Origin of the sequence: Paenarthrobacter sp. PAE-2 (assembly GCF_026013155.1) — a bacterium.
GTDB classification, from domain to species: Bacteria; Actinomycetota; Actinomycetes; order Actinomycetales; family Micrococcaceae; genus Arthrobacter; species Arthrobacter ureafaciens.
This window is the reverse complement of the sequence record NZ_JAPDNV010000004.1, coordinates 1-57,346: the sequence shown is the minus strand read 5'-3', so window position 1 is coordinate 57,346 and position 57,346 is coordinate 1. Positions and strand designations below refer to the sequence as shown.

The window sequence follows — 57,346 nt, the reverse complement described above, 5'->3', positions numbered from 1 at the left end:
CTGGTTCCATGACCCTGCCGAAGATCGCTCACCTCCTGCTGGCAGCCGCCTTGCTGGCAGGTTCCGGCCCTGCCGCGCCTGGCGCGGCAACGGCTCCTGCGCAGCCACGCTGGGACTGGCCGCTGTCCCCCAAACCCAAGGTGGCGCAACCGTTCGATCCTCCGGACAAGCCTTGGCTCAGCGGGCACCGCGGCGTGGACCTGGCGCAGGGGTCAGCCAGCACTCCCGGGAAGGCGGATTCGCAGGTCTTCGCCCCGGCCGACGGCGTGGTGACTTTCGCCGGCGTCGTTGTTGACAGGAAGGTCATCACCATCGACCACGGCGGCGGCCTACGGAGCAGCTTCGAGCCGGTGGCCAGCGAACTTCAGCAGGGCGACCCCGTGGCGAAAGGGCAGGTGATCGGCACAATCGAGGACATCGCGGGGCATTGCCCGGCAGCGAAGTGCCTCCACTGGGGTGTCCGGCGCGGCGATGACTACGTCAATCCCTTGGCGTTTGTGCAGGACCTGCGCCCGTCAATACTGCTGCCGCTTGATTGAACAGACCGGCCCGCCTTTGAACCGGCCCATGCCGCGACACCGTTGCGCCCACCCCCGGCGCGCCCGATCCTTAGACGATCGCGGAGACTCCCGTGATGGCGCGCCCAGTGACCAGCGTGTTGATCTCGTGCGTGCCCTCATACGAATAGATGGCCTCGGCATCAGCGAAGACCTTGGCCATGCCGTAGTCGGTGACTATTCCGTTGCCGCCGAGGATGCTGCGGCCGAGCGCAACACTTTCGCGCATGCGGGCTGTAGTGAAGGCTTTCGCCAGCGCCGACTGTTCGTCCTTGGCAACTCCGGCGTCCTCCAGCTGGGCCAAGCGGACCATCATGCCCATGGAAGCCACGGTATTGCCAAGGATCTGCACCAACTGGTTCTGGACCAGCTGGAAGCGGGCCAATGGCCCGCCGAACTGCTGGCGCTCCACAGCGTAGCTGCGCGCCACATCAAAGGCTGCCAACTGCAGTCCCACGGCTTGCCATGCAACGGCAAGCCGGGTGACCTTCAGGACCTTGTTGGTGTCGCGGAAGCTGTTGGCGTGCGCCAGCTTGAAGAAGTCCGGCACCACCACGTCCCCCAGCGTAATGTCCGCGTTCTGTACGGTCCGGAGGGAGATCTTGTTCTCGATCTTGCTCGCAGAGAAACCGGGGAGGGAGGTGTCCACCAGGAACGCCTTGACCTGATTGTCCTCAACGTCCTTCGCGTAGATGACAACCCAGTCCGAGAACGTCGCGTTCCCGATCCACCGCTTGGCGCCATTAAGAATCCAGTTGTCACCGTCCCGCCGGGCGGTGGTTCGGGTTCCACCGGCCACGTCGGAACCTCCCAGCGGCTCGGTCAACCCAAAGGCTCCGATCTTCTTCAAGGAGTAGATGTCCGGAAGCCACGCGTCCTTCTGCTCCTGGGAAGCCAGGGCTTCGATGGAACCTGTGAAGAGCCCGTCATGGACACCCATAAACGTGGCGATCGATGCGTCAGCCCGCGTCATCTCGGCATGCAGGATACCTGCGAACACATTGGAGCAGCCCTGCCGACGGACTGGGCTGACAAGGTCCAGTTCGGCAAGTTTGGGTATCAGGTCCGTGGGAAACTCGGCGCGGTTCCAGCAGTCCACAGCGATCGGCTTGACCTCGCGGGCCAGGAACTCACGAACTTCTGCCAGGCGGTCCTGTTCCTTTCCTGTCAGCAACTGCTCGAAAGCATAAAAGTCGCCGTCGGCGTAGGGCAGGGTAGCGGGATCGAAGGGGGCGTTCGACATGTTCTCTCCTCCTGGATTGGTCCACAGCGACCAAGACGGGGCTCGGCAAGTTACCGACGGGTATGTTACTGGTCAGTAACATACCCCACTCCCCCGCTTCGGGCAATGTCTTCCCTCCGGAGTGGGATTCCTGCCAGTAGCCTCGGGGCTTAAGGGCAAGAATGATTGGGGCAGCCATGATCGATCCACGTCAGGAAGTTGTGCTCATCCGCAACAAGGAGCGGGGCGGGTTTGACGACAAGACAGCCCAGGTGCTGGCGTACCACGAAGCCGGAAACGTCATCAACGTGACTTTGGGTTCACGGAACGGCGGCAGGAGTTACCGCTATGCAGCGACGAATGTCGTCGTCCTTGGCAATCCGGAGGTCATCGTTATCCATCGCGCGGACGCGGTTCAGATTCGGGGCGAGACCATTCAGGGCGTCACGGAGATCCTCCGCTTTCCGGGCGGGCGCGAGTCCTGGGTTCGGGTCTTCCACAGCAGCGAGTCAGGCGACGGGTACACGACATGCCCTGAGGCCCAATTGAGGGTGACCAGAAAGTCGGAAGAGGTTCAGGCAGCAGAAGCAGTACTGGACTATTGGCGGGACCTCGCCGGCAACCTGGCGCTGAACGATTTCGTTCGCCGTGAATACTCGAATTTCAAGGACATCCCTGCTGACAGCGCCTTGCGGCTCTTACTTGAGCGCAGACCCCCAACGTCCATAGATCCCGGCGCGCCAGTACTGGAGCCTTTCTCATCCAATACCAGCCAGCGCGACGCCTTGGACATGGCGCTCGGAAACCGGATCTCCGTGATTGACGGCCCTCCGGGGACAGGCAAGACACAAACGATTGTGAACCTGATAGCCAACCTGGTCAGCGTTCAAGGGAAGACCGTCGGAGTTGCCTCCTTGAACAACGCAGCGGTGGAGAACGTCCGCGACAAACTCATTGATCATGGTCTGGGACATATCGTGGCCGACCTCGGCCGCCAGGACAAAAGGGATGAGTTCTTCCTCCGCCAAGGCGAACGGAACTCCGACCTGGACGGCTGGCTCCGTGGTCCCATACCTGAAGAGATCTCCGATGAAGATCTGGAAAGTTCCGCCCGGCAATTGCGGACGCTGCAGGAGACATCCCGGCAGCTGGCCCTGTGGCAACAGGAGCTGGATGCTTTCCAGCTTGAACGGGATCACTTCCTGCTCAGCGTGGACCGGGCAGACTTGCCGGAGTTGGAGGGCCTTTCGCGTCTGCAAACCTCCGGCCAGGTACTGCGGTTCCTGGCTGAAACGGTCTCTGCACCGCCAGCCCCTGGCAGGCTGCGAAAGTTCATGCGCCGTTTCCAACGTCGACTTCGGTATGGACGACTCAGCCGATTGGACCCGGGCGACAGCAACACAGTCCTCAGCCTCCACAGGGCGTTCTACGACCTCAAAGTCGCCGAGCTTGAGAAACAGGTGGAGAAGGCTTCCGGGCTGTTGGCTTCTTCGGAGTATGCGCGCGTTCAGGCGGAATATTGCAGCTCTTCCAAGCGGCGCTTGGAGGGCCTGCTCCGCCGGCGGTACACGGCGATGCCACGGCGGATCTACGCCAATGAAACTTATAACAAACAGTTCGCACAATTTGCGGCTGACTACCCGGTACTGCTCAGCACGTGCCACTCCCTCCGCCGGAACGTCCCGAGGGGGCAGTTGCTGGACTATCTGATTATCGACGAGGCCTCGCAGGTGGATCTGCTCGTTGCCGGCCTGGCGTTGTCATGTGCCAGGAACGTAGTGATCGTCGGCGATCTGAAGCAACTTCAGCACATAGCCACCCCAATCAGGGCCGCCAAAACCCCTCCGGTCCCCCACTTCGATTACAAACGGCACAGCATCCTCTCCGCCGTCATCGCGGCGTACGGGCAGTCACTCCCCCGCACCATGCTCCGGGAACACTATCGCTGCGACCCCGCCATCATCGACTTCTGCAACAGGAAGTTTTACGACGGTCAATTGATACCGGTCCCTCCAGCGGGTCCACGACACCACCCAGCCCTGGTAGTCGTACGGACCACGGCCGGCAATCACATGCGGGCCCATAGCTCGGGAGGCCGCACGAATCAACGCGAAGCGGAGGTCATCGCGCAGGAGGTACTCCGCGACTTCTGCCAGGACGTGCGCCGGGAGAACATCGGCGTCATAAGTCCCTACCGCCGGCAGGTGGACAAGATAACGGACGCCCTCCTCGAGTGCCTCCAGACGGACGATGCCTTGATCAATAACATCCAGGCGGACACGGTCCACAAGTTCCAAGGCCGGGAGAAGGAAGTGGTCATCATGAGCACAGTCGTCGATGAAACCGCAGAGGGTCACCGCGGAATACAGTTCGTCGATGATCCCAACCTCGTCAACGTGGCTGTCTCGCGTGCCACGAAGCGGTTCGTGTTGGTCACTAATTACGACCTGGTGCCCCAAAGCCGCCACCTCCGGGACCTCGTCCTGTTCATCCGCTACAGCAATCCGGGTGAAGGAGTGGTCGAGAGCACGGTCGTGTCGGTATTCGATTTGCTCTACAGGGAGTACTCGGCGGTGCTGCAACCCCTCGCGGACAGGCTCAAGAAGGATTCAGCGTTTGCTTCGGAGAACATCATTCACACGGTGTTGAGCGAAATACTCACAGAAGCCCCGTTCAGCGACCTTGCGTTGGCGCCCCAGGTCCTCTTGAAGAGTTTGCTGCGGGCCACCACGGCGCTCACACCGGAGCACATCAACTACATCAACAACGGAGCTACTTTCGACTTCGTGATTTACAACCGCATCACGCGGCAGGCAGTCCTGGCAGTAGAGGTCGATGGCTTCGAGTTCCACGAGAACAATGCCGCCCAGCGGGTGCGTGACGCCCATAAGAATGCCATCTGTGCGGCGCACGGGCTTCCTCTCCTCCGCCTGGCTACTACGGGCAGCAGTGAGGAGGCCCGGATCCGAAGGTCGTTGTCTCAAGCCTTGGATTGCTGGAAGGGGCCGCTGCCGTTCCCGTGAATCATCCGGCACAACGCAGAAGGAGCCGTGGTTGACGTCAACCACGGCTCCCGTGATGTAGGGCTACTCGGACTTGAACCGAGGACCTTAGGATTATGAGTCCCGCGCTCTAACCAGCTGAGCTATAGCCCCGTGAAGCCCTTCAATCCGCCATGAAAGACGTATGGAGGGCAAAGCACTCTAGCAATACTAATAGCTGGAAGGCAGTGCTCCGGTCACACCACCATGTCGTCATAGCTCGCGCCCCGGTAAAGGTCCTCGAAAGTCTGAAGGGTGCTGTTGATGCTGTGCGGTTCCACCATCTCGCGACTGACCTTGCCCATGGCACGCAACTGGTCCTCGGGAAGCTTCACCAGCTCGGTGATCTTCGCAGCGAGTTCGTTGCTGTCATTAGGTGTGAACAGGTAGCCGTTTTCCCCGTCGCGGACCAAGTGCGGCAGCGCCATGGCGTTAGCCAGCAGCACGGGCGTGGACGCCGACATGGCTTCGAGCGTTACCAGGGACTGGAGTTCGGCGGTTCCGGGCATGCAGAAAATGTCGGCCTTGATGTACGCCTTCCGCAGTTCTTCATCGCTGGCCAACCCGAGGAACTTCACGCGATCCTTCAAACCCAGCTTTGCCACCTGAGCTTCCAACGCCGGGCGGACTTCGCCGCCTCCCACGACCTCGAGGTGCACGTTCAGTTCGCGCGGCGTCTTGGAGACGGCGTCGATGAGGATGTCCACGTGCTTCTCTTCGGCGAGGCGGCCGACGAAAAGCACAGTGGGATGCGCAGCCCGCTCAACGGTCTCTCCGGGCTGCAGCTCGTAGGCAGCCGAATCGATGCCGTTGGACAACGGCAGGACCTTGCGAAGGAAGGCGTGCTGGTGCATCGCCTTTGCCGCGAGGGGCGTGGGCGTGGTGACGACGTCCGCCTTGCCCATCACCTTGCCCATGTCCTTCCACGAGATCCGTCCGACGATGTCCTTGAACCACTGGGGGAAGGGCAGGAACGGGTTCAGGTTTTCGGGCATGAAGTGGTTGGTGGCCACGATCCGCACACCGCGCTTTACAGCCTCATAGAGGACATGCTCGCCGATCATGTAGTGGCTCTGGATGTGGACGACGTCAGGCTGGACCTTGTCGAAAAGAAGGCTGATTTCCTTCTTGATCTCCCACGGGAAGCAGATGCGGAAGTATTCGTGCGTGGGAACGCTGTGCGAGCGCATCCGGTGCACCGTGGCTTCATCCCGGAACTCCGTGAAGCTCTTGCCCTTGTCCTGCCGGCACGCCAGGACGTGCACATTGTGTCCACGCGCCGTCATTCCCTTGGCCAGGCGGTACCCGAACTGGGCTGCTCCGTTGACGTGCGGAGGGTATGTGTCCGCCGCAATCAGGATGGTAAGGGGTTTATTGGTGTCGGGAATGGTCACGTGGAGAACTCCTGATGGTCACGGTGCGGACAGCATGGAAGGTGGCTATGCTGCGGTGTCGCCGGTTTTGCCGGACCGCCGAAGCGGTGGCACAAGGTACTGCTTACCCCCTAGGCCTTCCGGTGAGGTCCCTTGGCTTCTTTCTTGCGCTTGGTAACTTCCGGGTGATGGCGGCTCAGGGCGATTACCCCCACGATAGCAAGGACGGCCGCCGCAGCCATGGCGATTGCCATGACGGTGTGGACATCGGGACGAAGCTCACCCAGGATGATGATGCCGATGGCAATGCCCACCATGGGGTCGATGACGGTCAATCCTGCAATGACCAGGTCCGGCGGTCCGCTCGAGTAGGCGCTCTGCACAAACCAGGAACCGAGTCCGCCCGCCGCGACGATGGCGATCAGCGTGTACCACTGGACATTGAGCAGGAACAGCCCGTTGGGATCCAGCAGGTGCTTGCCGATGATCCGGGTGAGAACGGCGACAAAACCGAACAGGACACCTGCCCCAATAATGTAGATGAAGGCGCTCATCCTGTGCTTGAAAAGCACGGCCAGTGTCCCGAACAAACCGACGGCCAGGGCCAGCAGCAAGACAATGGTCAGCTCGTCCTCGGCGCTCACATGGTGGTTTTCCTGCGTTACCGTCACCGCCAGTAGCACGAACAATGCCGATCCCGTGACGCACGCGGTGATGGCCACTACCGTGGCGCGGTTGATGCTGAGGCCTTGGTCCTTTGCGTTCACCACAGTGGTAATCACCAGCGCAATCGCCCCGATGGGCTGCACCACGGTCAAGGGCGCCGAGACGAGGGCCACCGCGTTCGCTGCCATGCCCAGCGCCAGCAGCAGGAGCCCGAACATCCACCGCGGGTTACGGAGCAGGCGCAGGAACCCGTTGGAGCTGAGGGCGAGGCCGCCGGTATCGGCTTTGACCGCACTGCCCTGCCGCTGGGCACCGATGGCGAGGAAAAATGCGCCAAGCACCGCCAGGAAGACCGCAAGCCAGACCATCAGCCGTGTCCGCCGTCGTCGTCGCTTTGCAGGTCCTTGCCTTTCCGCAGGATGGCCCAGAAATAGTTGTAGGCGGCGATCCAGTGCCCCACCAGGCCAAGGCCAAGGAACGTCCACGCCGCCACGAAGTACACGTCAGTGAAGGGAATCTGGAGTTTGGACAGCACCAACAACGGAGTGCCCAGCAGCAACAGCGCCGTACGGATCTTGCCGACGACGCTCACGGGGAGGTCCGGGTGGCTGCGGAAGTAGATCAGGGAGGCGGTGGCCAGGATGATGTCAGGAACCACCAGCGCGGCCAGGTACCACCACTGCACGACGCCGGCAATCGCCAGGGTGACGGCCACCGCTATGAGCGCTGCCCGGTCCGCCATCGGATCCAGTATCCGGCCAAGCTTGGAGGTCTGGTCGAAACGCCGGGCGATGTAGCCGTCCACCCAGTCGGTGCTGCCCATGACCACCAGGACCAGCACGGCAAAGCCATACTCCCGCTGGGACAGGACAAGCCAGACGAAGAGCGGGACACCCATGAAACGCAGGACCGTCAGGATGTTCGGGACGGTGACGATGAGGTCGTGGTCCACTTGGGGACGGTCGGGGCGTGACCCTGCACCGATCAGCCTCATGATGTCCCCCTCCTCTACTTCAGTGTGTGCGTTACTGCAGCAAGCTTTTACTTCTTGAGCAGCTTCCGCAGCGCAACCACGAAGACGGCGGCAGCGGCAGCAAACGCCACGAGGTCCTTCCAGCGGGCGGCAAGGCGTCCGGTGAAGTCCTCGGGAACCGATTGGCCGGCAGCGGCGAACTTGGCGGCCGCAAACTCACGGCCTTCCTGCAGTTTCTGGTTGGCAGTCTCCAGCAGTGCCTGACCCTGCTTCTTGACGTCAAGCTCCTCGCCAAGTTCGTCGCGGACACCGGTAAGGTGCTCGCGGCGCTTGTCCAGCCGGCGCCGCAGCTCAGCTTCGGTGGGTGCCTTGACGGCATCGGCGTCCTTGGCGGCCTCCTTGGCCGCTTTCTCAGCCTTCGCTTTTTGCGCTTCAGCTTCCTTTTGGGCCTTGGCCGCCTTGGCTGCGGGGGAATTGGGATCAAGGATGGACTCGTCGAAGGCCGAGCCTTCCTTGGCAATGCCCAGGTCATGCTTGATTCCGCGGATAGTATCCTCCGGAACCAGCGGCATGGCTGCCCTGAACTTGGCGGTGCCTATCAAGGCACCCAGGGCAACAATCAGCAGGAACACCGCAGCAACGACCAGGGCTGCGAGCCATCCGGGCATGATGGTGGCTAGGCCGAGGATGGCTGCCACCACCAGTGCAATGACCAGGAGCATCAGGAAGACGAGGGCAACGCCGAAGAACGCACCCGCCACACCTACCTGTGCGGCTTTGCGTTTTAGTTCGACCTTGGCCAGCGCCAGTTCGTCATTCAGTTGCCTGGGTGCCAAGCGGGCAACGAGCTTGAGGGTCTTCGGCAAACTACGGATGGCTGGGCCTTTGCCGGTCCGACTGGTGTGACGTCCGCTCATGGGTTCCGCCTAACTGCTTCCTCTGGGCTTCGTGATGGGTGAAAGCGGCCAAACAGCACGCCGCAGGCACTTGTCCTCAAAACTATCATTCAGGTTCGTGCTGAACTTCAGCCAGCGAGCCTGCGGCGCGCCCGCCATGGGCCCATAAATATGATGTTTCACCATAGGATGGATAATCGTGACCCATCACCTCACTCCGGGCGATTCCCTGAGCCGACGCGAAAAGCTTGTCTATATCCTGCTCCTCGGTGCACTGACGGCTTTGGGCCCCTTCACGGTAGACCTCTACTTGCCGGCCTTTCCCGCCCTTGAGGAGAGCTTCGACGTCTCCGCGGCCGCTATCCAGCTGACACTGACCGGCACCACGGTCGGGTTCGGCCTGGGACAGCTGGTGGTGGGGCCCTTCAGCGACAAATTCGGGCGCAGGTTGCCGCTGATTCTTGCGACGGCGCTTCACATCGGTTCCTCTTTGGGCGCCGCCCTTTCCACGGACATCGGCGTCCTCTCCCTGTTCCGCGTGCTGATGGGCATCGGCGCGGCCGGCGGCGGCGTGGTGGCAATGGCGATGGTCCGTGACCTCTTCCACGGCTACGCCATGGTCCGGATGTTCTCGCGCATGTCGCTCGTGAACGGTTTGGCTCCCATCCTTGCCCCGATCATCGGGTCCCAATTGCTGCTGGTGCTCCCGTGGCCCGGCATCTTCTACTTCCTTGCCTGCTACGGCACGCTGGTGATCCTGGCGGCCATCTTCTTCATCAAGGAAACCCTTCCTGCCGCGCAGCGCGGAAAGTCCGACGTCACTGTCCGCCAGCGCTACAAGAAGGTGCTGACGGACCGTATCTTCGTGGGCATGCTGATGGTGGGAAGCCTGAACTTCGGCGGCTTGTTCGCATACTTGTCCGCCTCGACGTTCCTCTTCCAGGACATTTACGACTTCTCCGCCCAGGAGTACGGCCTGTTGTTCGGCGTCAATTCGCTGGGCATCGTGGCAGGCGTGCAGATCAGTTCCCGGCTCATCAAGCGGGTGGCACCGCAGTGGATTGTTGCCGGAGCCACGCTCTTCATGCTGGTGATGGCCGCACTGATCATCGTCCTGGACCTGATGCAGTTAGGACTGTGGGGCATCCTGGTCCCGCTGTGGTTCTACATCTGCGCCACCGGCTTCATGTTCCCGTGCGTCCAGGTCTTGTCCCTGGCCAATCACGGAGCCCAGGCCGGCACAGCGGCCTCCATGTTGGGCGCAGCCCAGTTCCTTATGGCAGGTGTCGTTCCCCCTGTGGTCGGTTGGCTCGGCGTCAGTTCTGCAGTGCCCATGGGCGCTGTCCAGGTCGTGTGCATCTCCGGAGCCATTTGTGCGCTGTGGCTGGTGGTCCGTCCCCGCTCGGTCCCGTCCATCCACTGACGCGATTCACCCGTGGTGCGCATAGGCTGGAACCCATGGCTAGGCTGGAACCCATGGCGAAAAAACCGCACCGCAACGGCCGTGGCCTGTTCCTCGGAGCCTTGCTTGGCGCCGTCGTCGGAGCCTTGCTGGGCCGACTCGCCGGCAGCGCGTTGTTTGGCGCCATCCTGGGCGCCGTCATTGGCTCGGCCCTGCTGTACCGCGTGAATCCCGGTCCCTGGAACAGGGAGTAGGAACGTCTCCCCTTCCAAGGGCCCGCAAGGCAGAATAGTGGCCAGCCGGGGTTACCCGCGCCTGCCTGTGGAGGGGACATCACATGAGTACGGCTGTGGAACAAAAGGGCAACTGGCGACGCTTGGCTGCCTTGCGCAAGTTGCCGTTGACGCTGGGACTCATCGCAGTCCTCTGGATTGTGGGTGCAACCACCGGTAGCCTGCTCGCCGGCCCTCCTGAACCGCTTCTTGAACAGGTGGGAATCGGCTTGGCCGTGGAGCCGGGACCTTGGTGGGCGGTCTTTACGTCAGGGTTCTTTGCCTCCTCCCTCCTGGACTATCTCGCCTGCACCGTGATGATCCTCATCGGGGTGGGCATCGCCGAGCGGACCATGGGCCCTTGGCTTGCCTTGGCGGCCTTTGTGGCGGGTTCAGCCCTGAGCGCGTTGGTGCTGGTGGCACTGGTGGAATATGGCACGGACAACAGCGATCAATGGCTCAGCTTCCTGGGCGGCGAGTATGTGGTGGGTGCTTACGGCGGTGCCGCTGCCGCCCTGGGATGCTCGACGGCGGCGCTTGAGTCCCTGTGGCGCCGGCGGCTGCGGACGTGGCTGGTGGCGGCGACGCTCATGTTTGCGCTCTTCGTGGGCGTGGCCCAGACCCTGCAAGTCCTCAGCGGCGCAGTCATCGGCATCCTGGCGGGCTGGGCCGCCCAATCGTGGATCCTCCGGCGCCAGGCTGGTTCCCTTCGCTCGTCGACCATTCGCGAGACCCGTTTCCTGGTGGGCACCGTGGTGGGCGTGTTCGCTGTGGGACCGCTGCTGACGCAGCTCACCGGCACCCTGGACGTCGGTCCCCTGTCGGTGGTGTCGCAGGTGATGCTGCAGGCCAGTCCGACGGCGGATGAGGTCCGCGAGGCCTGCGACGACGACCAAAGCTGCGTCACCCTGCAAGGCGTGGTGGGTGTCCAAAGCTTTGGTGCCACCATCCTCAGCCTGATACCGGTCCTGCTGCTGTTGGTGTGCGCCGAGGGCCTGCGCAGGGGACGCCGCCTTGCCTACCGGCTGACCCTCACCATCCAGTTGTACCTGGCGGCTGTCACTACCTTCGCCGTGCTCCAGTACGTCACCGACCCCGACGTGACGCTCGGCAACGACGACGTCGGCTACTTGCTGCTGTACGCCATCCCCGCCATTGTGGCCCCTCTGATCATCGTTTTCCTCCTCCTGGCCAACCGGCATAAGTTCAGGGTTGAATCCAGTGACGCCAGCTATCGCGCGCTCGGCCGGACCACGTTGATCATGGCTGGTGCGGCGGTAGCCCTCTATGCGCTTTTTTGGTTCCTCGAGGGAAATGCGGGACGCTCCACGGGGTGGGACCTTGCAGGGCAGCTGACGCACATCCTCGTACCATTCCCGGTCCCGTTCGTCACCGAACTTCCCCAAGGTCTACTCAGCACCGTCCTCTACGGCCTTGGCGGGGACGTCATCTGGCTGTGCATCCTGTTCCTGGTGCTGGGCAACTACCAAAAGTTCCGGGCCGTCGCGACCGACCCTGCAGCCGACCTTGGCCATGCCCGCGAGCTGATCCACGACGGCGGCGGGTCGTTGTCCTGGATGGCGCTGTGGGAGAACAACCAATACTGGTTCACGCCGGATCGCAAGGCAGGCGTCGCCTACCAGGTCCACAACGGCGTTGCCCTCACGGTGGCCGGGCCCTTCGGTGCCGCGGAACACCATGCGGACGCCGCCACGGGCTTCCTGGCCCACTGCTCGGCCCTGGGCCTCACTCCCTGTTTCTATTCGGCAACGGATGAGCTGGATGGCCCGCTGCTCCCCCGCGGCTTCCGCAATCTCGAGGTCGCCGAGGAGACCCTCCTGAACATCCAGACGATGACGTTCAAGGGCAAGGAATGGCAGAACGTCCGCACGGCCCTCAACCGCGCGGACAAGCTTTCCATCACAGACCAGTGGCACCATTACCGGATGATGCCGCCGGGCATCCGGGCACAGTTGGCGGAGATCTCCGAGGAGTGGGTGGCGGATAAAGCCCTGCCGGAGATGGGCTTCACGCTGGGCGGCCTCGACGAGCTCAAGGACCCCGAGGTCCTCTGCTGCGTGGCTGTGGACGATGACGGCCTGGTCCACGGTGTCACCAGTTGGCTGCCTGTTTTCACTGATGGCGCAGTAACCGGCTGGACACTGGACTTCATGCGGCGGCGCACAACCGGTTTCAAGGGAGTGATGGAATTCCTCATTGCCTCGGCGGTAAACCACTTCAAGGAGGACGTACCGCAGATTTCGTTGTCCGGCTCCCCGCTCGCCAACACCGACAGCCGGAACAACACAGGCAGCGGCGACGGTACCGACCCGGGCGAAGGCGACCACAGCGCCTTGGACCGGGTGCTTGCCCTTCTGGGGAACGCCTTGGAACCAATGTATGGCTTCAAGTCGCTCGCGGCCTTCAAATCCCGTTTCCAGCCCGAACACCGGACCCTGTACATGTACTACCAGGATCCCCTGTCCCTTCCGTCGATCGGCCTGGCGGTGGGCTCGGCCTACCTGCCGGGATTGTCCCCTGCCCGGAGCGCCGGACTGCTGCGCCACATGGTGGCCCGGGAACCGGCGCAGTGAATGCCATCCTGAGGACGGACATCACCGGTCCCGTGGTGATGTCCATAGCCATTGCGACCGGCGTCGGCTTCTTTCTCCTGCTGCTCCTTCGGCCGTCGTGGCGGTGGCTGAAGACCGCACTCCTGGCGATCCTGGTGGCCGGCCTGCTGGGCTGGCTGACAGTGTGGCTCGTGGAGGACGTCATGGATGTCTTCCACGTGGGCCTGACCCCATGGGTGTGGTTCTGGTCCATCGCCGCGTTCGCTGCCCTCGGACTGGCGACGGTGAGCTTCAGGAGCAGCTCAGTCCGACGGAAGGTACTGGCGGCCTTCTCCATCCCTGTTTTCCTCGTGGTTCCGGCACTGGGCATCAACACCGAGTTCGGCTTGAACAACACCTTGGGATCGGCCTTTGGGATCTCAACCGAGGGCCAGATACAGCTGGAGAAGCCCAATCCGGACTCCGCCATACCAGCCGGACCGCTGTGGCAGAACTGGGAGCCCCCGGCGGACATGCCCACGGCGGGCAGGGCGGGCACCCAGGTCATCCCGGCCACGGCCTCGGGCTTCAATGCGCGCCCGGCGGGCATTTATCTGCCACCTGCCGCGCTGACGGAGAACCCGCCACGGCTTCCGCTTTATGTGCTGATGATGGGACAGCCGGGGCTGCCGGATCCCCAATACGTATCGGCCGCCCTGGACGATTTCGCGGCAAAGAACAAGGGCTTGGCGCCTATCGCGATCGTTGCGGACCAGATCGGACCGGACCAGGACGACACGCTTTGCCTGGACACGGCCAAATACGGGAACGTCGAGAAGTACATCAACGTGGACGTCGTCGCGTGGGCCAAGGAAAACCTGAACATCCTCCCGGACCGCAAATACTGGACCATTGCCGGGTACTCCAACGGTGGACAGTGCGCCATTTCCTTCGCGGTAAAGTACCCGCAGATGTGGGGCAACGTGGTTGACATCTCCGGCGAAGAATTCCCCGGCGCCGAAGATCCGTCCGGGAACCTCGCAGAGATCTTCCACGGCGACCAGGCAGCGTACGATGCCCAGAAGCCCATCAACATCATGAAAGGCCGGCAGTTCCCGGACACCACCGCCATCTTCACGGTCGGGTCCGACGACGTCACTTACGTAGCTGCCGCCAAGGCCGTTTCCGCGGCGGCCCGGGAGTCCGGCATGGCGGTGACATACTACGAGATACCTAACGGGGGCCACGTGGGCATCGCGCTGAACGCAGGATTGACCAAGGGATTCGAGGTGCTCTATCCGCGGCTGGGGCTGGCGCCCTGAGCCGCACAGGCGCTCGTGCCAGCAATCCGGCCCCTGTTGCGCGTCCGTCCCGGACGATAAAGTTGATGTGTGCCTCACTGGCAAGAACTGCAGCCGCTTCCGGCACCGTGGCAGCGCAGGGATGAACGCATCCTGCCGCTGTGGTGGGACAGGCTGTGCTCGGTTACGAGTCCCCAATCCGCGGCACTCTATGCCGCAGGGCTTTTCACGGACGATCGTCGCCGCCCCATAGCCCAGTGGTACAACCCGGATGCGGATGCCGCCCTTCTGGTGGCCCCCGAAACGTCCCCCGAGTGGCCTGTGCAGCGCTTCGGGATTTTCTACGCCCCGCCCGGAGGTGGCTTCACCCGAGTCTACTCGGCGCCCCACGAATGGCATCCACGGGAACCGCGGACACCGCCCACCGAGCAGGAAGCTTTTGAGGCGGCCGTTGCGGAGGCGGCACGCTTCCTCCAAGTGGAGATGGACTTCGTATAGCCAAAAAAAGAACCCCGCACCAGGAAAATCCGGTGCGGGGTTCTATGCGCTCCTCCGACTGGACTTGAACCAGTAACCCTTCGATTAACAGTCGAATGCTCTGCCAATTGAGCTACGGAGGAATGAAGCGGTAATTAGCTTAACAGGGGCTGGCCGAAAAGCGAAATCGGCCCGCACCCGGCCTGAGACGCCCCAACAACGGCTTAAGTCTCGGCCCGGAGCGCCCGCCGTTGCATCTCCAGTTGCATCAACTCGCGGTTCAGCCGCTGGAATTCCTCCGGATAAGCGGCAGCATCCAGGCGCTGCAACTGCCCCATCTTGTCCGCTTTGATGCGTGTGATCTGCAACTCGAACAGCCGGGCCAGAATGTCCCGGCAATACCTTTGCATCGCTTCGGGCGTGCTCGCCGGCAGCGGGGTAACGGCGAGCTCAGACACGAGGGGACGCAAGGGGTCCAGAACTTCCTGCCGCACCTTTTCCACCCAGGCCACGGGGTCCGCTGACTGGGCCACACCGGTTGCCCTTATTCCCGCATGAACAGCAGCATAAGCCGGTGTCGAGAAATGGGATGCCTCGAAGCGTTCCCAGTTCCCCCCGCCCAGGACGGAGGGTTCCTGAAGCACCACCTCGAGCGCCTGCCGCTCCATGCCCGCCACGGGATCGCGCGGGTCCGGACGGTTGAAAGCCGGAGCGTTCGACGGCGGTGCTGTCGCCGCCGTCGGCTGCTCTGGCTGGCCGTTGGGGGTGCCACCTGAGGCAGCGCGCTTGGCAGCAGCCCCTACGTAGCGGCTGACTTCCTCGATGGGCATGCCAAGCCACCCGGCGAGTTCCCGGGTGTAGGCAGGCCGGATTCCGGTGTCGCGGATTTGTGCCACCACGGGAGCAGCCTCGCGCAGGGCAGCCACCCGGCCCTCCACGGTATCCAGATTGTGTTTGCGCAGGGTCGCGCGGATGGCGAACTCGAACAGGGGCTTGCGGCTGTTGATCAGCTCACGCACAGCAGGATCGCCTTTGAGCTGGCGCAGGTCGCAGGGATCGGCGCCCGTGGGTTCCACCGCGACGTACGTCTGGGCAACGAAGCGCTGGTCTTCCTCGAACGCCCGCAGCGCCGCCTTCTGGCCGGCGGCGTCGCCGTCGAAGGTAAACACCACCTCTCCCCCGGTGCCGTCGTCGGAAAGCAGGCGCCGGGCGATCTTGATGTGTTCGGTGCCGAACGCGGTTCCGCACGTGGCCACCGCCGTCGTGATTCCTGCCAGGTGGCAGGCCATGACATCCGTGTATCCCTCCACCACCACCAGCTGCCGGTCCTTGGCGATACTGCGCTTGGCGAGGTCGATGCCGTAGAGGACCTGGGACTTCTTGTACAGCGTGGTCTCGGGCGTATTCAGGTACTTGGGGCCTTGGTCGTCCTCGTAGAGCTTCCTGGCGCCGAATCCGATGGTATCCCCCGCTATGTCGCGAATGGGCCAGATGAGCCTGCCACGGAAACGGTCGTAAATGCCCCTGTTGCCTTCGGAAAACATGCCCGTCAGCTTCAGCTCCACGTCCGTGAAGCCGCGGCCTCGGAGGTGCTTCAGCAGCGCGTCCCAGCCCTGCGGCGCGTATCCCACCCCGAAGTGTTCTGCCGCGGCCCGGTCGAATCCGCGGCCGTCCAGGAAGCTGCGGGCTTCCCCGGCACCGGGCGTCAGGAGTTGGGCACGAAAGAACTCGTCGGCAATTTTGTGGGCATCAAGGAGGCGCTGCCGCTTGCCCACTTCTTCACGGCTGGGACCCGTTCCGCCGTCCTCGTACCGGAGCTCATAGCCGATCCGTGCGGCGAGCTTCTCCACTGCTTCGTGGAAAGAGCTGTGGTCCATTTTCTGGATGAAGGAGATGGCATCGCCGTCCTCGCCGCAACCAAAGCAGTGGTAGCGGCCCACCTGCGGGCGGACAGTGAAGGACGGGGAACGCTCATCGTGGAAGGGACACAAGCCTTTGAAACTGCCCAGCCCGGCGGTCTTGAGGGTGACGTAGCCATCGACGATTTCCTTGATGTCCGTGCGCTGGCGTACTTCGTCGATATCTTCACGTTTGATCAAGCCAGCCACGTGACCATCCTAGTGCTTACCACAGCGAGGGAAGGCTGCCCACAAGGCGTTCGTACATGGCCAACGCCGAGCCGTCCGTCAGCGAGGCAACCTGGTCGATCACCACACGCAGCCTTGCGCCGTCGTCGACGGCGGCCCGCCAGTCAGCAGCGAACATGGGCTCCAGGTGACGGTCGCCGGTGGCGTTAAGCACTCCGACCAAGGCGTGCAGGACTTCGCGCTGGCGCTCGTACACGGGTTGCCGGTGGTCAGTGGAGATGACGAACGTCGTTGCCAGTCCCTTGAGGACCGCAATTTCAGTGACGGTCTCCTCGGGCACCATGAGCTCGGCACCGTACCGCGTGAGGTTGGCCGGGCCGAAGTGCGCCCGGGTGGTCTCCATGGCGCTCTGGCAGAACCGGCCGATCAATTGGCTGGTCATGTCCTTCAACGCGGCCATGGATTTGCGGCTGCCATCGGCTTCCCGGACCCACACACGGGTGGCTTCCAGGCGTGCCAGCGCGGCATCGATCTCGGCGGGGTCGTTGTGCGGCAGGTACCACTGTTGGGTGTAGCCGACGACGCGTGCCCGGTGGTCCGGGTTGTCCATCCATTTGAGTTGGAAGTGTCCGGCCACGATGGCATCTTCCACGTCATGGACGGAGTAGGAAATATCGTCGGCCAAGTCCATTACCTGGGCTTCGATGCAGGAACGGTTGCCGGGAGCGCCCTCACGGAGCCACTCGAACACCGGGAGGTCGTCCTCGTACGCGCCGAACTTGCTGGTGCGGTGGCCGTGGATGACGGGCGCGTCCAGCGCGGACCAAGGGTATTTGGAGGCGGCGTCGAGACTGGCGCGGGTGAGGTTGAGTCCTGCAGGCCGCCCGTCGTCGGTCAGGACTTTGGGCTCCAAGCGCGTCAGCAAGCGCAGGGTTTGTGCGTTCCCCTCGAATCCGCCGATTGCGTGGGCAACCTCGTTCAATGCCGATTCGCCGTTGTGGCCGAACGGCGGGTGGCCGAGATCGTGGCTCAGGCAGGCTGTGTCCACGACGTCGGGGTCGCACCCCAACGAACGCCCGAGCTCCCGGCCCACCTGGGCGACTTCCAGGCTATGGGTCAGCCTGGTCCGGACGAAGTCGTCCGTATCCGGGGCTACCACCTGGGTCTTCGCCCCCAGCCTCCGAAGGGCAGATGAATGCAGGACCCTGGCGCGGTCACGTTCAAAGTCCGAGCGGTAGGTGGTCTTGCTCGGCTCTTCGACCCAACGCGCCGAGTCCGCCTCGGTGTAACCGGGGATCGCCTGGACATAGTTGCCTGCGTTGCCGGTGCGGCCGATTGTCGCTTCGGTTCCCATGGGTCTCTGCCTCCTTCAAGCGCCGGGTGGGTGCCTCTTGAGCCAGTCTTTCACGCGGAAAGCTACCCGCCTGACACGTCCAGCTCGGCAGCGGCGATGTCGGCACTTTGTTCAGCGTTCAGCTGGCGGCTGTCCAGCCAGTCCTTGGGCAGGGCGGGCCGTTTGGGCGAGCCGGCACGCCCCCGGGGGCCTTCCGAATCGACGCCCGGGTACGGCAGGTCCAGGTCCAGCTGGTCCAGGAGTTCCCGCAAGACCGCCAGGGTGGGAACCGTGGCCAGTTTGGCGCGGAGCTCGCCGCCCACGACGTAGCCCTTGAAGTACCAGGCCATGTGCTTGCGGATCTCCCGCAGGGCCTTGTATTCGTCGTTGCCGAACGTCTCCACCATGAGCTCGGCGTGCCGGTAGACGCCCTCAGCCACTTGGCGCAGGCCGGGACGGTGCCGCTGGTCGTTGCCTTCGAACGCTGCCTGAAGGTCCCCGAACAGCCACGGACGCCCTTGGCAGCCGCGTCCCACAACAACGCCGTCGACGCCGGTCTCCCGGACCATGCGGACCGCGTCCTCCGCGGACCAGATGTCGCCGTTGCCCAGGACCGGGATGTCCGGGAGGGCCTCACGCAGGCGCGCGATCGCGGACCAGTCAGCCTGGCCCGAGTAGAACTGCGCCGCAGTGCGGCCATGAAGTGCGACGGCGGCCACCCCGGAATCGCGGGCAATCCGGCCGGCCTCGAGGTACGTCAGGTGGTCCTCGTCGATGCCCTTGCGCATCTTGATGGTCAGCGGCAGCCCGCCCTTGGAGGCTTCCTTGACTGCTGTTTGCACGATCGCGGTGAAAAGGTCGATCTTCCACGGCAGCGCGGATCCACCGCCGCGGCGCGTGACCTTGGGCACAGGGCACCCGAAGTTGAGGTCGATATGGTCCGCGCGGTCTTCCTCCACCAGCATCCGGACTGCTGCGCCCACGGTCTTGGGGTCGACGCCGTAGAGCTGAACCGACCGGACTTTCTCATCCTCATCGTGGGAAATGATGCGCAGCGATTCCGGAGTCCGCTCCACCAGGGCGCGGGAGGTCACCATCTCCGCTACGTAGAGCCCGCCTCCGTATTCACGGCACAGGCGGCGGAAGGCGGAGTTGGTGATTCCGGCCATGGGAGCAAGGATCACCGGGGTGTCCACGGTGATCCCGCCAAGCTGCAATGGCGGAAGTTCAAGCTTTGGGGTGGGGGGCGTTGCTACGACGGTCACTTATCCATTGTTGCAAATCAGGGCAAATCGGCCGATCCCGCTGATCCCGATCAGTCGGATCCGGCCTCGCGGCGCTCGGCCTGGCGCCTGGCCCGCCTGCTGCCGGGGCTGGCCGGTGACCCGCCGTCGGCGGCTGTGCCGGCGTCGTGCGTTCCGGCGTCGTGCGTGTCTTCCGGAGTGGAACCGACGACGGCGGCAGCGGCAGCCAGGGAACCTGCGTCGTTGACGTCGTCCGGGCCCACCGCTGAGGTGCCGGCCAACCGCCGCATGCCCGTCGCCTTGACGACAAGCACTGCGATGAAAGTGGTGACCGGAATCGCGAGGACCAGGCCGATGGAGCCGACGAGCGTGCGGATGACTTCCTCGGAGAGTTCGGCGCTGGTGAGAGCCTCGGCGAGGGGGCGGTCGTACAACATCACAATGATGAGGATGGGAAGCGCCGCACCGGCGTAGGCGAAGGCGATGGTGTAAACGGTGGACGCTATGTGGTCGCGGCCGATCCTCATGGCGGAGGTGAAGAGTTTCCGTGCCGTGATGTCCGGGGCTAGTTCGTAGAGCTCCCACACCGCCGAGGACTGGGTGATGGTGACGTCGTTCAGCACCCCAAGCCCGGAGATGATGAGGCCGCAGAGGATGATGCCGGAAATGGAGATGTTCCCGGACATGTTCACGAGCGTCGCGGCGTCATGGTTGCCCACGCCCGCGAGGTTAGCGGCGTCGGTGGCCCACGCCGCCAGGAGCGCCGTGATTCCCAGCCCGAAGATAGTGCCCAGCAAGGCGGTGGATGTCCGGGCGGAGAAGCCGTGGGCGAAGTAGAGCACCCCGATCATGATCACCGTGGAACCCACCAACGCCAGCAGGAGTGGCGGCTTGCCCTCCACCAGGCCCGGAAGGATGAAGCTGACCAGGACGGCGTACGCGCCCACCAGGCCCAGCAGGGCCCGGAAGCCGCGCCACCGGGCGACGGCGATCACCACGACGGCGTAGAGGACGGCCAACAGGGTGATCGGGACGTCGCGGACAAAGTCCACAAAGACGAACGACGGCGAACCATTGCTTGCCGCTGCCCCCTGGACGCCGGAGAGATTCAGGTAGCGGATGGAGTCGCCCACGTCCACGCCGTGGGACTTGGCGACATCCGGGTTGATGACCACCTTGACGGGTTCACCGCCCTTGTCCGGCTCGGTGAAAGCGAAAGTGCATTCCGAGCCGCCGGACTGGCCGCCCGCTTCACCGGTGGCCTGGCCGGTCTGGGTGCAGCTCTCCTGCACCACCCTTTGGATCTTGCCGGTGTCGAACGTGACCCCCGGGGCAGCCTGGTAGGGACTCGCGAACGAGATCCCTTCCCGGCTGCCCGACGGCCACATCAACACCATGGCCACGAGCGTCAACACCCCCAACGGAACCAGCACGGCCGCGAGGAGCCAGTTGGCCCGTTTTCGGGAGGCGGCTGCTTCAGCGGTTGGAGCAGCAGTACCGGAGTGCGGGTGTCCGTGGCCCATCAGGAATACAACCTCAAGTTCAGTCGCTGACGATCAGTGTGTCCGCGCCGCGTACATGCGCTTTGCCGGATTCAAGCAACGGTTCCAGGACGGCGCCGAGGGCAGTCATGGATTCGTCCACTTCCAGCAGCACAGGGTGCTGGTACGCAATGAGGGCCAGCAGGTCCCGGACGGCTGATTCGGCGTCTTCCGCGGACAGCTCGGGATCGTGGCCGAGGAACACGTCCGAGGGCTCTTCCGAGTTCCCCTGGGCATAGCTGATGGCAAACGCCTGGAGCTTGCCCTTCTTCGAAGCGGGCACACCGGCTCCAAAGGCGCTGGCCTTCGGCGCACGGAGCACAATCGCACCGTGAGCCCCGGTCAGGTCATGCAGGAACAGGCGCTGGACGGTGGCGATGCTGAGCTCTCCCGGGCTGTCCCAGTGGTGCACGGCAGAGTAGTACCGTCCTACGACGTCGCTCAGTTCCACCGAACCGGTGGCCAGGTCTTCCACGCGCTCGGACGCGGCTTCTTCCGAGCCGTCACCGAACCTTGGCAACTTCAGCGGCTCGGGATCCACCACCACAAGCCTCGAGCGCTGGATGGGGGCAAGCCCGGCAGCCTGCGCAAAGGCCGCACCCGGCGTTCCCGGTTCCACCTTGCTGCGGAGCTTGGAAACGCCCGACGGCGAGTTCGCGGCTTCGCGGCGCAGCATGGCCAGGAGCGTGGCCGCTATGCCCGAGTGACGGTGGTCCTTGGCAACCTCGATGTAGGCCCACAGCCGTTCAGGATGCAAGGAAGCCTCATGGACCACGCCTGCTGCCACCGGAATGCCGACTCCGTCCACGACGTCCTCAGCCACGATGCACCGGCGCCACGGCTGGTTGCTTGACGGCGCCAGGGCAGCACGGAACTGCTCCGCGGGCAGGGTCTCAGGGTCTCCCCAGATCTCCAGGAGGGCGAGGTCGTCGCCCTCCTTCCATTCGCGGTACTCGATGGCCACTGCTAGGCGCCGATCAGGCGGGCTGCCAGGTAGGACTCCACCTTGTCCAGGGAGACGCGTTCCTGGCTCATGGTGTCGCGCTCACGGATGGTCACGGCCTGGTCTTCGAGGGTGTCGAAGTCAACGGTGATGCAGAACGGAGTGCCGATCTCATCCTGGCGGCGGTAGCGGCGGCCGATGGCGCCGGCGTCGTCGAAGTCAATGTTCCAGTTCTTCCGCAGCTGGGCGCCCAGGGCCTTGGCCTTCGGGGACAGGTCCTCGTTGCGGCTCAGCGGCAAGACAGCGGCCTTGACCGGCGCAAGGCGGGGGTCAAGCTTCAAGACCGTGCGGACATCGACGCCGCCCTTGGCGTTGGGTGCCTCGTCCTCGGTGTAGGCATCGATAAGGAACGCCATGAAGGAACGGGTCAGGCCTGCCGCGGGCTCAATCACGTACGGCGTATAGCGTTCGTTGGTGGCCTGGTTGAAGTAGCTCAAGTCAGTGCCGGAGGCCTTGGCGTGGGTGGAGAGGTCAAAGTCGGTGCGGTTGGCGATGCCTTCCAGCTCGCCCCACTCGGAGCCCTGGAAACCGAAACGGTATTCGATGTCCGTTGTGCCCTTGGAGTAGTGGCTCAGCTTCTCCTGCGGGTGCTCAAAGAAGCGGAGGTTTTCTTCGCGGATACCCAAGCCCGTGTACCAGGCCATGCGCTCCTTCATCCAGTACTGGTGCCATTCCTCATCCGTGCCGGGCTCGACGAAGAATTCCATCTCCATCTGCTCGAACTCGCGGGTACGGAAGATGAAGTTGCCGGGGGTGATCTCGTTGCGGAAGGACTTGCCGATCTGTCCGATGCCGAACGGCGGCTTCTTCCGGGACGTGGTGAGCACGTTGTTGAAGTTCACGAAGATGCCCTGGGCCGTCTCCGGGCGCAGGTAGTGCAGGCCTTCCTCGCTGGCCACCGGGCCAAGGAAGGTCTTCAGCAGGCCGGAGAACTCCTGGGGTTCGGTCCACTGCCCGCGGGTTCCGCAGTTGGCGCAGGCGATGTCCGCCAAGCCGTTTTCCGCGGGGCGGCCCTTCTTTTCCTCGTACTCTTCTTCGAGGTGGTCCGCGCGGTAGCGCTTGTGGCAGGAGAGGCACTCCACCAGGGGATCGGAGAAGACCTCCACGTGGCCGGATGCTTCCCAGACCTGGCGGGGCAGGATCACCGAGGAATCCAGGCCCACCACGTCTTCACGGCCGCGGACAACGCTCTGCCACCACTGGCGCTTGATGTTTTCCTTCAGCTCTGCACCGAGGGGACCGTAGTCCCACGCAGAGCGGGAGCCACCATAGATCTCACCGGCCTGGAACACGAAGCCCCTCCGCTTGGAGAGGGAAATGACCTGGTCGAGGACGGATTTTGCTGCCATGGGGTACTCCATATTTCTACAGGGCCGCTGGGTGCGGTCCGCGGTTGCTTGGGACAATGCCTGTTCTAGCCTACCGGCCTTTGGCGCTTGGCCTTCCGGGGAAGGATCCCCTGGGCCAGGGAAGGCTGGCCACGACGATCGCGGCAAGCGTCAGGAGCGTGCCCAGCACCGTGGGCAAGGCGACCACCGTGCCCGCAGTGGGGATCACGACGTCGAGCATCAAGGAGCCCACCAGTTGCCCGGCGATCATGCCAAGCCCGGTAATCAGCACCCCAAGGCTCCGCACCAACAGGGCCGCCAGGCCGATGGCGATGCATCCCAACGGTCCGCCGGCGTAGTACCACCACTCGGAGGGAAGGGGGTTCCCGGCCCCGGCTACCGCGAACTTGATCAGTAAGGCCACCCAGAGGACAAGGGAACCGGCCAGGAAATTGACGAGCGTGGCCGCGATGGGGGTGCCGTAGTGGACGGTGGCGGTCCCGTTCATGGCCTGTTGGAAGCTCATGAGGAAACCCGCCACCAAAGGCAGGATGACCGGCAACACCAAAGCGCCGACGTCGGCCGTTCCGCCAAACCGCGGGGACACGGCCCAGGCGACTGCGGCCACGGTGAGGACGCTTCCCAGGACCCGTACGCCCGTGATGGACCGCTTGCCGCCGGGAGCGATGCCCATGCGGTCCACCAGCAGGCCACTGAGGGTCTGTCCGGTAACGGTGGCAACGGTGAACAGCGCGACGCCCAGCAAGCCGACCGTGAAGGATTGCGCGAAAACGAAAAGGGCGCCGACGGCCCCGGCCATGACGTAGTACGGCGGGAAGCTGCGGTTGCGGACGGCCGGGAGAATATTCTGCAGCCCCGACCTGCCTTTGGGCGTAGCGAGCGAGATAGCCGTGATCACCACCAGCCCTGTGGTGAAGCTCACCACGGAAGCGGTAATGCCGTCCTCAAGCTTGACGGCGAGCGCCCCGTTAATGCGGCCTTGGAGCGGAAGGACCAGGCCTGTCACCAGGGCAAGCGGCAGCCCGAGGGCAAGCGGAAAGGCGGGACGGTGGGAAGGATTCGGCACTGTCACCACACTACTTCAGGCATTATTGCTCTATGAGCAATCCCGAAATCGAAGAGATTCCCATCCGCGACGACATGATCCGCCTGGGGCAACTGTTGAAGCTTGCCAACCTGGTGGAGGACGGAGTCGAGGCGACGGAGCTCATCAAGAACGGACTGGTCAAGGTCAACAACGACATCGAAGAACGCCGCGGCCGCCAACTCCATCCCGGCGACACCGTCACAGTGAACGGTCAGACGGTTCGGATCGCCGGACGTTCCTAGCTGAGTACTTTGTGGGTGAGGAATTCGCCCACGTGGCCGATTTCCTGCTGGTTGATGCCGTGCCACATTCCCGTGTAAAGCACCTTGGTCAGGTCCACGTGCTTGCGGACCCAGCCCATGGTGTATTCGATCTTGTCCGGAGTGATCACCGGATCCTGCTGGTCACGTCCCCAGAACATCGGCACCGAACCGTCCAGTTCGTTGTCCCGGAAGTCCGCGTCAGCTCCGGCGTCGATCACGAAGCCTGAAAGCCCGACGACGGCAGCGAAGTCCGCGGGCCGGTACCGGAGCATGGTGGTTGCCATGGCCATGCCCATGGAGAACCCCAGCAACGTCACGGATGAGTGGTTCGCCTTGACGGTGTCCAACCAGTCGAGGGCGTACTCTGCCGCCAGCTTCACGGCGTCCAGGGAGTAGTCGATCGAGGCGGTCAGCGGGAACCACGTGAACCCGGGGCCCATGGGCATGGGAGCCCGCAAGGACGCCACGACGAAGTCGGCGGGCAGCAGGCCGGCGAGGCTGAAGAGATCGTCCTCGTTGGAGCCGTATCCATGAAGCAGGACCAGAAGGGGCTTGCCGGCCCGCTCGGCTTCGTCATGGGACCACAGGACAACGGGTGCGGGAAAAGCTACGGCTTCAGTCATGGGTCCATTCTTGCAGTTACCCGCGGGTAACAACTTACGGTCGCGTAGGTTCGCATGTAAGGGGCAGGATATGAATCGTGAGTGAGAGCAATTCATTGGTGACGCCCGGAGGAACTGTCCAAAAGCATCCCTGGAGCCGGTACGTGGCACTGGGAGATTCGTTTACCGAAGGCATTGGAGATCCTGAACCCGGGAGCCCGGGCGGGTTCCGCGGCTGGGCCGATCGCGTGGCCGAAGAACTCGGGCGTGGACATTCCGATTTCGCCTACGCCAACCTTGCCATCCGTGGGCGTTTGCTGCAGCAGATCGTGGACGAGCAGGTGGGGCCTTGCTTGGCACTCAAACCGGACCTGGTGTCCATTTCGGCCGGGGGCAACGATCTCATCCGCCCCGGCGGCGACCCCGACGTCCTGGCCAACAAGCTCGACGCCGCCGTCCAGGAGCTCAGCTCAGGCGGCGCCACCGTGGTGCTGTTCAATGGCCCCGATACTGCGGCGTCGGTGCTGAGCCGGATCCGCGGCAAGGTGGCCATCTACAACGAGAACCTGCGAACCGTCGCCGCCCGGCACGACGCGGTGGTCGCCGACATGTGGTCCCTGCGGCAACTCGCTGATCCGCAGATGTGGGACGTGGACCGGCTGCATTTCTCGCCGTTGGGCCACCACACCATCGCCACCATGGTGTTGGAGGCACTGAACGTGCCGCACACGCTGGAACCGATGGCACCCAAACCGCTCCCGCCGCGCACGTGGCGCGAAGCCCGGTCCTCGGACCTCGTGTGGGCCCGCGAGTACTTCGTCCCGTGGGTCATCCGCAGGTTGCGGCACCAATCTTCCGGGGACGGCATCACGCCAAAGCGCCCGACGCCGGGTCCCGTCTCAGGTGCTAACTGACCATGCCCATGGTGTTCCACCCGGAGCCAACGGGATCCGGGTCCCAGCCCGGAGGATACTCACAAAACTCATAAGCCTCACCAGAAGCGCCAAACTCACAAAACTCACAACGACTCATAAGCTTGATACATGATCGAGAATCCATTCAGGCCCTCAGCAGGAGCAACTCCTCCGGAAATCATTGGACGGTCAGGCCTGCTTGATGAGTTCAAATACGGTTTGCGGCTTGGTTCCGGGGCACCGGGACTGCTCACGATCTTCACCGGAGCCCGCGGGATCGGCAAGACGGTGATGCTCGGGGAGGTCCATGACGCCGCCCGCCGAGAAGGCTGGGCAGTCATCGCGGAGACTGCAACGGAAGGCTTCATGGGTCGCGTCGGCGAGGAAATGCTCAGCCTGACCCAGGAACTTGGCAGCGGTCCGCAGAACCGGCGGATCACCGCCATCGGCGCCGCAGGATTCAGCATCACCACCCAGTTGGCACCCGAACGCCAAGTAGCATGGCGCAAGCTCGGCGAAGAACTTCTCCACATCCTCGACAACAAACACACCGGCCTGATCATCACGGTGGATGAAATCCACGCCGCCGACCGCAACGAACTCGCTCAATTGGCGGCCAGCGTCCAGCACTTCATCCAGGACCGGCTGCCGATCGGCCTGGTATTCGCCGGACTGCCTGCAGCCGTATCCGACCTGCTCAATGAAGGCGTTGCCACGTTCCTGCGCCGGGCCGACAAAATCGACCTCCATGCGGCGGGCATCCGCGACGTTGAACGGTCTTTCGCCTCCATCTTCGCCACCGCCGGCTTCCGTGTCCCGCCCCACCTGGTTCAAAAGGCAGCCGAGTCGACCGGTGGCTACCCCTTCTTGATCCAGCTCGTCGGTTACTTCCTCTGGCGCGAAGCGGAGAATAACAACGGCACGGTGACAGATGCCGAGGCGGACCGCGCGGTACAGGCCGCCCACAGGCGCAATGCCCGCACGGTCATCGAAGCCGCACTCTCAACCGTGTCGGCAAAGGACCTCCAGTTCCTTCGCGCAATGGCGCAGGATGACGGTCCTTCGATCGCCGGAGACCTTGGGAAGAGGTTGAAGGCAAAGACCAATCTAGTCGCCAACTATCGCTCGCGCCTGCTCGCCGCCGGCCTGGTGGAACCTGCCGGCCACGGGAAGATCGATTTCGCGATACCGGGCCTTCGACAGTATTTGCGCAATCTGAACACAGACTAGTCATCTCACGGTACTAGTGCGCCGAGCCCGATCCCGTAGTCTGCCAAAACAAGTCATCGGTGTAGGCTCGGGGCAACATTTGCACCACGCGATAGGTCGCGTTGCTGTTAGGAGCACCAATCAGAAGCCCACGACTCATGCGGCGGATCTTTACTGAGATTCCCCCCGTAGCCAGAGTATTTATGCTTGGTTTTCCTTCACTCTTCCTACTTTCACTGCTTATGGCTGTGGCGAGGTTGCCATTCTGGGCTGTAGTGGCCCCTATCGTTCTGGCGGGCTGCTCCCTCGTTGCCTTGGGTCTGTTCATTTTCCGGGACATAGGCGGAACGGCCTCTATCTGGTCACAGGCGTATAGGGAAAGCAAGGGTATCGCGCCCGATGGTTTCACGTTCGCTGATGTTCCTACCATCAAGGGCCTGGGCTTCGTATACATCTTGATGGGATCATTTTTCGCGTTCGGAGCTCTTTGGACCCTACTCACGTCGGCAAAGTAGTTCTCTTTTTGGTTTGTGCTGGCGCTCCCCAACCTGGAGGTTTGATGGTTGGGCTGCCGCGGCGGCGAAGCCCTGAGGCGACGGGGCTAAGCTGGGATAGGACCTAGGAGGGCTCCACTGTGAACAATCTGATCTTCTGGATCATCGTCTGCTCATGGGTGATTCCAGTTGGAATCCGCATGTACAACCGGTCCAAGGCGCGCCGAATCCATAACGACGGCTTCCGCGGCTACCCACCGCAGAACCTGCCCGGGCCAGGCTACCCACCGCAGAACTACCCCGGCCAGGCCTATCCCCCGCAGAACTACCCCGGGTATCCGACGGGACCAGCCGACATCCGCCCGGCTGATGCAACGCCGCCGGAGGCACCGCCGTCGGGCGCTTCACCACAGGTGCCGCCCCCGGCAAGTGGAGGCTCTGCGCCGCAGGGCTACCGGGCGCGGAAGCTCGCAGAGCTGGACGCGAAGTTCAGCAACGGCGAGATCGCCATGGAGGATTACATGAAGCAGCGCGGCGAGATCATGAACGGCTGAAGTCTTCGGCAAAGAAGGCTGCGCCCAGCTGGCCCGCGAGCTGGCCGATCTCCGTGAGGAAGCCGTCGTGCCCGATGGGGGCTTCGATGATGTGGACCGGGACGTCGCCCGGCAAGGCTTCGGCGAGTTCGTGCGACTGTGCCGGGAAGTAGAGCCGGTCGGAGTTCACGGCCGCTACAAAAAACTGTGCCGTCGCCCGGGACAACGCTTCCTTGAGCGGGCCGCGTCCCCGCCTGACATCGTGGGACATCAGGGCCTCGGTGATCGCGATGTAGCTGTTGGCATCGAAGCGGCGCACCAGCTTGGTGCCCTGGTGGTCCAGGTAACTCTCCACCTGGTAGCGCCCCCGCTCCCCCAGCACGGCGGCGGCCAGCGGTTTCTCCTGCGGCTGCGCTTCCCGGCCGAAGCGGAGGTCCAGCTCCAGCGCGGAACGGTACGTGATGTGGGCAATCCGCCGCGCCAAGGCAAGGCCGGTTTCAGGTGCCGGGCCGTGGTAGTAGTCGCCGTTGTTGAAGTTCGGATCCTGGCGGATTGCGAGCGTCTGTGCCTGCGCAAACGCGATCTGCTCCGCGGTGCTGTAGGCACCTACGGAAATCACGGCGCAGCGCTCAACCCTGTCCGGGAAGGTCACCGCCCATTCCAAGGCGCGCGCCCCGCCCATCGAGCCGCCCAGCACTGCATGCCACTGCCGGATCCCCAAGGCGTCGGCGAGCCGGGCTTCGGCCACTGTGCTGTCGCGCAGGGTCACCAGCGGGAAACGGGAGCCCCAAGGCTTGCCGTCCGGGGCTTGCGACGACGGCCCGGTGCTGCCGTAGCAGCCGCCCACGATGTTGATGGAAATGACAAAGAACCTGTTGGTGTCGATCGTTGCGCCCGGGCCAACGAGCTGCTCCCACCAGCCTTCCTCGTCCGAGGCGCCGCGTGCAACGTGCGTACTACCCGTGAGGGCGTGCTCCACGAGGACGGCGTTTGAGGCGTCGGCATTGAGCTTGCCCCAAGTCTCATAGGCCAGGACAACGTCCGGGAGAAATCCGCCGGCTTCCAGCTCCAGGGAACCCACCCGGGCGTATTTGACGGTTCCGTCCTGTTCTTCCGATGTGGGAAGGGATGTGGCAGTAATGGTCATTCCTTTGACACCTAAACCTCGCGCTTGCCCGCCGCCGTTATTGCGGCAGGCCAGGTCCTCACCCGGGGCACCCCACCGCGGAGGAGGGTTGCCGGCCAGCAAGCCGGGGCTGATCGCTGGCACTCATGACCTAACACCTAGAGTTTAGGAAGAGAACGGCCGTTCTGGCGAAGAATGTGACAGCAGTATGACGGTTCGGAGCGTTTTAGTTCACGAACGCGCACGTGACGGGGCCGCCCGGCGAAGAATCCTCAGTCCGGGCGGCCCGCCGCGACGCACGTCAGGCGTGGTCAGGCACCCTTTGCCGCGCGGAATCCTGCCTCGAGGTCGGCAATGATGTCATCGATGTGCTCGATTCCCACGGACAGGCGGACGAGGCCCGGGTTCACTCCGGCAACGGCCTGCTGTTCAGCGGTCAGCTGGCTGTGGGTGGTCGACGCCGGGTGGATGACCAGGGAACGGACATCACCGATGTTCGCCACATGGGAGTGCAGTTCCAAGGCATCGACGAAGCGCTTGCCGGCTTCGACGCCACCCTTGATGGTGAAGGCAACAACGGCTCCCGTGCCGCGGGGACCGTACTTGCGGCCACGGTCGTACCAGGGGCTTGACGGCAGGCCCGCATAGGCGACCGCTTCGACGTCGTCACGGGCTTCAAGCCATTCGGCCACCTTGGTGGCGTTGGCCACGTGACGCTCCACCCGCAGGCTCAAGGTTTCCAGGCCTTGGGCAATGAGGAAGGCGTTGAACGGCGATACTGCGGAACCAAGGTCGCGCAGCAACTGGACGCGGGCCTTCAGGATGTAGGAAAGGTTGGCGCCGAGGGCGCCGTCCTTGCCGAGGTCCCGGGCGTAGACCAGGCCGTTGTAGCTGGGGTCGGGGGTGTTGAAGTTCGGGAAGCGCTCCGGGTCCTGGCTGAAGTCGAAGTTTCCGGAATCCACGATTACCCCGGCAATGGCAGCACCATGACCACCCAGGTACTTGGTGGCCGAGTGGACCACAATGTCCGCACCCCACTCGATGGGACGGATCAGGTAAGGCGTGGAAAGCGTGTTGTCCACGATCAGCGGGACACCCGCTTCATGGGCAACCGCGGCGACGCCTTCGATGTCCAGCACGTCCTGGCGGGGGTTGGATACAACTTCGCCGAAGAACAGCTTGGTGTTGGGCTGCACGGCGTTGCGCCACTGCTCCAGGTTGTCCGGATCCTCGACGAAGGTCACGGAAATACCGAACTTCTTCAGGGTGTGCGCCAGGAGGTTGTAGGTTCCGCCGTACAGGCTGGGGCTGGCCACCACGTGGTCACCGGCCTCGGCGATGTTCAGGATCGCGAAGGTCTCCGCCGCCTGGCCCGAGCTGAGCAGCAGGGCCCCGAGCCCGCCCTCAAGGCTGGCAATGCGCTGTTCCACTGCGTCCTGGGTGGGGTTGCCAATGCGGGTGTAGATGGGAGCCAGTTCCGCCAGCGCGAACCGGTTGGCGGCACTCTCCGCGCTGGGGAACACGAAGGAAGTGGTCTGGTAAATCGGCAGCGAGCGTGCACCGGTTGCAGCATCCGGCTCCTGGCCGGCGTGGATCTGGCGGGTTTCGAAAGACCATCCCTGGGACATGACGTGGCTCCTCTTCGTAGCGCATGGGTTTAGTAACGGGGAGTGCTTGGAACTGCGGCCAGTCTAGGAAGCCGGCACGGAATTACCCACCTTTATGACGAAGACAGTATTTTTCGGTCTTTCCGCGACGGGACAGTGCCGGGGTCGGTGCCCGGCCTCAGGGCACGCCGTAACATCCCACCTTAGTTAGGCAAGACTTAGCTGAGACCCGAATCACAAAGTGCCAAGATGAAGCCATGCGCATGGATCACGTCTCTTACGCTTGTGAAAAAGATGGCCTCCTGGCCACTACCGAACGAATTTCCGCAGCACTGGGAGTGGACGCAGTCCGGGGCGGAGTGCACCCCCGCTTCGGCACCCGGAACATGATCATTCCCCTGGCGGACAGCAAATACCTTGAAGTCGTGGAGGTCCTGGACCACCCCGCTTCGGATAAGGCACCCTTTGGCCAGGCAGTCCGGGCACGCTCGGCAGCCGGCGGTGGATGGATGGGCTGGTGCGTCGCCGTTGACGACCTTGCCCCGTTCGAAGCACGCCTCGGCCGCTCCGCAGTCCCGGGCAACCGCAAGTTCCCGGACGGCCGCGAACTGGTGTGGCAGCAGATCGGCATCCTCGGCTTGATCGCCGACCCCCAGGTGCCGTACATGCTCAAGTGGGAAGGCGACCCCTCCCTGCACCCGTCCAAGGTCTACGAGAGCGACGTCAAGATGTCCAGCCTCACCATTGCCGGTTCCGCAGAGCGCGTGACCGAGTGGTTGGGTGAACCCGTGGAGAAGCCGCTCGAGGACGTCGCCGTCCAGTGGATGGCACCGCACGGAACCCCCGGCATCATGTCCGTCACTTTCGAAACCGCCGCAGGAGCCGTCACCATCTGACGCTGTTCCACACAATACTTCGGCCGCCATCAGCGGGTGCCAATGACGTCACCCACCGATGGCGGCCGAATACCTTTAAGGGGCGGGTCCGGGCTTCCAGGCCCACAGGCCTCCCGGTCCTACGCCTACCCGGTCAGCCCAGCCCTACGGCCTTCCCGAAGAGGCTGAAGCCCACGAATGCCACAATGTCCAGCAGCGCGTGGGCTATCACCAGCGGCATCACGCGCTTGGTCTTGGTATAAAGCCACGCGAACACCAGGCCCATGACGACGTTGCCGATGAACGGACCGAACCCTTGGTAGAGGTGGTAGCTGCCCCGCAGCAACGCGCTGACCACGATTGCCGCGGCTGTGCTCCACCCGAACTTGCCGAAACGGTCCAGCAGGTAGCCCACCACAATGACTTCTTCGACGATCCCGTGGCGGATGGCGGAGAGCACCAGCACGGGCACGGTCCACCAGTACGTGTCCAAGCCGCTGGGAATGATTGCCGTGGTGATGCCCAGTGCCCGGCCCGCGGCATACAGGCCCAGGGACGGAATCCCGATGGCCGCAGCCAGGCCGAGGCCTTGCAGCGCATCCTTGCCTGGCCGGGCGAAGTTGAAGCCAAGACGGGCAAATGCTGATCCTCCCGAGGCATGGAGGGACAGGAAGTAGAAAACCAGGACCACCGGCACCAGGGCGAACAGGATGTCCAGCAATTGGTAGGTGAGGTCGAAGTACTCGCGCGTGCTTTGGGACCTGTTGAGCGTCGAGGTTGCCTCCGACAACGGCGCCCTGGTCATCTTGTCCAGGAGCTGGACCACCGAATACACGGCAGACTGGCCCAGCGAAAGACCCAGGACAATGAGTACTTCGGCGCGCAGGCGGCGTCGTGAGGCTAGGAGCATGTTCCTATCTTGCCTTCAGATCCTGTTGCTTCCCCGGGAGCGGTCAGTCCGCAAGGTGCGTGGCGGCGACGATGACCTCGGTTCCCTTGGCTTCAAACGCCGCGCGGTCTGCGGGCTTGATCCCGGAGTCCGTAATGAGGTGCCGGAACTCGTAGCCGGCCATCGCGGCAAAGGCCCGGTGCCCCACCTTGGAGGAGTCAGCGAGCACGTAGGACTCTGTGGCCCTCCCCGCCATGACCGTATTCACCATGGCTTCGCCCTCGTCGGTGATGGTGGGTCCCAGCTCCGGGTCCACGCCGTTGACGCCGATGAACGCGATGTCCAAGGCCACTTTCTGCATGATGACATCCGTGTAAGGTCCCACGAGTTCATAGGAACGCGGATTGAGGATCCCGCCGGTCACCATGATCTTGATGTGGGGACGCACTGCCAGTTGCGCGGCGATGTTGATGGCGTTGGTGACCACCGTGAGGGTGGGCCGGTTGGAGGGGGCGTTGAGGTCCTCCCTGGTGGAGAGGATCTGGGCCAAGGCCGTGTTGGTTGTTCCCCCGCTGAGCCCGATGACGGCGCCGGGCCCGATCAGCTCGGAGGCCGCCTGGGCGATCGCCTGCTTGGCCTCGGCGTGGTCGTCACGGTTGTAACGGCCCGGAAGGTCATAGGCAACAGAGCCCGTGGTCGCCCCGCCCCTGGTCCGGCTCAGCAGGCGCTGCTTGGCCAGGCTGTCCAGGTCCCGTCGCGCCGTTGCCGGCGACACCCCGAGCCGGGTCACGATGTCCTCGACCTCGATCCGGCCGGACTCGGCCAGAAGGTCCAGGATGGCGGTCAACCGGTCGGTGCGGGTCATGACTAGCCTTTCACGGTCCGGCTATTTCGCCTTGGCGAACAGCGTGAGCATACGAGCAGATTCCAACACCAAGGCGTCCCGCCCTGCCTTGATGTACTTTCGGGAATCCACCACTGCTGGGTTGGCATCGAGGTACTCACGGACGGCGCGGGTAAAGAACCCGTTCAAATGTGTGGATACGTTGATCTTAGTCATACCAGCGGCAATAGCCGCTACGAGCATCTCGTCTGTGACGCCGGAGGAGCCATGCAATACCAAAGGCTTCCCGACGGCGGACTTCAGTTTGGTGATCAGGTCCAAGTCAAGGACGGCGCGGCGTTCGGTCATGGCATGTGAGGACCCCACCGCTACGGCCAAGGCGTCGACGCCGGTCGCGGTCACGAACGCTTCGGCCTCGGCGGGGTCGGTGCGGACCCCCGGGGCGTGCGCGCCGTCCTTGCCTCCTACCTCGCCCAGCTCTGCCTCTACGTAGACCCCGTGTTGGTGCGCGTAGGCGGCCACGCGCCTGGTGACTTCCACGTTCCAGTCGAAAGGGAGATGGGCGCCGTCGAACATTACCGAACCGAACCCTAGATCCACCGCTTCCAGCGCCAGGTCCTCGGATTCAGCGTGGTCGAGGTGGACCGCAACGGGAACCGCGGCAGTCCGGGCAATGGCAAGTGCTGCCTGGCCGATTGCTTCGAGCCCGCCGTGGTACTTGGCGCAGTTCTCTGAAATCTGCAGGATGAGCGGCACCCCCGCTGCCTCCGCGCCTCCCACCAGCCCCTCGGCCGTCTCCACGTGGATGACGTTGAAGGCGCCTTGGCCGGTTCCTGTGGCGGTGGCCCTGTCCATGAGTTCCCGGGTGTTGACCAGGGTCACGGGACCTCCTTCCATGTCACGATCAGTTGGTCTTGGAGTTCCTGGTACCGCGGCGAGATTTCGCCTGCGGCGGGCATGAGCACGGCCGCTGCGGACCACGCGGTGGCCCGGCGGAGGATTTCCCGCGGTTCGGTGATGCCTTCGGCGAGCGCGACGGCGGCAGCAGCCACACCGGCGTCGCCCGCCCCTGTGGGGTTGCCGCTGAGCGCCTCCGGCAGGCGGGCGCTCCAGTATCCGCCCGGGGCGGCGTGGTCGAAGGCGAGCATGCCGTCCGCGCCGGCGCTGACGAGGACCGTGCGGGCACCCATGTCGATCAGGGCGAGGGCGGCAGCTGCGAGGCTGGGCTCCCCTGTCGCTTCGGCAAGTTCATGATGGTTGGGCTTAAGGATGTCGGCGCCGGCTTTCGCCGCGGCGATGATGCCGGGACCGGAGGTGTCGATGATTGCCGGGATGCCGGCGTCGCGGGCCAGTCGCACAAGCTCCGGGTAGAAATCCGCGGGAGCACCCGGCGGCAGGCTTCCCGAACCGACCAGGACGGAGGCTGGCAGGTTGCGGTTGCCGCTCACGGCCTCAACGACGGCGATCCGCAGTGAACGCCACTCGTCCGGCAGAAGGGCCTGGCCTTCCTCGTTGAAGATGGACGTCTCCCCCGCGACGGTATCCACCAGCGCTATGCTGCGGCGGGTTTCGGCGGCGACTGCCACCAGCGTGTGCGGAACGCCGCTGGTCCACAGCTCGGCCGCGAGTGTCTGCCCTGCCGCGCCGCCTGTAGGTGCAATGGCGAGTACGGGGTATCCCAGCTGGTGGGCGACCCGGGCTACGTTGATGCCCTTGCCCCCCGCACGGCTCAAGGGCGTGGGAACCCGGTGGCTGGCACCCTCGGTGATCCCCTGCACGGTGTAGGTCATGTCGATGGCCGGATTGGCAGTCACCGTAATAATGCGGTTCACGCTGGCTCGTTTCATGGCGTGCCTCCCAGAAGGGCCCGGGCATTCAGGGCGGCACCGAGCAAACCGGCGTCCTGCCCCAGCTGGGCACGGATGAGTTGGGGCCTGCGCTGGAAGTCCAGGATGGCGTCCACCCGTTTCCGGAGTGGCTCGAGCAAGTCGTCGCCTGCTTCAGCCAGCCCTCCACCGACCACCACGGCTTCGGTTCCAATAATGTTCACGCATTGGCAGATAGTGAAGGCCAGGGCATCAACGGCATCAGCCCAGACACGGGCGGCAACTGCATCTCCGGCGTTTGCCCGGAGCAGCACACCGCGTGCACCGTCCACACGGATTCCCGATTCCCGGTGGTAACGCTTGGCAATCGCCCCTGCCGAGCCCACTGCTTCCAGGATGGTGGAGCCTGCGGCGTCGGGGTCCGGAACCTGGGCGTGGCCGAGCTCGCCGGCGAAACCGCCTGCGGTGACAGCCTTGCCACCCGAGAACACTGCTGCCGCAATCCCTGTCCCGACCACCATCACTACAACGTCGTTGAATTCCTTGGATCCGCCAAAGCTGTGCTCAACCGCGGCCGCGGAGCGGACATCGTGGTCGAACGCAACGGGGATGCCAAGCCTTTTTGTGGCTTCGGCCGTGAAAGGGAAATTGCGCCATCCAAGGTTGGCGGAATAGATCCCCACGCCCGCTACGGAGTCCACGATTCCCGGGACGATGATGCCTGCTGCTTTGGCGGGCGCTTCAGGAAATTCCGATGCCAACTCGGTTTTTAGCTCAGCAAGCCTGTCCAGGACGGCTTCGCCGGGGCGGGCAGGGTCCAACGGCGTAGGGACGCGGCGCATGCCCAGGACCTGCCCCTTGGCATCCACCACGCCGGCCTTGATGTCCGTCCCGCCAACGTCGAAACACAAGACCGCTGATTCTGCGGTTCCGAGAACCATGACCGGTTGCCTAGGCCGGCGCGTCGAGAATAACGGAGCGCGTCAGGTTCCGCGGCAGGTCCGGATTCAAGCCACGAACGCGCGCACGTTCCAAAGTGACCTTGTGGACACGGACCAGTTCAGCCAGCGGATGCTTGTCCGTGTGGATGTAGAGGGCGCCGGTGACGGCCATGTCGCTGTCCAAGCCTTCCGGCTGGGCACCGAACAACCACGTGACGCGCCCCGGTGCCGCGATGGAGATGGGGCCATGGCGGTACTCCATGGCGGGGTAGGACTCGGTCCACCCCTGCACTGCTTCGCGCATCTTCAAGCCGGCCTCGTGGGCCAGCCCCACTGTCCAGCCGGTGCCGAGGAAAGTGAATTGCTCTGCGTCCAGAAGTTCCCGGGAGACCGGCGCTGCCACGGCGTCACGGGCGTCATCAATTGCTTGCTGAACGTCGATGCCAAGGCTGGTGAGCATGTAGACCAAGGCCGTGGTGGCGAAGCGGGTCTGCACCACCGAGCGTTCATCGGCGTAGTGGAGGTCCACCACGGTGTCTGCCAGCCCGACGATCGGCGAGGAGGTGTCGCCGATGATGGCTACGGTGGGGACATTCCCCTGCAACTCAGCCAGGATGCCGAGCACCTCCGTGGTGGTGCCGGAGCGTGTGATGGCCACAACGGCGTCGTACTTCCGCCCGGGGCTGTTGCTGCTCAGGAATGCTTCCGACGCGGCGAACGCGTCCGTCACGCCTTTGCCCGCGCTTTCCCTGGCAGCGGCATAGCTCTGGGCCATGAACCATGACGTGCCACAGCCGATGACGGCGACCCGTTTGCCGTCCTCCGGCAGCAACTGCTCGGTGCGGGCTTGTTCCATGGCGCGCTGCCAGACCTCGGGCTGGGAAACCAGCTCTTCTTCCATGAAGGCACCCAGCATGTTCTCGCTCATCGTCCGTTTCCGCCCCTGCTCATCTAATGACGTTTTCTGATCTATAGAAACACTAAACGATCATTTTCGATCTAACAAGGATCATTGGCGGGGATGGGACTGCCCATTCGGTGCGCATCGTCGGCCAGCAGTCCGGAAAGCAAAAGAGGGGCTGCGTTCCACCCGGAACACAGCCCCTCTTTGTTGTACTTCTGAATCGTCCTCAAACAGCCTGCACGCCGGCCCGCCACACCGAATGCGTCATCGGAATCCCGGGACGGTACGCCAGATGCGTTGCCGAAGGAGCCTTCAGCATGTGCAAATCCGCGCGATGACCGACGGCGAGCGAACCCACCGCCCGCTGACCGTCGACGTCGTTCCCTGACTCCCTGCCAAGCGCCAATGCGCCGCCGTACGTCGCCGCCCGGACAGCTTCGTGGACGCTCAAGCGCATCTGCAGCACAGCCGTGGTGACACAGAATGCCATGGACGTGGTGTAGGACGTGCCGGGGTTGCAGTTCGCCGCCAGCGCGATCTGCACGCCCGCGTCGATCAACTCACGGCCCGGCGCCAAAGGCTGTCGAGTGGAGAGATCGCAAGCAGGAAGGCAAGTAGCCACTGTGCCACGCGTGCCGGTACCGGTGACCGGGTTCCAATGAGCCCACGTTTCGGCGAGCGCCAGCACATCCTTGTCCGAAAGGTAGTTCACGTGGTCCACGCTCGCGGCGTCGAACTCGACGGCCAGCGCCACCCCCGGCCCTTCGCCCAGCTGGTTGCCGTGGACGCGCAATCCCAAACCGGCATCCTTGGCGGCCTTGAGGACACGGCGGGACTGGTCCTCGGTGAAAGCGCCCTGCTCACAGAAGACGTCCGCCCAACGGACATGCGGCAGGACGGCGTCGAGCATTGCTCCGCACACCAGGTCCGTATATTCTTCCGGGTCCGCACCCGCCGGCACCAGGTGTGCGCCGAGATAGGTGACCTCGTCCACCAGCTCCGCCGCGATGCGGGCACTGCGTTCCTCGTTCGCCACGTCCAGCCCATAGCCGGTCTTGCTTTCGAGGTACGTGGTCCCTTGGGAGACGGCCTCGTGGACCCGCTCCCTGACCAGGCCCGCAAGCTCGGCATCGCTGACACTGCGCGTGGCGCCCGTGGTCACGGCAATCCCGCCCGCGGTGTAGCTCTCCCCTGCCATCCGGGCTTCGAACTCCGCTGTGCGGTCCCCTGCGAAAACCAGATGGGAGTGCGAATCGACCCAGCCCGGCAGGACGGCGCGGCCACCGGCGTCGACCCTTTCATCTGCGGCGGGAGCAGCGGCGCTGGACCCGATCCAGGAAATCCGCTCCCCTTCGAACACCAGAGCTGCGTCCTTCAAGACCCGGTGTTCCAGGTCCTGGGTCATCAGCTCCCCGATGTTGGTGATGAGTGTGCTGGCTGGGGTTGTTCGGCTCATGTCCCTATTGTTCAGCGCCGGATGGACCAGCGGACGGCAGCCAGCTGTTCAGCTGTCCGGGATTCCGGACTGTCCCCCGTGATGATGGCGGCGGCCAGCTCGGCTATTGCCGAGGAAGTCTGGAAGCCGTACCCGCCCTGGCCGGCGAGCCAGAAGAAACCTTTGGCCTCGGCGTCGAACCCCACCACCGGGACGCCGTCAGCTGCTTCCGTCCGGAGGCCCGTCCATGAGCGGTCCGTGCCTTGGATACCCAGGGTGGTGACCGAATTCAGCACGCTGATCAGCTTGTCCACGTCGCCCGCATATGGTTTGGCGTCTTCGGCGCCGCTCGGCACATGCTCCGACGGCGAGATGAGAACCTGCTGACCTTCCGGGCGGAAGTAGAACGAATCGTCCGCGGCGCACACCATGGGGGTTTGTGGCGCGAGCGGTGTCTGCACGTTGACGATCGCCGCGGTCCGGCGGTAGGGCTGCAAGCCCAGTTTTTCCACGCCGCTGATGACGGCCAGTTCGTCAGCCCAGGCCCCCGCGGCATTGACAACGACGGCGGATTGGAAGGCCTCGACGCCGGCCCCCACCTCCCAGCCGCTGCCCAGCCGCTGTGCGGAATGGACCCGCGCGCCGGTGATGATGTCGACGCCGGCAGCCTCGGCCTTTTGGCGGTGGTCCTCGAGCAACAGCGGGGCATTACAACCGAAGGAGCCGCTGTCCAGTCCGGCTGCAGTGAAGGAATCCGGCCTGAGGACGGGACACAATGCGAGCGCCTCGGCGTGCGGAATCGGCGTCATGTTCCCGCTCGCTTCGGCCCGAACGGTTTCCTCATCGCCCACCAGCATGAAGCTGCGGGGTGTCAGGACGGGTTCCGGGGCGTCGTCGTCCCTGGCCTTCAAGAGTTCCAAGGTCCGCATGGTCAGTTCCTGCACCACCGGCGGGCCATAGCTGGGAATCAGCTGGCGGGCGGATCTGGAGGACGTATGGAAGGCCAGCTCCTGCTCAGCTTCCAGGAGCGCCACCGAACACTTCCCGGCCAGCGCCGAAGCGAGGGACAAACCGGCGATTCCGCCGCCAACGATCACAACGTCATAAATCGAAGCCATGGGACCATCCTCTCTCACATCCCACCCGAAAACCCCCATCGCTCTCTCACATCCCACCCCAAAACCCCCAACGCTCTCTCACACCCCACCCCAAAACCCCCATCGCTCTCTCACTCTTCTGAAGAAAGTGGGGCGTGACGGGAAGTGATAGAGGGACGCCGAAAAAGCGGCGGGACCTGACAGAGGGACGCCGAAAAGGGGGTGGGAAGTGATAGAGGGACGGGTGGGGCTTTAGGCGACCGCGGCGCGACTCTTGACGAACGCCTGGACGCAGGCTTCGACGTCGTCCGTGCTGTGGGCGGCAGAAAGCTGGACGCGGATGCGGGCGGCCCCCTTGGGAACCACGGGGTAACTGAAGGCAGTCACGAAGACGCCGTTGTTGAGCATCTCGTCGGCAATACGGGCCGCGACCACGGCGTCGCCGAACATGACCGGGATAATGGCGTGTTCGCCGTCGAGCAGCTCGAAGCCTTCCTCGCTCATCCGGCGGCGGAACAGCGCGGCGTTTTCGAAGAGCTTGGTGCGCAGCTCCCCCGAGCCCTGAACGAGCTCGATCGCCTTAATGGTTGCCGCAACGATCGCCGGGGCAAGCGAGTTGGAGAACAGGTAAGGGCGTGCCTTTTGACGGAGCATCGCCACGATTTCGCCGCGGCCGGAAACGTAGCCACCGGAAGCGCCACCCAGTGCCTTGCCGAACGTGCCCGTGTAGATATCCACGCGCCCGGAAACCCCGGCGTGCTCCGGCGTGCCCGCACCAGTGGGGCCCATGAAGCCGACCGCGTGGGAGTCATCCACCATGACCAGTGCGTCATGCTTCTCGGCGAGGTCGCAGATGGCCTCAAGCGGGGCGAGGTAGCCGTCCATGGAGAATACCCCGTCGGTGACGATGATCTTCCGTCGCGAACCGGAGGCCTCAAGCAACTTGGCTTCGAGGTCAGCCATGTCCCGGTTGGCGTAGCGGAACCGCTTGGCCTTGCTGAGGCGGATGCCGTCGATGATGGACGCGTGGTTCAGGGAGTCGGAAATGATGGCACCGTCCGGCCCGAACAGGGACTCGAAGACGCCGCCGTTGGCGTCGAAGCAGCTGGAGAAGAGGATGGTGTCCTCGGTGCCCAGGAACTGCGAAACACGGGCTTCGAGTTCCAGGTGAAGGTCCTGGGTTCCGCAAATGAACCGCACGGAAGCCATGCCGAAGCCCCGCTCGTCCATTGCCGACTTGGCCGCGGCAATGATGTCCGGGTGGTCGGCCAGGCCAAGGTAATTGTTGGCGCAGAAGTTCAGGACCTGGTTGGCCGGCTGCCCCAGCTGGCCTGCTGCGATGTGGCTGGCCTGCGGCGAATCGATGTGGCGTTCGGTCTTGAAGAGTCCGGCACTCCGGATCTCGTCCAGTTCGGCCTGCAGTTGGTCTTTGATGGCTGAATACATGGTGCTCCTCAGTCTTTCCGGGGGTCGAATGCGGTGCGGGGCGGTTACAGTTCAGTCCAGTCAAGGACCACTTTGCCGCCCACACCGTTGCGGGCGATCTCGAAGCCCTTTTCCCACTCGGTGGCGGGAAGCTTGTCCGTGACGACGGCGGAGATGCTGCGGTGCAGTACGGGGTTGGAAGAGAGCATGGCGCTCATCGCATACCAGGTCTCGAACATTTCACGGCCGTAAATGCCCTTGAGGGTGAGCATGTGAGTGACAACCTTGCCCCAGTCGATGTCGATGGATTGGCTCGGAAGGCCAAGCATGGCGATGCGTCCGCCGTGGTTCATGTTGTCGATCATCTCAGGCAGTGCCGTGGGGTGTCCGGACATTTCGAGCCCGATGTCGAAGCCTTCGCGCATGCCCAGTTCCTGCTGCGCTTCACGAACGCGCATCTTGGAAACATCGACGGCGAGGTCCACGCCCATCCGGCGGGCCAGCTCGAGCCGCGGAGCGGACACGTCCGTAATGGCAATCTTCCGGGCACCTGCGTGGCGGGCGACGGCGATGGCCATGAGGCCGATGGGGCCGGCACCGGTAATGAGGACGTCCTCGCCCACCAAGGGGAAGCTCAGCGCGGTGTGTACGGCGTTACCGAAGGGATCGAAGATGGCGCCGAGTTCAGGGGTGACGGACTCGTCGTGGTGAACCCAGACGTTGGTTTCCGGGATGACGACGTATTCGGCGAAGGCACCATCGCGCTGCACGCCGACGGAAACCGTATGAATGCACATCTGGCGGCGTCCGGCACGGCAGTTGCGGCAGATTCCGCACACCACGTGGCCTTCGCCGGAGACCCTGTCCCCTACTTTGACGTCGCGGACGGCCTCGCCGATTTCCACTACTTCGCCGTAGAACTCGTGGCCGGCGATGAGGGGCGTTTCGATGATGCCCTGCGCCCAGGCGTCCCAACTCTGGATGTGGAGGTCGGTGCCGCAGATGCCGGTGGTCATCACACGGATCTTGACATCGCCGGGACCCGCCTGGGGCTCTGGACGTTCGACGAGTTCGAACCCTGCGTGTGGTCCGGATTTGTAGAGAGCCTTCATGGAATTCCTCACTGCCAGGGCTGCTTCGCTGCTGCTGACTTCTATTAGAGCCTCGCCAACGATTTAGCACAATTAGAATCTTCTCAATCAACGATTTAGGATTTGCTAATGGAAATTCACCAGCTGCAGATGCTTCGCGAACTCGGCGACCTGGGCAGCGTCAAGGCCGTCGCAGACACGCTCATGGTGACGCCCTCAGCCGTATCCCAACAGCTCGCGCTGCTGCAGAAATCGGTCGACGTGCCGCTGACGCGCAAGGAGGGCCGCGCCCTGGTGCTGACCGACGCCGGCCGCGTCCTCGCCGAGGCGGGCGCCGCCGTCGTCAACGCCATGGCGGATGCGCGGGCGGCGATTGGTGCCTACCACGACGCCCCGGACGCGCCCGTCAGCGTCAGCGCCTTCCATAGCGCCGGGCAGGCGCTGTTCGCTCCCCTGGCAGCGCTGCTGGTTTCGAAAACAGAGTCCGACGGCGGGAAGTCACCCCGCCTGCGGCTCGCCGACGAGGACGTGGCCCAGGAGGATTTCCCGGGGTTGGCAGCGCGCTACGACCTGGTCCTCGCCCACCGCATGGACAACAGCCCGCCATGGCCCGAAGACAAAGTTGCCGTGATTCCGCTGGCCGATGAACCCCTGGATGTCGCATTGCCGGCAGGACACCCGCTGGCTTCGCGGCGCCAACTGGGTCCGTCCGACGTCGTGGATGAACCGTGGGTGACCAGCCGCGATGGCTATTCGCCCGCGGACGTCCTTGCCGCCGTCGTTGCCGTGAGCGGGCGGCCTGCCGAGGTGCTGCATCGCATCAACGACTATTCGACCGTGGCGGCGCTGGTATCTGCCGGTGGCGCGATCGGTCTGCTGCCGCGGTTCACGGCACGGCGGGTGCTGGACGCCGGGGTGGTGATGCGTCCACTGTCGGGCGTGAATTCGGTGCGCAAGATCGACATCCTTGCACGGCCCGAAACGCTCAAACGGAAATCGGTCATGACGGTTTGCGAGTCACTTCAAACCGTCATGACCGGGCTCTCCTCACCCAAGTAGACCGCAGTTAACCGCGTGGCGAGCGGGCTGGCCGGCGTCGAAGTACGCCACCAAATCGGCCGGGAGCTCCGGCACCTCCCGGGCCGAGCCGTCACTGCGCAGCGATTCCGTCGCGAGGATGCCGGCCACTACTGCCTGCCGGGCGGCAACCGGGCTTGTCCGGGTCCGGCCGCCTTCGGAGGCGAAGCGCAGGAACTCCCCGATCAGGAGAGGGTCCGCACCGCCGTGGCCGCCTTCGCCGTCCTGAATGGGGATGACCTGGTCCGGCTCCGCGTAGCCGGAGGTCCGGCTGGTCCACACTTTGATGGTCTCCCCTGGCCCGTCGCCGAAGTTCTCGATCCGGCCTTTGGTGCCGATAACCGTGTAATTTCGCCAGTAATCAGGGGTGAAATGGCACTGCTGATAGCTGGCCAGGACGCCGTTGTCGAGCACCATGTTCATCATGGAGATGTCCTCGACATCAATGACCTTCGCCAGGTCTTTCTGCTCGGTGGGCGGCCAGTTGTCGATCGAGAACCAGTCCCCCATGCGCTTGCCGGTGTTATCACCGCGGTTGGCCACGTCACCATAGACTGCGAGGTCTCCGACGGCGGCAACCCGCTTGGTGTATCCGCCGGCCAGCCAGTGGATGACATCAATGTCGTGGGCACCTTTTTGGAGGAGAAGGGACGTGACGTTGGCGCGCTGGGCGTGCCAGTCCTTGAAGTAGAAGTCTCCCCCGTGGCCCACGAAGTGGCGGCACCAGACCGCTTTGACGTCGCCGATCCTGCCATCCTCGATCAGGTTGCGCATCTGGACCACCACAGGCATGTGGCGCATGTTGTGGCCTACGTACAAGCGGGTTCCGGTTTCAAAGGCCGTCTTCAGGATCAGGTCCGCAGCCTCCACCGTGATGTCCAGGGGTTTCTCGCAGAAAGTGGGGATGCCCGCCTTAAGCGTTCGGACGGCGACGGCCGCGTGCTGGTTGTCGGGGGTCAGGACGAGGACGGCGTCGATCCCGCTGTCCAGCAGTTCCTCCAGATCTCCGGTGATGCGGGCCGTCGGGATGCTGCCGGCGGCGTCTGCCCGGCCACGTTCACTGAGGTCGCAAACAACGGTGACTTCGGAGCCTTGGCCCGGCTTGTGGGCGTGCTTCCACAGCCCTGAACGCAAGCCGAAACCCACGATGCCGACCTTCAAATCCTTTTCCATGGCGTGTAATTTTTCCTTCTGCTGTTTTAGTTGAGTCTGGTTTCGGCATTTCGGTGCGGCGCCGATTCGCGCACGAACAAGTGCCAGGGGAAGTCGAGGACTCCGGGTGCCTCCGGGGCGGCGTGACCGGTTGCCCGCCGCAGGAGCAGCCGGGCGAGTTTGTCGAAGAAGTCAACGGGGCCCACAGTGCTCAGCGAGGGCGACATCCGTTCGCCTTCCACTGTGTTGCCCACACCGATGATGTCCACGTCTGTGCCCACGGCGAGGCCCAGGCGTTGGGCCGCGTTGATGGCGCTGACCGCGGCGTAATCCGTGGTGGCGTAAATGGCTGTGGGCCGGTCCGGCATGCTGAGCAGCCGTGTTGCCGCAGCGTAGGCTCCGGCGGTGGTGCCGTCGAACAGGCCGACGTAATCGTCTCTTTCCGGGATCTTCGCCGCAGCCAAAGCGGACGAGTAGGCCTGGTACCTGGTCCCGCCGGTCTTGCCTCCCGCTGATGCCGGGGTCAGGCAGGCAATCCGCCGGTGACCGTGGAGCAGATGCTCCACGGCCATGCGGCAGCCTGGTCCGGCGATGGAACGGATGACATCGAAGCCCTCCGCGGGCAGCTCCTCGTCAAAGACCACCAGCGTGGTGCCGTGCCCGGCGAGCCGGCGCAGGGCTTCCCGCTGCTCAGGACGGACTGCGTCCACAAAGACCGCATCGGCATTGTGCGTGCCCAGCACCTTGACCCAGTCGGCGTCACCCAAGATCATCGGCGTGATGCCCAGTGGAGCTGACGCTTTCTGAACGGCTTCGATGACCGACAGCGACCAAGGGTCGGAGAGCATGGTCAAGGACAGGATCACCGTATTTGTCCGGCCTGTCCGAATGGCCCGGGCAGCCTGGTTGGGGCGGTAGCCGAGCCGCTCGGCTACCGCCTTGACCTTGTCCGCCGTCGCATCCGACACCCCGGGTCCGCCCTCACCGCGGCGACCTGACAGCACATAGGAGACCGTGGCCGTGGAAACGCCCGCGAGTTCGGCCACCATGCGGATGGTGGGCCTGACTCCTGTGGTGCCCGCTTTTGCCATGGTTCCCCTTGCTGTGTTCTTCGCGTCTGCGTGGTTTCGTTGTTGGTTTGAGGCTAGCTCCTGAAGACAGGCGCGTTGGGGTCCAACGCGGCCTGGTACTCATCGCGCATCTTGTCCCCGCCCTCGCTCTTCCAGCGCTTGACTGCGTCCTTGAGTTCGTCGATCTTTGCGCGGCCGGTGATGATATCCACCACCTTGTCGCGCAACTGCTTGGTGATCTTGGCACCCACCTTGGCGTTGGTGTCCGAGTAGGAGCCGTTGGTGGGATTGCGCCAGGCAAACTCGAGCAGTTTTTCTTCCTGCCGGCTGACGTACCGGGTGTCGTCGTCGAACCCGGGGTTGAAAATGACGTTCTCGGGGCTGGACATGATGTTCAAAGCCGACACCAAACCGGGTGCATTGATGGCTCCTGCCTCCGTCAATGCAGGATTCCCTGAGGCATCAAGGGTGTAATCCTGGCCAAGCTCGCCGAAGTTCTTCTGCATGTACTCCACCGTGCCGAACGGTGCCGACAGGTAGTTCATCAGCGCCAGCAACTCACGGATCTTTCCCTCTTCAGCTTTCTTGAACGGGGTGAAGCCCACCGTTCCATAGCCCATGTCGTAGACGGGCTTGGCCTTGCCGTCGGCACTGAACGGGATCAGGATGTCGAATTTCGCGTTCTTGTTCAGGGCGCGGTAGCTGCGGATATCGTGCGGGCCCACCAGCACCTGCGCGGCAACGCTGCCGTTGGCCACCCGCGTGCGGATGTCCGAGGCCTTGGCGTCCGGGTAGAAGACACCGGCCGCGAACATCTTGGCCGTGAACTCCACGCCCGCCATGTATTCGTCCGTTTCATACAGATGGGTCAGCGTGCGGTCTTTATTGACGGCCCAACTGTTCGGCGCACCAAACCACTCAGTCACCATGTGGAGGGCGTTGATGTATGCAGGTTCCAGCGCGTATTTCTGTTCACCGGGACGGGTCAGCTCCTTGGCCTTCTGCAGGAATTCCTCGGCGTTGGCAGCTTCGAAGCCACCCACCTGCGCCCACACGTCATGGTTGCCCGCGTAGACCTGCCCGAAGGGGGTACTCGGGATGGGAGCTCCCCAGATCTTGCCGTTCACGACGGCGGTCTTCCAGGAATCGGGCTTCAGTGCGGCAAGGTTGGGGTACTCAAGGACGGCGTCACCGGAAAGGTACGGGGTCAGGTCCTGGAACTTGGCCTCGAGCATCGGGCCAACGTTGGGGATACCCTGGTTCGGCGGAACCCACATCATGTCCGGAAGATCATTGCTGGCAAGCACCGTGGCGAACTTGGCCGGATAGCCGTCGCCAATGTCTTCGGCAATCTGAAGCTCCAGGTCGCCGCCGAGCTTGGCATTGAGCCGCTGCCAGAAGGGATTGTCCTTCAGGCCCGGGCTCATGGTTTCGAAGGTTTCCGTCAGGCCGGTGACTTTGCCTTTGAGCGGCGGCGCCTTCACGGACTGCACGGCGGTGGGCAGCTTGAAGTAGGCGGCTTGGAGGCCCTTTGCGTTACCGGCGATATCCGGAGTGACGCCGGTGAATTCCTTATACGTGGGCAACGTGACCGACGCGGAGGCGGCGGCGCCTCCGTTGCCCGCGGCCCCGCCGCCACCGCAAGCGGACAAGCCTGCGGCGGTGACGGCCAGCCCGGCGAGGCCAAGGAAACCGCGGCGGCTGAATCCAGCCTGAGAGGTAGTGCTGGTCATGGCATAACCCTTTCTGGTTACTTGCTTCATAGCTGATATGCGTGATTGAAGTTGCTTGGTGAACGCGTGTTCCCGGCGTGGCGCTAGCCCTTGACGGCGCCGGTGATCACGCCCTTGGCGAAGTGCTTTTGGAGGAACGGGTAGACCATCAGGATCGGGACAAGCGCTACCACCACCACTGCCATCTGGATGGACTGGGGTGGCGGTGAGGTGGTGATTCCCAACTGGTCCGCCGCACCGCTGCCCTGGACCACGAAATTGCGGAGCAGCAACTGGATGGGCCACTTGCTGTGGTCGTTGATGTAGAGCAAAGCGTTGAAGAACGAGTTCCAAAAGCCCACTGCGTAAAACAGCCCGACGACGGCGATCACGGCTTTGGACAGCGGCATCACGATGCGCCACAGGATTTGCCAGTCGTTGGCTCCGTCGATCCTGGCACTTTCGATGAGCTCGCCCGGGATATTCATGAAGAACGAACGCATGACCACAAAGTTGAAGGCCCCGAAAATGCCGGGAAGGATCAGCGACCACAACGAATCCAACAGGCCAAGCTGGCGGATCATCAGAAAGGACGGAATCAGGCCAGGTGCGAACAGGAGGGTCAACAGGACCGCAAGGACCACCGGACGGCCAAACAGGACCGTGCGGCTGGTGGCGTAGGCCATGGTGATGGTCACGAACAGCGCCATGATGGTACCCACTACGGTTACCAGCATGCTGACCCCGAGGGACTGCAACACCATGGGGCCCTTGAAAATGGTGGCGTACGCTTCCAAGGTTGGACGTTCGGGCCAGAGCACGAACCCGCCGGCCTTCACGAGTTGTTCGTTGTCAGCCAGGGACGTGGAGACGACCAGCAAAATGGGCGTCAGGATGGACACGCTGAAGATAACCAGGACTACCGCTTTGACCGTTTGATACAGGGCGGAAGGCTTCTCCTTCCACACGGGGCGCTTGGGGTTGTAGCTAAGCTCCCGGGGTTTCCTGGTGAAAAGTGTTGTTGCCATGGGGTTTCTCCTAATGCGGCGGGCGCAGCGCGGCAGGCGCGCGGGTCAGCGTGGCTTTCAGCGCACTCGTTGCGCGAAGATTCCGTCTTCGCCGAAGCGGTGGGCAAGTTTGTTGGCGCCGTATATCAGCAGGGCGCTGACTATGCCCTTGGCCAGGCCGGCTGCCGCGCCCGAGCTCCAGCCGCCTCCCACCACGCCCGTGTAATAGGTGAAGGTGTCAAGCACTTCCGCGGCGCCTGCCCCCACGGCGTCGCGCTGCAGGATGAACTGCTCGAAGCCCACGGAAAGAATGTCTCCGATGCGAAGAATGAGCAGGAGGACGATCACGGGCCTGAGGCCGGGCAGGGTGATGTGCCACATCCTGCGCCAGCGACCCGCACCGTCGGCCGCTGCCGCCTCGTAGAGCGAGGCATCAATGCTGGCAAGTGCCGCCAGGAAAATGATCATGGCCCAGCCGGCGTCCTTCCAGATCATCTGGACCACCACCAACACCGGGAACGTCTCCGGGTTGGTCATGAACGGGATAGGTTCCATGCCCCAGTCCCGGAGCACGTTGTTGACGAAACCTGCGCCGCCGAGCATCTGCTGGAAGAACGCGATGACCAGGACCCAGGAAAGAAAGTGCGGCAGGTAGGCGATGCTTTGGAAGATCCGGCGGACGCGGGTGCTGATCAGTGAATCCACGATCAGTGCCAGGACCAGCGGCACCGGGAAGAGGAAGACCAACTGCCAGGCGGCCAGGTACAAGGTGTTCCAGAAAGCGTGGATGAAGTCCGGATTGCCGAAAAGGTCCACGAAGTTCTGCCAGCCCACCCACAGGCTGTCACCGATGCCCAGGTAGGGCTGGTAGTCCTGGAACGCGATGACGTTGCCCAGGATCGGTATGTAGAAGAAGAGCAGGAGAAAGGCCACTCCCGGGAGCATCATGAGCAGCATCTGCTTGTCGCGCCGCAGGCGGGCCCGGAAACTCTGCTTCTGGACGTTGCTCCTCTTCCGCTTCTTCGGACCGGAGCCGCGGACTGTTATGCCCGCGGGATCCGGGACTCGGCGAGCTTCCGGCAGTGCCGGAGCCTGTTCCGTCGTCGAGTTCATGCAGTCTCCTCAAGTGCTGAGCGACACCATCAATGTGATTCAAGCCACGCTCGTTAACCGTTTAACAAACAATAAGTGACTCGCATCTCTTTTTGCAACATCATGATTGAAACTGCGCTTAGAAATCACTTTTCGTCACAGCGCGCGGCTGGGCAAAAAAATAGCTGGCAGCAGTGGTTGTTTTGATCGCTCAAAACAACCACTGCTGCCAGCTGGTTGGGCTAACTAGCCCTGGACACCGAGCTTCTCGAGGATCAGCTCACGGACGCGTCCGGCATCGGCTTGCCCGCGCGTGGCCTTCATGACCCCGCCCACGATCGCGCCGATGGCCTGGATCTTGCCGCCGCGGATCTTCTCGGCGACGTCCGGCTGGGCTGCCAGGGCTGCGTCAATGGCTTCCAGGAGGGGGCCGTCGTCGGAAACGACGGCCAGGCCGCGCTTGGCGATGATCTCCTCCGGCGTACCTTCTCCGGCGAGGACGCCGTCCAGTACCTGGGATGCCATCTTGTTGTTGATCTTGCCGCCCTCAACAAGCTTGTTGAGTTCAACAATCAGCTGCGGGGTGACGCCGAGTTCTGCCGGTTCCACGTCGGCAACCTTGGCGCGGCCAACAACCTCGCCCATCCACCATTTGCGGGCTACGTCGGCCGTGGCACCGGCCGCGACGGTTTCCTCGATGGAGTCCATGACCCCGGCGTTGACGACGTCGCGGAATTCGAGGTCGGAGTAGCCCCAGGCTTCCTTGAGGCGCTTCCGGCGCTCGGCCGGCGGCTCGGGGAGGGTGGCGCGAAGCTCCTCCACCCACTCACGCGAGGCAACCACGGGAACCAGGTCCGGCTCCGGGAAGTAGCGGTAGTCGTCGGCGTCGGACTTGGCCCGGCCCGACGTCGTCGAACGTGTGTCCTCGTGCCAGTGGCGGGTCTCCTGGACAACCGGCTGGCCGGAATCCAGCACCGCGGCGTGACGCTGGATTTCGTAGCGGACGGCGTGTTCGACGGCGCGCAGTGAGTTGACATTCTTGGTCTCCGAGCGGATACCGAAGCGTTCCTGGCCGTGCGGGCGCAGGGACACGTTCGCATCGCAACGGACGTTGCCGCGTTCCATGCGGGCGTCGGACACGCCAAGGTTCTTCACGATCTCGCGGACGGCAGCCACATAGGCCTTCGCGAGTTCCGGTGCGCGGCTGCCCGCGCCCTCAATCGGCTTGGTGACGATTTCCACGAGGGGAACACCGGCGCGGTTGTAATCCACCAAGGAGTAGTCGGCGCCCTGGATGCGGCCTGCGGCGCCACCCATGTGGGTCAGCTTCCCGGCGTCCTCTTCCATGTGGGCGCGCTCGATCTCGACGCGGAAGACCGTGCCGTCCTCGAGCTCGATGTCCAGGTAGCCGTCGTAGGCGATGGGCTCGTCATACTGCGAGGTCTGGAAGTTCTTGGGAGTGTCCGGGTAGAAGTAGTTCTTCCGGGCAAAACGGCAGGACTCGGCGATCTTGCAGTTCAGGGCGAGGCCGATCTTGATGGATGACTCCACAGCCGCCTTATTCACGACGGGAAGGACACCGGGCATGCCCAGGTCCACCTCGTTGACATTGGTGTTCGGCTCGTCGCCGAAGACGTTCGGGGCGGAGGAGAACATCTTGGTCTTGGTGTTGAGCTCAACGTGGACCTCAAACCCCAGGACGGGATCGTACTTCTCCATGGCTTCTTCGAAGCTCAGGATTGCGTCGACGGACATTAGTTGGAACCTCCGGCGGTAGATGTAACAGTGCCGAGCCCGGCTTTATTCAACAGAGGTGCCTGCGCAAGCATCGGACCGCCCCACTTCTCTTCGAGGGCGGATTCGAGCACCGCGCCCACACGGTAGAGGCGCGCATCCTCGCGGGCCGGAGCCAGCAACTGGATACCAACCGGCAGACCGTCTTCATCGGCCAGGCCGCCCGGCAGCGAGAGGCCCGGAATGCCGGCCAAATTGGCAGGAATCGTAGCGACGTCGTTCAGGTACATGGCCAGGGGGTCGTCGAGTTTCTCCCCCAGCTTGAACGCCGTGGTGGGCGCCGTCGGGGAGATCAGGACGTCCGCCTGCGCGAACGCAGCATCGAAGTCGCGCTGGATGAGCGTGCGGACCTTCTGCGCGGAACCGTAGTAGGCGTCGTAGTAGCCGGCGCTCAAAGCATAGGTTCCAAGGATGATGCGGCGCTTGGCTTCGTCGCCGAAACCAGCGGCGCGCGTGGCTGCCATGACACGTTCAATGGTCATGGGACCATCCTTGGGCAGTACCCGCAGACCGTACCGGACGCCGTCGAACTTGGCCAGGTTGCTGGAGACCTCGGAGGGCATGATGAGGTAGTAGGCGCCCAAGGCGTACTTCAAGTTGGGGCAGGAGACCTCGACGATTTCCGCTCCGGCTTCCTTGAGCAGCTCAAGGGATTCGTTGAAACGGTTCTCGACGCCGGCCTGGTAGCCCTCGCCGTGCAGTTCCTTGATGATGCCGATCTTCATCCCGGCAACGTTGCCCAGACGGGCAGCCTCAACCAGGTTGGTGAACGGATCGGTCAGTGACGTGGAGTCGAAAGGATCGTGGCCGCCGATGACTTCCTGCAGGAGGGCGGAGTCCAGCACCGTACGGGACACAGGACCGATCTGGTCCAGCGACGAAGCCATCGCAATGGCGCCGTAACGGGACACGGCACCGTACGTCGGCTTCATGCCCACGGTTCCGGTGACGGCACCGGGCTGGCGGATGGATCCGCCGGTATCCGTGCCCAGGGCGAGCGGCGCTTCAAAAGCAGCGACGGCGGCAGCGGACCCGCCACCGGAACCGCCGGGGATCCTGTCCAGGTCCCACGGGTTGCGGGTGGGCCCGAACGCGGAGTGCTCCGTGGAAGAACCCATCGCGAACTCGTCAAGGTTGGTCTTGCCGAGGATCGGCATCTTCGCGGCACGGAGTTTCTTGATCACCGTGGCGTCGTAGGGGCTGTGCCAGCCCTCGAGGATCTTGGAGCCCGCAGTGGTGGGCTGGCCGATGGTGACGATCAGGTCCTTCACCGCGATCGGCACACCGGCGAGCGCGTGCAGGTCCTCGCCGGCTGCACGGGCGGCGTCCACCTCGGCAGCAACAGCCAAGGCTTCTTCGGCGTTGACGTGCAGGAAGGCGTTGACCTGGCCGTCGACGTCCGCGATCCGGTCCAGGTGCGCCTGGGTGACCTCGACGGCGGAGACGTCGCCGGCGCCCAGCTTGGCGGCGAGGTCGGCAGCTGAGTGGCGAATGAGTTCGTTGTTCTGTTCAGTCATCGTGTTAGTCCTCATCCAGGATTGCCGGGACCTTGAAGCGGTTCTCGGCCGCATCCGGGGCTCCGGACAGCGCCTGGTCCGCCGTGAAGGTGTGGCCAACAACGTCCTCGCGGAACACGTTGGTCAACGGAATAGGGTGGGACGTGGCCGGTACATCATCCCCGGCGGCTTCACTCACGGACTTCACCGCGTCCACGATGACGGCAAGTTCGCCCGCCATCCTGTCCAGCTCTTCGTCACTCATCTCAATGTGAGCCAGACGCGCAAGATGCGCGACGTCGTCACGGTTGATCGCAGCCATGGATCTCCCCTGCAAAGTTCAAATGGTTTTCCGAACCAGTCTACTTGGCTTGGCTGCACGGACGTGCGACGGTCAGCCGATGCCGATGGCTCCGGTCAGCATGCCCACGGCGAGCATGACGAGCGAGATGACGGCGGTGCGCCACAGGACCTTCTTGTGATGGTCGCCGAGGTCCACCTTGGCCAGGGAGACCAGCAGGAGGATTGCCGGAACCAGCGGGCTCTGCAGGTGGAACGGCTGGCCGGTGATGGAAGCCCGGGCCATGTCGACGGCATCCACTCCGTAGTGTGCTGCGGTTTCGCTGAGGACCGGGAGGACACCGAAGTAGAAGGCATCGTTGCTCATGAAGAACGTCATGGGAATGCTGAGCACGCCGGTGATGACGGCCATGAAGGGGCCCATATCCGAGGGAATGATCTGAACGAGCCACTCGGACATCGCCTTGACCATGCCCGTGCCGTTGAGGACGCCGGTGAGGACTGCGGCTGCCATGACCATGCTGACCACTGCCACGATCGAGGGTGCGTGGGCGATCAGCTGTGCGCCTTGGTCCTTGACCTTGGGGAAGTTCACCAGCAGAGCGATTGTGGAACCGACCATGAAGACGAACGGCAGCGGGACGATGTTGGCAACCAGGGTGACCATGACGGCGACCGTCAGGCCGAGGTTGAACCAGAACAGCTTGGGACGAAGCGTTGAACGGTTGGGGTCCAGTGCCGTATCCGCCATGGCGGTGTCATGCTCGTCCACCAATTCTTCGGTGCGTTCAAGGACTGCGACGCCGGTGCCGCCTCCGGTGCCCGGCTTGCCGGCGCCTGTGGCTGAGCCGGTGCGGCCAAAGCGGGGTCCACCCTTGCCCGAACCGCCGGCGACGTCACCCCAGATTTCCGGAGCGGTGGCGCGGAGGCGGTTGCGTTCCTGCAGGCCGAGCAGCCAGGCGAAGACCAGGACAACGATGAGGCCGACGATCAACGACGGGACCATGGGAACGAAGACGTCATTGACGTCCAGGTGCAGTGCGGTGGCGGCGCGGGCGGTAGGGCCGCCCCACGGCAGGATGTTCATGGTGCCGTTGGCGAGGCCGGCCACGCAGGTGAGGACCACGGGGCTCATCTTGAGCCGCAGGTAGACAGGCAGCATCGCGGCCGTCGTGAGGATGAAGGTGGTGGAGCCGTCGCCGTCAAGGGAAACCGCCGCAGCGAGGATCGCGGTGCCGAGGACCACCTTGGCGGGGTCGTTGCCGAGCTTACGGAGGATGAACTTCACCAGCGGATCGAAGAGTCCGACGTCGATCATCAAACCGAAGTAGATGATCGCGAACATGAGGAGCGCGGCCGTGGACGTCATGGACTTCATCGAGTCCATGACCATGGGCCCGATTCCGAGGCCCGCTCCGGCGAAGAGACCGAAAACGGTGGGGACGATGATCAACGCCAGGACTGGCGTCAGTTTTTTGGTCATGATCAGGACCATGAATACCGCAATCATTGCGAATCCAAGCAAAACCAGCACGGCCGGCTCCTTACTACTGTGAATGGCAGACTTCGGTGTGATGCGCACTACAAACCTAGGGTGGTCCGGGTCACGTGCCGGGGTTTGTGGGAATTGATGAAGTACTGCTCGTTGCGCACGTTTTGCGCATTGTGCTCAATGCTTCAATGGAGATGGACGAAAGGAGCGAAGGTGCGCAGAAGCCAGGTCAGCATGCGGTTTTCCACCCAGACGCTCCTGCTCCAACTGGGCGTCGTGCTCCTGGTGGTGCTGCTCAGCGGCGCCGTTCACGCCTGGCTCGTCTACGACCGGATCGGCACTGAAGCCGAGAACCAGGCACTGACGCTCGCCCGGACCGTGGCCGCCGACCCCGACGTACGGGCCGACGTCCAGGAAATCAGCAAGGAAGAGGGCACTCCTCCCCCGTCGGTCCTTTTGCAGGGACCGCTCCAAGCCGCAGCTGAGGCGGCCCGGGTCCGAACCGGCGCACTGTTCGTGGTGATCACGGACGAGACCGGCCTGCGACTGGCCCACCCCGAACCTGACCGTCTTGGCGAACGGGTGAGCACGGATCCTTCCGTTGCCCTGGGCGGCGAAGAAATCACCACGCGCAACACCGGCACGTTGGGCCCCTCCGCAGGTGCGAAAGTTCCCGTCTATGCCCCCGGCCCCGCGGACAAGACCGGCATGATCGTGGGCGAAGTCAGCGTTGGGTATTCGGTAGAGTCCCTGACCAAGAGCCTTGCCCGGGACATCGTGCCAATCGCCCTGACCGCCGGCGGCGCCCTGCTGGCCGGAGTCCTGGCATCGTTCCTGCTCCGCCACCGCCTGCAGCGGCTGACGTTGGGGCTGGAACCGGAGGAAATCAGCACCCTGGTCCACGATCAGGTGGCCGTGTTGCAGGGTGTGGACGACGGCGTGATCGGCATCGCTGCCGACGGCCGGATTTCGGTCTTCAATGCTGCCGCATCACGGCTCCTCGACCTTCCGGACATCACAGGCCAGGACTGGGCGTCCGCCAACGTTCCCGGCCAGCTCAAGCAACTCACCCGCCCTGCGGCCCAAGACGCCGAGGCCGTGGAAGTTGTGGCCGGTGGACGCGTCCTCGTGGCGAGTGCCCGCAAAGCCTGGCACCGCAAGGAGGACCTCGGGTGGGTGGTCATGCTGCGCGACCGCACCGAACTGCAGCAGCTCACCCGGCAATTGGACGCGGTCGGAACCATGTCCACGGCCCTGCGCGCCCAACGCCACGAGTTCGCCAACCAGCTCCACACGATTGCCGGCTTCATGAGCATCGGCCAGCACGAACAGGCCAAGACATACCTGGAACGGCTCTCAGCCACGGGACCGCTGAAGTTCCCTGTGGAACAGGCGGAGCTGCTCCAGGATCCCTACCTGCAGGCGTTCGTCGGCGCCAAGAGCGTGGAAGCCTCCGAGCGGGGGGTCACCCTGCGCATCGGTCCGGAAACCCTGGTACGCGGCCACGTTGTGGATCCCCAAGACGTCACCACAGTGCTCGGCAACCTCATCGACAACGCCGTGAGTGCCGCCGTCGGGGGTTCCGCAGCCGAACGCTGGGTGGAAGTGGAACTGTTGGACGACGCCAGCCACGGCGGGACCCTGCACATAGTGGTGGCAGACTCGGGAGATGGTTTGGCAGGTGCCGGACCCGAGGAGGTCTTCGCGGAAGGATTCACGACGGCGGCGCAACCGTCCGGCGCGGCAGCCGGGCAGGGTTTCGGGCTGGCGTTGGTCAGGAACCTGGCGCGTCGCCGGGGCGGGGATGTCAAGGTTCTGGAGAGCGGCACGCCCGGCGGACCCGGGGCGGTCTTCATGGCCACCGTTCCCGGTGTCATGGGCGGCACAGGTGCGCGGGACGACGATATGGATGCACCGGAAACCGGGACGGGGCCAACGGCGAGGAAGGACAGCATTGGCTGAGGACTTGAGAGTGTTGATCGTGGATGACGACTTCCACGTGGCCAGGCTGCACGCGGCCTACGTCGATTCCGTGGCGGGATTCATGGCGTTGGCGCCCGTGGGCTCAGTGTCCCAGGCATTGCAGGCGATCCACAGCCTGCGCCCGGACCTCGTCTTGCTGGACGTCTACCTGCCCGACGGTTCAGGGCTTGACCTGCTGGGCCAGCTCGACGTCGATGCCGTGATGCTGACGGCGGCCTCGGATGCGCAATCCATCCGGGTGGCCCTGCGCCGCGGTGCCCTCGGCTACATGCTCAAACCCTTCACCGCGGAATCCCTGTCCCAGCAGCTACGCTCCTACGCCCGGTACCGCCGCATCCTGGGGCAACAAACCAGCGTTGACCAGGCAAGCATCGAGCGGGCCAAGCGTGCCCTGATCCCCGGCGACGTCACGCCGTCGGCCAAACCCCGCTCGGCTACCGAGGCGGCAGTCCTGGAGTCCTTGGTGCCTGGCGAGCAGTATTCGGCGGCCGAAGTCGCAGACCGCGTGGGCGTGTCCCGGGCCACGGCGCAAAGGTACCTGTCCTCGCTCGCGGACGATGGCGCCGTCGAAATCCAACTGCGCTACGGGACCACGGGCCGCCCGGAACACCGCTACGGCATCCCGGGCTGACCCATCTGAGTCGCAATCGTGCGCGTTCTGAGCACTTCGAATCATGCGGTGATCGCAACACCTGATTATTGAAGGGTGTCGATTGCCGT

The 57,346-nt window shown here is 63.8% G+C and carries 49 protein-coding genes, 2 tRNA genes and 1 riboswitch; of the genes, 15 read left to right on the top strand and 36 right to left on the bottom strand.

Annotation, left to right across the window (positions count from 1 at the left end; translation table 11 throughout):
* Positions 1-8: 8 nt before the first annotated feature.
* Entirely contained in the window at positions 9-539 is a 531-nt protein-coding gene (locus OCL88_RS03375; RefSeq protein ID WP_264961621.1) for a M23 family metallopeptidase, read from the top strand.
* 70 nt (positions 540-609) lie between these two features.
* Here OCL88_RS03375 and OCL88_RS03370 read toward each other — a convergent pair whose 3' ends face one another.
* On the bottom strand, positions 610-1,800 hold the full coding sequence (locus OCL88_RS03370) for an acyl-CoA dehydrogenase family protein (protein WP_264961620.1): 1,191 nt from the start codon (positions 1,798-1,800) through the stop codon (positions 610-612).
* A gap of 176 nt (positions 1,801-1,976) precedes the next feature.
* Between OCL88_RS03370 and OCL88_RS03365 the strand changes: the two genes are divergently transcribed.
* Positions 1,977-4,802, top strand: a complete 2,826-nt coding sequence (locus OCL88_RS03365) for an AAA domain-containing protein (RefSeq protein ID WP_264961619.1) — start codon at positions 1,977-1,979, stop codon at positions 4,800-4,802.
* 58 nt (positions 4,803-4,860) lie between these two features.
* Here the strand turns inward: OCL88_RS03365 and OCL88_RS03360 are convergent.
* From OCL88_RS03360 to OCL88_RS03340, 5 genes are all read right to left on the bottom strand, one after another.
* Positions 4,861-4,934, bottom strand: a tRNA-Ile gene (locus OCL88_RS03360).
* Between the two features lie 83 nt (positions 4,935-5,017).
* The gene (locus OCL88_RS03355) at positions 5,018-6,214 is read right to left on the bottom strand and encodes a glycosyltransferase (protein ID WP_264961618.1); all 1,197 of its coding nucleotides are present in this window, start codon (positions 6,212-6,214) and stop codon (positions 5,018-5,020) included.
* Positions 6,215-6,324: 110 nt separating this feature from the next.
* Positions 6,325-7,227 carry a DMT family transporter gene (locus OCL88_RS03350; RefSeq protein ID WP_264961617.1) on the bottom strand — a complete coding sequence of 301 codons (903 nt, stop codon included), beginning with the start codon at positions 7,225-7,227 and terminating at the stop codon, positions 6,325-6,327.
* Complete coding sequence (locus OCL88_RS03345) at positions 7,227-7,853, bottom strand: CDP-alcohol phosphatidyltransferase family protein (protein WP_166183904.1); 627 nt, start codon at positions 7,851-7,853, stop codon at positions 7,227-7,229. Before OCL88_RS03345 ends, OCL88_RS03350 begins: the two co-directional genes overlap by 1 nt.
* A 47-nt stretch (positions 7,854-7,900) precedes the next feature.
* Positions 7,901-8,749 carry a phage holin family protein gene (locus tag OCL88_RS03340; protein ID WP_264961616.1) on the bottom strand — a complete coding sequence of 283 codons (849 nt, stop codon included), beginning with the start codon at positions 8,747-8,749 and terminating at the stop codon, positions 7,901-7,903.
* Between the two features lie 172 nt (positions 8,750-8,921).
* Here OCL88_RS03340 and OCL88_RS03335 point away from each other — a divergent pair, with 172 nt between their 5' ends.
* The 5 genes from OCL88_RS03335 (at position 8,922) to OCL88_RS03315 (ending at position 14,753) form a co-directional block, all read left to right on the top strand.
* Positions 8,922-10,151 carry a multidrug effflux MFS transporter gene (locus OCL88_RS03335; protein ID WP_264961710.1) on the top strand — a complete coding sequence of 410 codons (1,230 nt, stop codon included), beginning with the start codon at positions 8,922-8,924 and terminating at the stop codon, positions 10,149-10,151.
* Positions 10,152-10,204: 53 nt separating this feature from the next.
* Positions 10,205-10,384 (top strand): glycine zipper domain-containing protein, encoded by a 180-nt coding sequence (locus tag OCL88_RS03330; protein WP_021472565.1) that lies wholly within the window; start codon positions 10,205-10,207, stop codon positions 10,382-10,384.
* Positions 10,385-10,467: 83 nt separating this feature from the next.
* Positions 10,468-12,996 carry a DUF2156 domain-containing protein gene (locus OCL88_RS03325; RefSeq protein ID WP_264961615.1) on the top strand — a complete coding sequence of 843 codons (2,529 nt, stop codon included), beginning with the start codon at positions 10,468-10,470 and terminating at the stop codon, positions 12,994-12,996.
* Positions 12,993-14,276: an alpha/beta hydrolase gene (locus OCL88_RS03320; RefSeq protein WP_264961614.1), complete on the top strand. Its 1,284-nt coding sequence runs from the start codon at positions 12,993-12,995 to the stop codon at positions 14,274-14,276. The genes OCL88_RS03325 and OCL88_RS03320 overlap by 4 nt, the downstream gene beginning before the upstream one ends.
* A gap of 69 nt (positions 14,277-14,345) precedes the next feature.
* Positions 14,346-14,753, top strand: coding sequence for a hypothetical protein (locus tag OCL88_RS03315; protein ID WP_264961613.1), 408 nt, complete (start codon positions 14,346-14,348; stop codon positions 14,751-14,753).
* A gap of 49 nt (positions 14,754-14,802) precedes the next feature.
* Here the strand turns inward: OCL88_RS03315 and OCL88_RS03310 are convergent.
* The 8 genes from OCL88_RS03310 to OCL88_RS03275 form a co-directional block, all read right to left on the bottom strand.
* Positions 14,803-14,875: transfer RNA gene (locus OCL88_RS03310), tRNA-Asn, on the bottom strand.
* Positions 14,876-14,956: 81 nt separating this feature from the next.
* The gene (gene dnaG, locus OCL88_RS03305) at positions 14,957-16,840 is read right to left on the bottom strand and encodes a DNA primase (RefSeq protein ID WP_264961612.1); all 1,884 of its coding nucleotides are present in this window, start codon (positions 16,838-16,840) and stop codon (positions 14,957-14,959) included.
* Between the two features lie 16 nt (positions 16,841-16,856).
* The gene (locus OCL88_RS03300; RefSeq protein ID WP_193591671.1) at positions 16,857-18,173 is read right to left on the bottom strand and encodes a deoxyguanosinetriphosphate triphosphohydrolase; all 1,317 of its coding nucleotides are present in this window, start codon (positions 18,171-18,173) and stop codon (positions 16,857-16,859) included.
* 62 nt (positions 18,174-18,235) lie between these two features.
* A complete protein-coding gene (gene dusB, locus OCL88_RS03295; protein WP_264961611.1) occupies positions 18,236-19,417 on the bottom strand; it encodes a tRNA dihydrouridine synthase DusB in 1,182 nt (393 codons plus the stop codon).
* 50 nt (positions 19,418-19,467) lie between these two features.
* Complete coding sequence (locus tag OCL88_RS03290; protein WP_264961610.1) at positions 19,468-20,919, bottom strand: YibE/F family protein; 1,452 nt, start codon at positions 20,917-20,919, stop codon at positions 19,468-19,470.
* Between the two features lie 19 nt (positions 20,920-20,938).
* Positions 20,939-21,901, bottom strand: coding sequence for a GNAT family N-acetyltransferase (locus OCL88_RS03285; protein ID WP_264961609.1), 963 nt, complete (start codon positions 21,899-21,901; stop codon positions 20,939-20,941).
* Positions 21,902-21,903: 2 nt separating this feature from the next.
* On the bottom strand, positions 21,904-23,289 hold the full coding sequence (locus OCL88_RS03280) for a glycine--tRNA ligase (protein ID WP_021472556.1): 1,386 nt from the start codon (positions 23,287-23,289) through the stop codon (positions 21,904-21,906).
* A gap of 70 nt (positions 23,290-23,359) precedes the next feature.
* The gene (locus OCL88_RS03275) at positions 23,360-24,364 is read right to left on the bottom strand and encodes a DMT family transporter (protein ID WP_264961608.1); all 1,005 of its coding nucleotides are present in this window, start codon (positions 24,362-24,364) and stop codon (positions 23,360-23,362) included.
* 23 nt (positions 24,365-24,387) lie between these two features.
* Between OCL88_RS03275 and OCL88_RS03270 the strand changes: the two genes are divergently transcribed.
* Positions 24,388-24,618, top strand: a complete 231-nt coding sequence (locus OCL88_RS03270) for an RNA-binding S4 domain-containing protein (RefSeq protein WP_021472554.1) — start codon at positions 24,388-24,390, stop codon at positions 24,616-24,618.
* On the opposite strand, the gene OCL88_RS03265 is transcribed toward OCL88_RS03270, so the two are convergent.
* Positions 24,615-25,262: an alpha/beta hydrolase gene (locus OCL88_RS03265; RefSeq protein ID WP_264961607.1), complete on the bottom strand. Its 648-nt coding sequence runs from the start codon at positions 25,260-25,262 to the stop codon at positions 24,615-24,617. The two genes, OCL88_RS03270 and OCL88_RS03265, sit on opposite strands and share 4 nt — an antisense overlap.
* Positions 25,263-25,339: 77 nt before the next feature.
* Between OCL88_RS03265 and OCL88_RS03260 the strand changes: the two genes are divergently transcribed.
* From OCL88_RS03260 to OCL88_RS03250, 3 genes are all read left to right on the top strand, one after another.
* Complete coding sequence (locus tag OCL88_RS03260; protein ID WP_264961606.1) at positions 25,340-26,155, top strand: SGNH/GDSL hydrolase family protein; 816 nt, start codon at positions 25,340-25,342, stop codon at positions 26,153-26,155.
* 129 nt (positions 26,156-26,284) lie between these two features.
* The gene (locus OCL88_RS03255) at positions 26,285-27,385 is read left to right on the top strand and encodes an ATP-binding protein (protein ID WP_264961605.1); all 1,101 of its coding nucleotides are present in this window, start codon (positions 26,285-26,287) and stop codon (positions 27,383-27,385) included.
* A 613-nt stretch (positions 27,386-27,998) separates the two neighbouring features.
* A complete protein-coding gene (locus OCL88_RS03250) occupies positions 27,999-28,412 on the top strand; it encodes a hypothetical protein (protein WP_264961604.1) in 414 nt (137 codons plus the stop codon).
* Here the strand turns inward: OCL88_RS03250 and metX are convergent.
* Both metX and OCL88_RS03240 read right to left on the bottom strand, forming a co-directional pair.
* The gene (gene metX, locus OCL88_RS03245; RefSeq protein ID WP_264961603.1) at positions 28,399-29,538 is read right to left on the bottom strand and encodes a homoserine O-acetyltransferase MetX; all 1,140 of its coding nucleotides are present in this window, start codon (positions 29,536-29,538) and stop codon (positions 28,399-28,401) included. The genes OCL88_RS03250 and metX overlap by 14 nt on opposite strands.
* Positions 29,539-29,553: 15 nt before the next feature.
* Positions 29,554-29,669, bottom strand: a riboswitch (SAM riboswitch).
* Between the two features lie 159 nt (positions 29,670-29,828).
* A complete protein-coding gene (locus OCL88_RS03240; protein ID WP_062095884.1) occupies positions 29,829-31,145 on the bottom strand; it encodes a bifunctional o-acetylhomoserine/o-acetylserine sulfhydrylase in 1,317 nt (438 codons plus the stop codon).
* 236 nt (positions 31,146-31,381) lie between these two features.
* Between OCL88_RS03240 and OCL88_RS03235 the strand changes: the two genes are divergently transcribed.
* On the top strand, positions 31,382-32,020 hold the full coding sequence (locus OCL88_RS03235; RefSeq protein WP_021472547.1) for a VOC family protein: 639 nt from the start codon (positions 31,382-31,384) through the stop codon (positions 32,018-32,020).
* A 133-nt stretch (positions 32,021-32,153) separates the two neighbouring features.
* On the opposite strand, the gene OCL88_RS03230 is transcribed toward OCL88_RS03235, so the two are convergent.
* From OCL88_RS03230 to tdh, 10 genes are all read right to left on the bottom strand, one after another.
* Positions 32,154-32,909 (bottom strand): CPBP family intramembrane glutamic endopeptidase, encoded by a 756-nt coding sequence (locus tag OCL88_RS03230; RefSeq protein ID WP_062095882.1) that lies wholly within the window; start codon positions 32,907-32,909, stop codon positions 32,154-32,156.
* Positions 32,910-32,952: 43 nt separating this feature from the next.
* Positions 32,953-33,753: a DeoR/GlpR family DNA-binding transcription regulator gene (locus OCL88_RS03225; RefSeq protein WP_021472545.1), complete on the bottom strand. Its 801-nt coding sequence runs from the start codon at positions 33,751-33,753 to the stop codon at positions 32,953-32,955.
* A 21-nt stretch (positions 33,754-33,774) separates the two neighbouring features.
* On the bottom strand, positions 33,775-34,629 hold the full coding sequence (locus OCL88_RS03220) for a class II fructose-bisphosphate aldolase (RefSeq protein ID WP_264961602.1): 855 nt from the start codon (positions 34,627-34,629) through the stop codon (positions 33,775-33,777).
* Positions 34,611-35,579: a 1-phosphofructokinase family hexose kinase gene (locus tag OCL88_RS03215; RefSeq protein ID WP_264961601.1), complete on the bottom strand. Its 969-nt coding sequence runs from the start codon at positions 35,577-35,579 to the stop codon at positions 34,611-34,613. The genes OCL88_RS03220 and OCL88_RS03215 overlap by 19 nt, the downstream gene beginning before the upstream one ends.
* Complete coding sequence (locus OCL88_RS03210) at positions 35,576-36,499, bottom strand: ROK family protein (RefSeq protein WP_264961600.1); 924 nt, start codon at positions 36,497-36,499, stop codon at positions 35,576-35,578. Before OCL88_RS03210 ends, OCL88_RS03215 begins: the two co-directional genes overlap by 4 nt.
* Positions 36,500-36,509: 10 nt before the next feature.
* A complete protein-coding gene (locus OCL88_RS03205) occupies positions 36,510-37,427 on the bottom strand; it encodes an SIS domain-containing protein (protein ID WP_264961599.1) in 918 nt (305 codons plus the stop codon).
* A gap of 202 nt (positions 37,428-37,629) precedes the next feature.
* On the bottom strand, positions 37,630-38,859 hold the full coding sequence (gene hutI, locus OCL88_RS03200; RefSeq protein ID WP_264961598.1) for an imidazolonepropionase: 1,230 nt from the start codon (positions 38,857-38,859) through the stop codon (positions 37,630-37,632).
* Between the two features lie 11 nt (positions 38,860-38,870).
* Complete coding sequence (locus tag OCL88_RS03195) at positions 38,871-39,956, bottom strand: NAD(P)/FAD-dependent oxidoreductase (RefSeq protein WP_264961597.1); 1,086 nt, start codon at positions 39,954-39,956, stop codon at positions 38,871-38,873.
* A 231-nt stretch (positions 39,957-40,187) separates the two neighbouring features.
* Entirely contained in the window at positions 40,188-41,381 is a 1,194-nt protein-coding gene (locus tag OCL88_RS03190; RefSeq protein ID WP_264961596.1) for a glycine C-acetyltransferase, read from the bottom strand.
* A gap of 44 nt (positions 41,382-41,425) precedes the next feature.
* A complete protein-coding gene (tdh, locus tag OCL88_RS03185) occupies positions 41,426-42,472 on the bottom strand; it encodes an L-threonine 3-dehydrogenase (RefSeq protein ID WP_021471366.1) in 1,047 nt (348 codons plus the stop codon).
* 108 nt (positions 42,473-42,580) lie between these two features.
* On the opposite strand from tdh, the gene OCL88_RS03180 reads away from it, so the two are divergent.
* Positions 42,581-43,510 (top strand): LysR family transcriptional regulator, encoded by a 930-nt coding sequence (locus tag OCL88_RS03180; RefSeq protein WP_264961595.1) that lies wholly within the window; start codon positions 42,581-42,583, stop codon positions 43,508-43,510.
* On the opposite strand, the gene OCL88_RS03175 is transcribed toward OCL88_RS03180, so the two are convergent.
* The 9 genes from OCL88_RS03175 to OCL88_RS03135 all read right to left on the bottom strand — a co-directional run bounded on the left by OCL88_RS03175 (position 43,499) and on the right by OCL88_RS03135 (position 54,685).
* On the bottom strand, positions 43,499-44,701 hold the full coding sequence (locus OCL88_RS03175) for a Gfo/Idh/MocA family protein (RefSeq protein ID WP_264961594.1): 1,203 nt from the start codon (positions 44,699-44,701) through the stop codon (positions 43,499-43,501). The genes OCL88_RS03180 and OCL88_RS03175 overlap by 12 nt on opposite strands.
* 26 nt (positions 44,702-44,727) lie before the next feature.
* Positions 44,728-45,771, bottom strand: coding sequence for a LacI family DNA-binding transcriptional regulator (locus tag OCL88_RS03170; protein ID WP_264961593.1), 1,044 nt, complete (start codon positions 45,769-45,771; stop codon positions 44,728-44,730).
* A gap of 53 nt (positions 45,772-45,824) precedes the next feature.
* Entirely contained in the window at positions 45,825-47,483 is a 1,659-nt protein-coding gene (locus OCL88_RS03165) for a sugar ABC transporter substrate-binding protein (protein ID WP_264961592.1), read from the bottom strand.
* A gap of 83 nt (positions 47,484-47,566) precedes the next feature.
* Positions 47,567-48,490, bottom strand: coding sequence for a carbohydrate ABC transporter permease (locus OCL88_RS03160; RefSeq protein ID WP_264961591.1), 924 nt, complete (start codon positions 48,488-48,490; stop codon positions 47,567-47,569).
* A gap of 57 nt (positions 48,491-48,547) precedes the next feature.
* Positions 48,548-49,582 (bottom strand): ABC transporter permease, encoded by a 1,035-nt coding sequence (locus OCL88_RS03155; RefSeq protein ID WP_264961590.1) that lies wholly within the window; start codon positions 49,580-49,582, stop codon positions 48,548-48,550.
* Positions 49,583-49,807: 225 nt separating this feature from the next.
* A complete protein-coding gene (gene gatB, locus OCL88_RS03150; protein ID WP_264961589.1) occupies positions 49,808-51,316 on the bottom strand; it encodes an Asp-tRNA(Asn)/Glu-tRNA(Gln) amidotransferase subunit GatB in 1,509 nt (502 codons plus the stop codon).
* Positions 51,316-52,872: an Asp-tRNA(Asn)/Glu-tRNA(Gln) amidotransferase subunit GatA gene (gene gatA, locus OCL88_RS03145; RefSeq protein WP_062095855.1), complete on the bottom strand. Its 1,557-nt coding sequence runs from the start codon at positions 52,870-52,872 to the stop codon at positions 51,316-51,318. The genes gatB and gatA overlap by 1 nt, the downstream gene beginning before the upstream one ends.
* Before the next feature lie 4 nt (positions 52,873-52,876).
* Complete coding sequence (gatC, locus tag OCL88_RS03140; RefSeq protein WP_021471375.1) at positions 52,877-53,173, bottom strand: Asp-tRNA(Asn)/Glu-tRNA(Gln) amidotransferase subunit GatC; 297 nt, start codon at positions 53,171-53,173, stop codon at positions 52,877-52,879.
* A 72-nt stretch (positions 53,174-53,245) separates the two neighbouring features.
* Positions 53,246-54,685, bottom strand: a complete 1,440-nt coding sequence (locus OCL88_RS03135; protein ID WP_264961588.1) for a CitMHS family transporter — start codon at positions 54,683-54,685, stop codon at positions 53,246-53,248.
* A gap of 192 nt (positions 54,686-54,877) precedes the next feature.
* On the opposite strand from OCL88_RS03135, the gene OCL88_RS03130 reads away from it, so the two are divergent.
* Both OCL88_RS03130 and OCL88_RS03125 read left to right on the top strand, forming a co-directional pair.
* On the top strand, positions 54,878-56,605 hold the full coding sequence (locus tag OCL88_RS03130; RefSeq protein ID WP_264961709.1) for a sensor histidine kinase: 1,728 nt from the start codon (positions 54,878-54,880) through the stop codon (positions 56,603-56,605).
* Entirely contained in the window at positions 56,598-57,257 is a 660-nt protein-coding gene (locus tag OCL88_RS03125; RefSeq protein ID WP_031216188.1) for a response regulator, read from the top strand. The genes OCL88_RS03130 and OCL88_RS03125 overlap by 8 nt, the downstream gene beginning before the upstream one ends.
* Positions 57,258-57,346: the final 89 nt, after the last annotated feature.

What these genes read in the sequence shown, in the direction of transcription:
- OCL88_RS03375 (WP_264961621.1), top strand. Translation starts at nt 9, where the DNA reads ATGACCCTGCCGAAGATCGCTCACCTCCTGCTGGCAGCCGCCTTGCTG.
- OCL88_RS03370 (WP_264961620.1), bottom strand. Translation starts at nt 1,800, where the DNA reads ATGTCGAACGCCCCCTTCGATCCCGCTACCCTGCCCTACGCCGACGGC.
- OCL88_RS03365 (WP_264961619.1), top strand. Translation starts at nt 1,977, where the DNA reads ATGATCGATCCACGTCAGGAAGTTGTGCTCATCCGCAACAAGGAGCGG.
- OCL88_RS03350 (WP_264961617.1), bottom strand. Translation starts at nt 7,227, where the DNA reads ATGGTCTGGCTTGCGGTCTTCCTGGCGGTGCTTGGCGCATTTTTCCTC.
- OCL88_RS03345 (WP_166183904.1), bottom strand. Translation starts at nt 7,853, where the DNA reads ATGAGGCTGATCGGTGCAGGGTCACGCCCCGACCGTCCCCAAGTGGAC.
- OCL88_RS03340 (WP_264961616.1), bottom strand. Translation starts at nt 8,749, where the DNA reads ATGAGCGGACGTCACACCAGTCGGACCGGCAAAGGCCCAGCCATCCGT.
- OCL88_RS03330 (WP_021472565.1), top strand. Translation starts at nt 10,205, where the DNA reads ATGGCGAAAAAACCGCACCGCAACGGCCGTGGCCTGTTCCTCGGAGCC.
- OCL88_RS03325 (WP_264961615.1), top strand. Translation starts at nt 10,468, where the DNA reads ATGAGTACGGCTGTGGAACAAAAGGGCAACTGGCGACGCTTGGCTGCC.
- OCL88_RS03300 (WP_193591671.1), bottom strand. Translation starts at nt 18,173, where the DNA reads ATGGGAACCGAAGCGACAATCGGCCGCACCGGCAACGCAGGCAACTAT.
- OCL88_RS03290 (WP_264961610.1), bottom strand. Translation starts at nt 20,919, where the DNA reads ATGGGCCACGGACACCCGCACTCCGGTACTGCTGCTCCAACCGCTGAA.
- OCL88_RS03280 (WP_021472556.1), bottom strand. Translation starts at nt 23,289, where the DNA reads ATGGCAGCAAAATCCGTCCTCGACCAGGTCATTTCCCTCTCCAAGCGG.
- OCL88_RS03270 (WP_021472554.1), top strand. Translation starts at nt 24,388, where the DNA reads ATGAGCAATCCCGAAATCGAAGAGATTCCCATCCGCGACGACATGATC.
- OCL88_RS03265 (WP_264961607.1), bottom strand. Translation starts at nt 25,262, where the DNA reads ATGACTGAAGCCGTAGCTTTTCCCGCACCCGTTGTCCTGTGGTCCCAT.
- OCL88_RS03255 (WP_264961605.1), top strand. Translation starts at nt 26,285, where the DNA reads ATGATCGAGAATCCATTCAGGCCCTCAGCAGGAGCAACTCCTCCGGAA.
- metX (WP_264961603.1), bottom strand. Translation starts at nt 29,538, where the DNA reads ATGACCATTACTGCCACATCCCTTCCCACATCGGAAGAACAGGACGGA.
- OCL88_RS03240 (WP_062095884.1), bottom strand. Translation starts at nt 31,145, where the DNA reads ATGTCCCAGGGATGGTCTTTCGAAACCCGCCAGATCCACGCCGGCCAG.
- OCL88_RS03235 (WP_021472547.1), top strand. Translation starts at nt 31,382, where the DNA reads ATGCGCATGGATCACGTCTCTTACGCTTGTGAAAAAGATGGCCTCCTG.
- OCL88_RS03230 (WP_062095882.1), bottom strand. Translation starts at nt 32,909, where the DNA reads ATGCTCCTAGCCTCACGACGCCGCCTGCGCGCCGAAGTACTCATTGTC.
- OCL88_RS03225 (WP_021472545.1), bottom strand. Translation starts at nt 33,753, where the DNA reads ATGACCCGCACCGACCGGTTGACCGCCATCCTGGACCTTCTGGCCGAG.
- OCL88_RS03220 (WP_264961602.1), bottom strand. Translation starts at nt 34,629, where the DNA reads ATGGAAGGAGGTCCCGTGACCCTGGTCAACACCCGGGAACTCATGGAC.
- OCL88_RS03215 (WP_264961601.1), bottom strand. Translation starts at nt 35,579, where the DNA reads ATGAAACGAGCCAGCGTGAACCGCATTATTACGGTGACTGCCAATCCG.
- OCL88_RS03210 (WP_264961600.1), bottom strand. Translation starts at nt 36,499, where the DNA reads ATGGTTCTCGGAACCGCAGAATCAGCGGTCTTGTGTTTCGACGTTGGC.
- OCL88_RS03205 (WP_264961599.1), bottom strand. Translation starts at nt 37,427, where the DNA reads ATGAGCGAGAACATGCTGGGTGCCTTCATGGAAGAAGAGCTGGTTTCC.
- hutI (WP_264961598.1), bottom strand. Translation starts at nt 38,859, where the DNA reads ATGAGCCGAACAACCCCAGCCAGCACACTCATCACCAACATCGGGGAG.
- OCL88_RS03195 (WP_264961597.1), bottom strand. Translation starts at nt 39,956, where the DNA reads ATGGCTTCGATTTATGACGTTGTGATCGTTGGCGGCGGAATCGCCGGT.
- OCL88_RS03190 (WP_264961596.1), bottom strand. Translation starts at nt 41,381, where the DNA reads ATGTATTCAGCCATCAAAGACCAACTGCAGGCCGAACTGGACGAGATC.
- tdh (WP_021471366.1), bottom strand. Translation starts at nt 42,472, where the DNA reads ATGAAGGCTCTCTACAAATCCGGACCACACGCAGGGTTCGAACTCGTC.
- OCL88_RS03180 (WP_264961595.1), top strand. Translation starts at nt 42,581, where the DNA reads ATGGAAATTCACCAGCTGCAGATGCTTCGCGAACTCGGCGACCTGGGC.
- OCL88_RS03175 (WP_264961594.1), bottom strand. Translation starts at nt 44,701, where the DNA reads ATGGAAAAGGATTTGAAGGTCGGCATCGTGGGTTTCGGCTTGCGTTCA.
- OCL88_RS03170 (WP_264961593.1), bottom strand. Translation starts at nt 45,771, where the DNA reads ATGGCAAAAGCGGGCACCACAGGAGTCAGGCCCACCATCCGCATGGTG.
- OCL88_RS03165 (WP_264961592.1), bottom strand. Translation starts at nt 47,483, where the DNA reads ATGACCAGCACTACCTCTCAGGCTGGATTCAGCCGCCGCGGTTTCCTT.
- OCL88_RS03160 (WP_264961591.1), bottom strand. Translation starts at nt 48,490, where the DNA reads ATGGCAACAACACTTTTCACCAGGAAACCCCGGGAGCTTAGCTACAAC.
- OCL88_RS03155 (WP_264961590.1), bottom strand. Translation starts at nt 49,582, where the DNA reads ATGAACTCGACGACGGAACAGGCTCCGGCACTGCCGGAAGCTCGCCGA.
- gatB (WP_264961589.1), bottom strand. Translation starts at nt 51,316, where the DNA reads ATGTCCGTCGACGCAATCCTGAGCTTCGAAGAAGCCATGGAGAAGTAC.
- gatA (WP_062095855.1), bottom strand. Translation starts at nt 52,872, where the DNA reads ATGACTGAACAGAACAACGAACTCATTCGCCACTCAGCTGCCGACCTC.
- gatC (WP_021471375.1), bottom strand. Translation starts at nt 53,173, where the DNA reads ATGGCTGCGATCAACCGTGACGACGTCGCGCATCTTGCGCGTCTGGCT.
- OCL88_RS03130 (WP_264961709.1), top strand. Translation starts at nt 54,878, where the DNA reads ATGCGGTTTTCCACCCAGACGCTCCTGCTCCAACTGGGCGTCGTGCTC.